The sequence below is a fragment of the Mesorhizobium sp. M0088 genome (assembly GCF_040322895.1).
Classification (GTDB): Bacteria; Pseudomonadota; Alphaproteobacteria; order Rhizobiales; family Rhizobiaceae; genus Mesorhizobium.
This window is the reverse complement of record NZ_JAMYUI010000030.1, coordinates 57672-108022: the sequence shown is the minus strand read 5'-3', so window position 1 is coordinate 108022 and position 50351 is coordinate 57672. Positions and strand designations below refer to the sequence as shown.

38 protein-coding genes, 14 pseudogenes and 1 riboswitch (1 of these 53 only partly in view) are annotated in these 50351 nt (G+C 57.9%); of the genes and pseudogenes, 21 read left to right on the top strand and 31 right to left on the bottom strand.

Going from position 1 to position 50351, the window contains the following annotated elements; translation table 11 throughout:
• Window positions 1-289 precede the first annotated feature (289 nt).
• The 6 genes and pseudogenes from NKJ67_RS29755 to NKJ67_RS29735 all read right to left on the bottom strand — a co-directional run.
• Window positions 290-1234 (bottom strand): GHMP family kinase ATP-binding protein, encoded by a 945-nt coding sequence (locus NKJ67_RS29755; RefSeq protein WP_352584816.1) that lies wholly within the window; start codon window positions 1232-1234, stop codon window positions 290-292.
• A gap of 682 nt (window positions 1235-1916) precedes the next feature.
• Window positions 1917-2171, bottom strand: coding sequence for an Lrp/AsnC ligand binding domain-containing protein (locus NKJ67_RS29750; RefSeq protein ID WP_502905248.1), 255 nt, complete (start codon window positions 2169-2171; stop codon window positions 1917-1919).
• 489 nt (window positions 2172-2660) lie between these two features.
• On the bottom strand, window positions 2661-3305 hold the full coding sequence (locus tag NKJ67_RS29745) for an OmpW/AlkL family protein (RefSeq protein WP_352584814.1): 645 nt from the start codon (window positions 3303-3305) through the stop codon (window positions 2661-2663).
• 679 nt (window positions 3306-3984) lie between these two features.
• Window positions 3985-4119 (bottom strand): annotated as a pseudogene (locus NKJ67_RS35250) (IS630 family transposase); the annotation flags it as partial.
• Window positions 4119-4394: pseudogene (locus NKJ67_RS29740) on the bottom strand (helix-turn-helix domain-containing protein); the annotation flags it as partial. The pseudogenes NKJ67_RS29740 and NKJ67_RS35250, both read right to left, overlap by 1 nt.
• Before the next feature lie 85 nt (window positions 4395-4479).
• A pseudogene (locus NKJ67_RS29735) lies at window positions 4480-4719 on the bottom strand (IS481 family transposase); the annotation flags it as partial.
• A 256-nt stretch (window positions 4720-4975) separates the two neighbouring features.
• Between NKJ67_RS29735 and NKJ67_RS29730 the strand changes: the two are divergent.
• Window positions 4976-5887 (top strand): annotated as a pseudogene (locus NKJ67_RS29730) (IS110 family RNA-guided transposase); the annotation flags it as partial.
• A 153-nt stretch (window positions 5888-6040) separates the two neighbouring features.
• A pseudogene (locus NKJ67_RS29725) lies at window positions 6041-6420 on the top strand (transposase); the annotation flags it as partial.
• Between the two features lie 44 nt (window positions 6421-6464).
• Here NKJ67_RS29725 and NKJ67_RS29720 read toward each other — a convergent pair.
• Both NKJ67_RS29720 and NKJ67_RS29715 read right to left on the bottom strand, forming a co-directional pair.
• Window positions 6465-7619, bottom strand: coding sequence for a M24 family metallopeptidase (locus NKJ67_RS29720; RefSeq protein ID WP_352584812.1), 1155 nt, complete (start codon window positions 7617-7619; stop codon window positions 6465-6467).
• 48 nt (window positions 7620-7667) lie between these two features.
• Window positions 7668-8426: a class I SAM-dependent methyltransferase gene (locus NKJ67_RS29715; protein ID WP_352584810.1), complete on the bottom strand. Its 759-nt coding sequence runs from the start codon at window positions 8424-8426 to the stop codon at window positions 7668-7670.
• 152 nt (window positions 8427-8578) lie between these two features.
• On the opposite strand from NKJ67_RS29715, the gene NKJ67_RS29710 reads away from it, so the two are divergent.
• Window positions 8579-8731 (top strand): hypothetical protein, encoded by a 153-nt coding sequence (locus NKJ67_RS29710; protein ID WP_352584808.1) that lies wholly within the window; start codon window positions 8579-8581, stop codon window positions 8729-8731.
• Between the two features lie 639 nt (window positions 8732-9370).
• Here the strand turns inward: NKJ67_RS29710 and NKJ67_RS29705 are convergent.
• The 7 genes and pseudogenes from NKJ67_RS29705 to NKJ67_RS29675 form a co-directional block, all read right to left on the bottom strand.
• On the bottom strand, window positions 9371-9535 hold the full coding sequence (locus NKJ67_RS29705) for a hypothetical protein (RefSeq protein WP_352584806.1): 165 nt from the start codon (window positions 9533-9535) through the stop codon (window positions 9371-9373).
• A 217-nt stretch (window positions 9536-9752) separates the two neighbouring features.
• A pseudogene (locus tag NKJ67_RS29700) lies at window positions 9753-10397 on the bottom strand (aldehyde dehydrogenase family protein); the annotation flags it as partial.
• Between the two features lie 75 nt (window positions 10398-10472).
• Window positions 10473-12680, bottom strand: coding sequence for a malate synthase G (locus NKJ67_RS29695; RefSeq protein ID WP_352584804.1), 2208 nt, complete (start codon window positions 12678-12680; stop codon window positions 10473-10475).
• On the bottom strand, window positions 12677-13930 hold the full coding sequence (locus NKJ67_RS29690) for a D-amino acid dehydrogenase (protein WP_352584802.1): 1254 nt from the start codon (window positions 13928-13930) through the stop codon (window positions 12677-12679). Before NKJ67_RS29690 ends, NKJ67_RS29695 begins: the two co-directional genes overlap by 4 nt.
• 45 nt (window positions 13931-13975) lie before the next feature.
• Window positions 13976-14070, bottom strand: a riboswitch (glycine riboswitch).
• A gap of 267 nt (window positions 14071-14337) precedes the next feature.
• The gene (locus NKJ67_RS29685; RefSeq protein ID WP_352584826.1) at window positions 14338-15528 is read right to left on the bottom strand and encodes a glycine C-acetyltransferase; all 1191 of its coding nucleotides are present in this window, start codon (window positions 15526-15528) and stop codon (window positions 14338-14340) included.
• Window positions 15529-15566: 38 nt separating this feature from the next.
• Complete coding sequence (locus NKJ67_RS29680) at window positions 15567-16526, bottom strand: aminotransferase class IV (RefSeq protein ID WP_352584800.1); 960 nt, start codon at window positions 16524-16526, stop codon at window positions 15567-15569.
• A gap of 252 nt (window positions 16527-16778) precedes the next feature.
• Window positions 16779-17234 (bottom strand): Lrp/AsnC family transcriptional regulator, encoded by a 456-nt coding sequence (locus NKJ67_RS29675; RefSeq protein WP_352584798.1) that lies wholly within the window; start codon window positions 17232-17234, stop codon window positions 16779-16781.
• 216 nt (window positions 17235-17450) lie between these two features.
• Between NKJ67_RS29675 and NKJ67_RS29670 the strand changes: the two genes are divergently transcribed.
• The 7 genes from NKJ67_RS29670 (at window position 17451) to NKJ67_RS29640 (ending at window position 24622) form a co-directional block, all read left to right on the top strand.
• Window positions 17451-18632 carry an amidohydrolase gene (locus NKJ67_RS29670; protein ID WP_352584796.1) on the top strand — a complete coding sequence of 394 codons (1182 nt, stop codon included), beginning with the start codon at window positions 17451-17453 and terminating at the stop codon, window positions 18630-18632.
• A gap of 151 nt (window positions 18633-18783) precedes the next feature.
• On the top strand, window positions 18784-19629 hold the full coding sequence (gene ehuB / locus NKJ67_RS29665; RefSeq protein WP_352584794.1) for an ectoine/hydroxyectoine ABC transporter substrate-binding protein EhuB: 846 nt from the start codon (window positions 18784-18786) through the stop codon (window positions 19627-19629).
• Between the two features lie 53 nt (window positions 19630-19682).
• Window positions 19683-20348 carry an ectoine/hydroxyectoine ABC transporter permease subunit EhuC gene (gene ehuC, locus NKJ67_RS29660; RefSeq protein WP_352584792.1) on the top strand — a complete coding sequence of 222 codons (666 nt, stop codon included), beginning with the start codon at window positions 19683-19685 and terminating at the stop codon, window positions 20346-20348.
• Window positions 20349-20350: 2 nt separating this feature from the next.
• Window positions 20351-21016: an ectoine/hydroxyectoine ABC transporter permease subunit EhuD gene (ehuD, locus tag NKJ67_RS29655; RefSeq protein ID WP_352584790.1), complete on the top strand. Its 666-nt coding sequence runs from the start codon at window positions 20351-20353 to the stop codon at window positions 21014-21016.
• Window positions 21017-21018: 2 nt separating this feature from the next.
• The gene (gene ehuA / locus NKJ67_RS29650; RefSeq protein ID WP_352584788.1) at window positions 21019-21834 is read left to right on the top strand and encodes an ectoine/hydroxyectoine ABC transporter ATP-binding protein EhuA; all 816 of its coding nucleotides are present in this window, start codon (window positions 21019-21021) and stop codon (window positions 21832-21834) included.
• A 114-nt stretch (window positions 21835-21948) separates the two neighbouring features.
• On the top strand, window positions 21949-23385 hold the full coding sequence (locus NKJ67_RS29645; RefSeq protein ID WP_352584786.1) for an amidase: 1437 nt from the start codon (window positions 21949-21951) through the stop codon (window positions 23383-23385).
• A 64-nt stretch (window positions 23386-23449) separates the two neighbouring features.
• Window positions 23450-24622 (top strand): M24 family metallopeptidase, encoded by a 1173-nt coding sequence (locus NKJ67_RS29640; RefSeq protein WP_352584784.1) that lies wholly within the window; start codon window positions 23450-23452, stop codon window positions 24620-24622.
• A gap of 350 nt (window positions 24623-24972) precedes the next feature.
• On the opposite strand, the gene NKJ67_RS29635 is transcribed toward NKJ67_RS29640, so the two are convergent.
• Complete coding sequence (locus NKJ67_RS29635) at window positions 24973-25173, bottom strand: hypothetical protein (RefSeq protein WP_352584782.1); 201 nt, start codon at window positions 25171-25173, stop codon at window positions 24973-24975.
• A 166-nt stretch (window positions 25174-25339) separates the two neighbouring features.
• Window positions 25340-26158 (bottom strand): IS110 family RNA-guided transposase, encoded by an 819-nt coding sequence (locus NKJ67_RS29630; RefSeq protein ID WP_352584780.1) that lies wholly within the window; start codon window positions 26156-26158, stop codon window positions 25340-25342.
• A 644-nt stretch (window positions 26159-26802) separates the two neighbouring features.
• Between NKJ67_RS29630 and istA the strand changes: the two genes are divergently transcribed.
• The 3 genes from istA to NKJ67_RS29615 are packed head-to-tail and all read left to right on the top strand — an operon-like array spanning window position 26803 to window position 29282.
• Window positions 26803-28272 (top strand): IS21 family transposase, encoded by a 1470-nt coding sequence (istA, locus tag NKJ67_RS29625; RefSeq protein ID WP_352584778.1) that lies wholly within the window; start codon window positions 26803-26805, stop codon window positions 28270-28272.
• Window positions 28273-28287: 15 nt separating this feature from the next.
• The gene (gene istB / locus NKJ67_RS29620; protein WP_352584776.1) at window positions 28288-29064 is read left to right on the top strand and encodes an IS21-like element helper ATPase IstB; all 777 of its coding nucleotides are present in this window, start codon (window positions 28288-28290) and stop codon (window positions 29062-29064) included.
• The gene (locus NKJ67_RS29615) at window positions 29061-29282 is read left to right on the top strand and encodes a hypothetical protein (protein WP_352584775.1); all 222 of its coding nucleotides are present in this window, start codon (window positions 29061-29063) and stop codon (window positions 29280-29282) included. The genes istB and NKJ67_RS29615 overlap by 4 nt, the downstream gene beginning before the upstream one ends.
• Before the next feature lie 108 nt (window positions 29283-29390).
• On the opposite strand, the pseudogene NKJ67_RS29610 reads toward NKJ67_RS29615, so the two are convergent.
• From NKJ67_RS29610 to NKJ67_RS29585, 5 genes and pseudogenes are all read right to left on the bottom strand, one after another.
• Window positions 29391-29822: pseudogene (locus NKJ67_RS29610) on the bottom strand (IS110 family RNA-guided transposase); the annotation flags it as partial.
• Between the two features lie 157 nt (window positions 29823-29979).
• A pseudogene (locus NKJ67_RS29605) lies at window positions 29980-30270 on the bottom strand (transposase); the annotation flags it as partial.
• Window positions 30271-30307: 37 nt separating this feature from the next.
• Window positions 30308-30991 carry a helix-turn-helix domain-containing protein gene (locus NKJ67_RS29600; RefSeq protein WP_502905247.1) on the bottom strand — a complete coding sequence of 228 codons (684 nt, stop codon included), beginning with the start codon at window positions 30989-30991 and terminating at the stop codon, window positions 30308-30310.
• The gene (locus NKJ67_RS29590) at window positions 30933-31331 is read right to left on the bottom strand and encodes a hypothetical protein (protein WP_352584830.1); all 399 of its coding nucleotides are present in this window, start codon (window positions 31329-31331) and stop codon (window positions 30933-30935) included. The genes NKJ67_RS29600 and NKJ67_RS29590 overlap by 59 nt, the downstream gene beginning before the upstream one ends.
• Window positions 31332-31352: 21 nt before the next feature.
• Window positions 31353-31478, bottom strand: a pseudogene (locus NKJ67_RS29585) (transposase family protein); the annotation flags it as partial.
• Window positions 31479-31716: 238 nt separating this feature from the next.
• Here NKJ67_RS29585 and NKJ67_RS29580 point away from each other — a divergent pair.
• Window positions 31717-32029 (top strand): annotated as a pseudogene (locus tag NKJ67_RS29580) (integrase core domain-containing protein); the annotation flags it as partial.
• 146 nt (window positions 32030-32175) lie between these two features.
• On the opposite strand, the gene NKJ67_RS29575 reads toward NKJ67_RS29580, so the two are convergent.
• Entirely contained in the window at window positions 32176-33378 is a 1203-nt protein-coding gene (locus NKJ67_RS29575) for a M24 family metallopeptidase (protein ID WP_352584774.1), read from the bottom strand.
• A gap of 445 nt (window positions 33379-33823) precedes the next feature.
• Between NKJ67_RS29575 and NKJ67_RS29570 the strand changes: the two genes are divergently transcribed.
• Window positions 33824-34390 carry an IS66 family transposase gene (locus NKJ67_RS29570; protein ID WP_352584822.1) on the top strand — a complete coding sequence of 189 codons (567 nt, stop codon included), beginning with the start codon at window positions 33824-33826 and terminating at the stop codon, window positions 34388-34390.
• Here NKJ67_RS29570 and NKJ67_RS29565 read toward each other — a convergent pair.
• Window positions 34379-35731: an IS5 family transposase gene (locus tag NKJ67_RS29565; protein ID WP_352584772.1), complete on the bottom strand. Its 1353-nt coding sequence runs from the start codon at window positions 35729-35731 to the stop codon at window positions 34379-34381. The two genes, NKJ67_RS29570 and NKJ67_RS29565, sit on opposite strands and share 12 nt — an antisense overlap.
• Window positions 35732-35958: 227 nt before the next feature.
• Here NKJ67_RS29565 and NKJ67_RS29560 point away from each other — a divergent pair.
• A pseudogene (locus tag NKJ67_RS29560) lies at window positions 35959-36273 on the top strand (transposase); the annotation flags it as partial.
• Window positions 36274-36473: 200 nt separating this feature from the next.
• Here NKJ67_RS29560 and NKJ67_RS29555 read toward each other — a convergent pair.
• Window positions 36474-37769, bottom strand: a complete 1296-nt coding sequence (locus NKJ67_RS29555) for a serine hydrolase domain-containing protein (RefSeq protein WP_352584770.1) — start codon at window positions 37767-37769, stop codon at window positions 36474-36476.
• A 200-nt stretch (window positions 37770-37969) separates the two neighbouring features.
• Here NKJ67_RS29555 and NKJ67_RS29550 point away from each other — a divergent pair.
• A pseudogene (locus NKJ67_RS29550) lies at window positions 37970-38151 on the top strand (transposase); the annotation flags it as partial.
• A 158-nt stretch (window positions 38152-38309) separates the two neighbouring features.
• Here NKJ67_RS29550 and NKJ67_RS29545 read toward each other — a convergent pair.
• Genes NKJ67_RS29545 through NKJ67_RS29530 form a run of 4 tightly spaced genes read right to left on the bottom strand, consistent with a single transcriptional unit; the run spans window position 38310 to window position 43349 of the window.
• Window positions 38310-38876, bottom strand: a complete 567-nt coding sequence (locus NKJ67_RS29545) for a sarcosine oxidase subunit gamma (RefSeq protein ID WP_352584768.1) — start codon at window positions 38874-38876, stop codon at window positions 38310-38312.
• On the bottom strand, window positions 38869-41802 hold the full coding sequence (locus NKJ67_RS29540) for a sarcosine oxidase subunit alpha family protein (protein ID WP_352584766.1): 2934 nt from the start codon (window positions 41800-41802) through the stop codon (window positions 38869-38871). The genes NKJ67_RS29545 and NKJ67_RS29540 overlap by 8 nt, the downstream gene beginning before the upstream one ends.
• Window positions 41799-42089, bottom strand: coding sequence for a sarcosine oxidase subunit delta (locus NKJ67_RS29535; protein WP_352584764.1), 291 nt, complete (start codon window positions 42087-42089; stop codon window positions 41799-41801). Before NKJ67_RS29535 ends, NKJ67_RS29540 begins: the two co-directional genes overlap by 4 nt.
• 6 nt (window positions 42090-42095) lie before the next feature.
• Window positions 42096-43349 carry a sarcosine oxidase subunit beta family protein gene (locus tag NKJ67_RS29530; RefSeq protein WP_352584762.1) on the bottom strand — a complete coding sequence of 418 codons (1254 nt, stop codon included), beginning with the start codon at window positions 43347-43349 and terminating at the stop codon, window positions 42096-42098.
• Window positions 43350-44094: 745 nt separating this feature from the next.
• Here NKJ67_RS29530 and NKJ67_RS35245 point away from each other — a divergent pair.
• Window positions 44095-45461, top strand: a pseudogene (locus NKJ67_RS35245) (ISKra4 family transposase); the annotation flags it as partial.
• 317 nt (window positions 45462-45778) lie between these two features.
• Here NKJ67_RS35245 and NKJ67_RS29520 read toward each other — a convergent pair.
• Together NKJ67_RS29520 and NKJ67_RS29515 are read right to left on the bottom strand one after the other, a co-directional pair.
• Window positions 45779-46245, bottom strand: a pseudogene (locus tag NKJ67_RS29520) (3-methyl-2-oxobutanoate hydroxymethyltransferase); the annotation flags it as partial.
• Between the two features lie 35 nt (window positions 46246-46280).
• The gene (locus tag NKJ67_RS29515) at window positions 46281-47735 is read right to left on the bottom strand and encodes an aminotransferase-like domain-containing protein (protein ID WP_352584758.1); all 1455 of its coding nucleotides are present in this window, start codon (window positions 47733-47735) and stop codon (window positions 46281-46283) included.
• Between the two features lie 334 nt (window positions 47736-48069).
• Between NKJ67_RS29515 and NKJ67_RS29510 the strand changes: the two genes are divergently transcribed.
• From NKJ67_RS29510 to NKJ67_RS29500, 3 genes are all read left to right on the top strand, one after another.
• The gene (locus tag NKJ67_RS29510; RefSeq protein ID WP_352584756.1) at window positions 48070-49287 is read left to right on the top strand and encodes an NAD(P)/FAD-dependent oxidoreductase; all 1218 of its coding nucleotides are present in this window, start codon (window positions 48070-48072) and stop codon (window positions 49285-49287) included.
• A 21-nt stretch (window positions 49288-49308) separates the two neighbouring features.
• Window positions 49309-49665 carry a Rieske (2Fe-2S) protein gene (locus NKJ67_RS29505; RefSeq protein WP_352584754.1) on the top strand — a complete coding sequence of 119 codons (357 nt, stop codon included), beginning with the start codon at window positions 49309-49311 and terminating at the stop codon, window positions 49663-49665.
• 185 nt (window positions 49666-49850) lie between these two features.
• On the top strand, window positions 49851-50351 hold the 5' portion of the coding sequence (locus tag NKJ67_RS29500; protein WP_352584752.1) for an aldo/keto reductase. It continues 474 nt past the right edge of the window; only the first 501 of its 975 coding nucleotides appear in the window; it begins with the start codon at window positions 49851-49853; the stop codon falls past the right edge of the window.

The window sequence follows — 50351 nt, the reverse complement described above, 5'->3', positions numbered from 1 at the left end:
CGCTACGATCGGCTCGCCCGCAACTTCCTCGCCGCCGTCTGCATCGCTGCAACCGTCAGCTACTGGTTATGAGTCTTAGCCCTAAACCGCTGCCGCGGTAGCTGATGCGCGGGTCTGGCCTGAGGAGGCCCCCGTCTGACAAGATTTGGTGTTGAGCCAACCTTCCAGACAGGAGAACCCCAGATGGCCCAGATAAGCCCTCTGCGTCAGCGGTTTAGTTCAATCAGATTTGCACGCCTGAGGGAATCCCACGCCGATTCAGCCTCAATTCATCCCGCTCTAGGCTAGCCTAACAATCAGTCATCGTGAGATATATTTTTGGCGAGTCGTTGAATGCCGATACATGAGCGAGCACAGACCGAAGCTTCCTCGGAAAGTCAGCCGCCATTCGATCAAGCAGGATTCCACTCATCGTGCCGCTGTGCGCGACTATGACCCCAAGAGCGTCAGTAGCCTCGGATGCATTCAGCATCGAGTCCAGATGCTTCTTTGGAGCTCGCTCCTGATGCAAGAGCGAACTGGCTGTGGCGATCCTGCCTATTGTGGCCGTATCACCCCGCGAAATCGCTTTCCGCGCGCGGTCTAGTAATTCGTGATATTTCGCCCGGTAGCTGGCCGAGGTTTCGCCTCGCCGTTGATCATAGTCGACGGTTTCCACCGTCCCTCCTTCATCGATACCTACAATCGCGAGCGGAGGCATTTGCCCAAGGAAGGAGAGAAGGCTACATTCTCGCTGCTGATAGGCGACTACCCCTGGGTACATCACTCCATCAGATGGCTCGATCTCCGCCATTAGTTTCTCGATCAATGACGTGCCGATTCTACGGTTGAAGCAGCGCGCGATTGACCGTGCAGCCGCAACAAGATCCGCGGACGAACTTGCCAATCCTTTACCTTCGGGGAGTTCCGATTGCAAAAGCAGAATTCCTCCTGAGGCTCCGATTGCACTCACGAGATTTTCAGCTAGCTGTTTTGCTTTGAGTTTATGGGACGGATAGACAGTCACGGACCGTGTGTCTGCAATCGGCGTGAAGTAAGCCCTCGCAAAGAGCGCGATGGGCATCGTGACCAGAAAGTGAGAATCCCGGGAAACGGAGCCCGCCGGCAATTGCCCTTGCAGCAACTCGCCGAATGTACCGCAGCAAAGAGCGCCGCAGGGGTGGCTCCTTGGCTCCTGCCCATAATCGGCTATTTTCTGACCTGAGTCGGCGCCGTCGAACGTCTGGTGGGACATGTACGGCCTCCAAACTTCATTAGCGGCCGCTTCGAGAAGTTCTCTAGTCGGCATGCTGGGGCTCGCTTTGTAAACGTATGGAGTATGTCGAATTTTGGATCGCCATATTACGTTCTCTTCAGGTGCGTTGAGCGTGCTTCTAGATAACGCCGAGCCGATACTCGTCAGAACTTCCTCGTGTCTCGTTGCTGATATCCTTCTTAGTACTTGTCGTACTCGCTCCGTTCGATAAACATAGCATTGACAGCGAGTGCCGCTCATAAAACTTCTGTAAAATCACTTTCTAAGATCTGTTACGTATCTACTGCCGGCGGCGAGGCATGGAGCACCCGGCGAAACGCGTTAGGCCCGCGAGAGGACGCCGCTTGATCAATCAGTGATACTGCTTTGCCATTAATCAGATTGGCAAACGGTGCACCAAGCTCTCAACTTCTGTCGGCGCTGAAGATGGCTGCTGTTCTGCCTATCCAACATCTAACGCGCGGGCCCGCCCCATCGTCGAAGGAGGCGGATTTCGGGGACGGCCGGTGGAAGGACTCCAGAAGCTGCCCGGATTACGCCAACCCGTGGTCTGTTGCGTCGGCAAGGTGAAGCGGTCACTTTGCTCATCAGAGGCGATTGGTGGTGGTTGGCGATGCGTGCCTTTTGCAAGAGCGATTACATCCGCGCAGTCGAGCGAAAGCTATAGCGTAGACCGTGGCTCGATTTTGGTACTGTCAAGGGCGATCATGCTCTTGAATTTTCGCACGTTCGAATCAGTATTTAGCTTCGTCTTAACAAACGACTTGAACGCTTCGACGTCATCCACAGCCAGGATTAGCACGAAGTCGGCACTGCCGGTGGTCTGGTAGCACTGAGTTACCTCCGTGGCGGCTTGCATCAAGCGCTTGAATCTTTCGACGAGCTCGAGGCATATTCGATCAAGCTCCACTAGCACTATGACCGTGATCAATTTGCAATCGCTCCTTCAATTCGGGAAAAACTTGCCTTGGTTCGCTTTCTGACAATGCTGTCGAACTCCGGACATCCGCTGATCGGCTGCAGTGCATATTCGCCAGACGTTCTTGATCCCGCCGAAACTGACAGGCATCCGCGTGTTCGCCGCACTTCCTGCAGCAGAAGGATGACGGCCCAAGCCGAACCGCGACAAGGCTTGATGTGGGCACGAGAGCAGCGAGCCTGGCGTCGCCGATTCCAGACCCGCTACCAGTCCCCCGATGCAGCAACGTCAACTCGTTCGTTCACACGCCAGGGAAACGCCGACCAAGGCCTCGAACGGGTCGGGCCGGGACCAGCACTGCAGATCAGGTAGCGGTGCCCATATCGCTCGGCCTCGGCTGAGCAATCAGCTTCAACGGGATCAGGTCCGTCCCCTGGGTGCTCTCGCGCTTTCGAAATCGGTGCCGAAGATTCCCATGGCGACCCGTTAGAAGTGGTATGTGAGGCCTGCACCAATCAGCCAAGGGTCAAGCTTAGCCTTGCCCTTGAGATCGGTGCCAGCCACTTTGACGGTAAAATCCGGTTTCAGGAAAAGCTTCTTGACGTCGAAGTTGACCCCCCAGTGCTGGTCCAGCATGTAGTCGAAGCCGACCTGCAGCGCGGCGCCAAGGGTGTTCTTCACATGGAGAGCATCGGCGCTGCCGATACTCTGATTGTAGAAGACGGTGTAGTTCAGGCCGGCTCCGACATAGGGTCGGAAGGCTCCGAACTGGGTAATATGATACTGCAGCGTGAGGGTGGGTGGCAGCACCCATACCTTACCGACGTTCCCCAGCGCGCCGATCGCTCCGGTGCCGTCGACCCTGGCGGAGGTGGTGGCAAGTATGAGTTCGGCAGCGATGTTTTCTGTGAAGAAATAGGAGATGTCGAATTCCGGAGTTATGGTGTCTGAATACGAGAGATCGGAACCGGCGATCCCGCCGACGTAACCTGAATCGTTGGTTTTCACGCCCAGCGCGCGCACGCGGATCTGCCATGGACTCGCCGTCTCCACCGTCACTTGGTCTTGTGCGATGTAAGGTTGCGCAGAGTCTGCCGCCAAGGCCTGCTGGCTCACTCCTATGAGGATCATGAACGCTAGCGCCCCGCGCCGCAGCCATCCGCACCTTTGTCATCATGTTCTCTCCTCTGACAGCCCGTGGGCTCCGCCGTTTGCGCCCGCGATGACTGCTCATCACTCGCTCTCCGGACGCTGCCAATAGGGTTGCATTTGCCGTGCCAACGAGAAGAGCATTGGGAAACGGCACCTTTCGCTTCCGACGCACTCGTGTCGCGGAGCTAAACCTGTGTGTTTCGAGCTGATATTGTCGTGTTTCTCACAAACGGACCAACGACCGCGGGCATCCTGCGCTATTCTGGTAGAGGATGATACCATCCGCATCGCCGGGTTGTCCGGCGGCGAAATTCTCCCCGTCGACAGGCCGGCCGCCGCAGCGTAGAGCACGAAGACGCTTGGTCCCGAGGCTTGAGCGGCATCGAACTGTTCATTGCAAGCGTGACCCCCATTGGTGGGGCGCCATCGTGGAGGTCCCTGGACGTAGCTTGGCGGCGCTTCAACGGCCTTCTCAGCGTCCGCATCTGCTGGAGCACAGGCGTGAGCGATCACGTGCGGCAGGTACTGAGATGGCGCTGGCAAAGCGCGAACCGAGGCGAAAGAGAGCCTGCGCCATTTGACCACCAGGCAAACCAACGGCCGCGGCACTGGTGGCCGATAAGCTGCGGTCAAGAAGCTGAACTAGAGCACGTCCTGTTCAATCTGGGTCATACCCGGCTGCCTTGAAGTAGTTGGCGCATTCGTCAGGGGTGAAGCGTTCGAGGATCGCGCCGACCGTATCCCAGAGCGCGGCGATTGTCCTCTCGGCCTTGGCGCGCATCAGCGCCTTCACTGCTCGACCTCCAGCCGCGCCACCATCTCGTTCAGCGTGATGTCCTTGCGCTCCTCGATCAGCCCGACGATGAAGGCGTCATGCGCATCGAGGCTGGACGCGCGGCGGCGACCCTGCGGCCGCGGCCCAGTCTCGCCGATCTTCGCCCGAGCAATCCAGCTGATCGCACTTGATATACCCACACCAAACCGCGCCGCGGCTTGGCGCGCCGACATACCTTCGTCCGAAGCCTTCAACACACGCCACCGCAGATCGCCACTCAGTGCTTTTCCCATTATCCACCTCCGTCGAGATGAATGTTGAATCAGCACACAACGCGGACGTCACTTCACAATCGATTCATCGATGGCAGGACGTGCTCTAGATGTTTAGTCCCGGCATTTGCTGGAGCGGATTACGCTTGAAGCGTTCGGGCTGTTTGGCCCAAGCCTTGCAGATGAACTCATAAGGGGTGAGGCCTATGAGGGTCTTGAGCCTGCGCCCGGGGTCGTAGGCCGAGACCAAGTCGGCAAGGTGCTGGCGGAGTTGGTCGTGGCTCTCATAGTAGAAGCGCCTGACGGTGGCTTCCTTGATCGTGCGGTTCATCCTTTCGACCTGACCATAATCCGGGATCTGTGGTGCCTTTCGTCCTGCTGTTCTTGTTTTGGAACGGCCTTATGGTGAGCCCATCCGGGATGGTGGGGCGCCAGTAGCACGAAGGTGCAGGCAGGCCGTCAATAGACCGTGGGCTGAGAGCCCGAGCTCGTTACATGGCCGCCCCTCGCGACTTTCCCGGATGCGCTTCGAGCGCGGATCAGTAGATGTCGTGTTGCCCGCCAGCTCCCGTCTTTGACCGAGCCAAGAAGGAGGAACGGGCATGCGCATCATCGGACTGGATATCCATCGCGCCTTCGCCGAGGCGGTAGCTTGGGAGGACGGCAGGCTCAGGCGGCTGGGCCGCGTCGACATGCGACGCGATCTGCTGGATGCCTTCGCCGCAAAGCTGTCGTTGGATGATGTCGTGGTGATCGAGGCCACTGGCAACGCGACCTCGGCCGCCGCGGTTGTCGCCGCATGTGAAGAAAGTGGTGATCGCAAACCCAAGCAGGTGCGCATCATCGGCTATGCCAAGATCAAGACGGACACGATCGATGCCAGCGTTCTGGCGCAGCTCTATGCCAGCGGCTTCCTGCCGGAAGTCTGGATTCCGGATGAGCCGACGCAGGCTCTGCGTCGACAGGTGACACGGCGCAATCAGATTGTCCGGCAGAGATCTCGATTGAAGAACGTCATCCAGTCGATCCTTCATAGCCACCTGATCCCGTCCTGCCCGCATGCCGACCTGTGCGGCACCAAGGGCCGGTCATGGTTGAGGGAGCAGGTCGTACCGCAGGACGACCGTCTCGCGATCGACCGGCATTTGCGCGAGTTCGACCGATTGGGCGAAGACCTCCAGGTCATCGAGCGCGATCTAGCCCGCTCGGCTCTCGCGGATGAAGGCGTGAAGCGGCTGATGACCATTCCCGGCGTCGACATGACCGTCGCGCTGACGATGAAGGCGGCGATCGGCGACGTGTCGCGCTTCGACGATCCGCAGAAGCTCGTGAACTATCTCGGGTTGAACCCAAGCGTCCGACCAGGTCCGGCCTACCATGGGCGGATCACCAAGCAGGGGCGTGGTCATGCGCGCGGCATGCTCGTCGAGGCGGCCTGGGCGGCCGCTCGTGCTCCCGGACCGTTGCGAGCCTTCTTCCTGCGCGTGCGAGCCCCGCGCGGACAGCATGTCGCGGCCGTGGCAACCGCACGCAAACTCTCTGTCGTGATCTGGCATCTGTTGATGAAGGGCGAGAGTTACGCGTGGGCTCGACCCTCCCTGCATGCCAAGAAGCTGCGCGATGTGGGACTCAAGGCCGGGAGCAAGGCTGTGCGCGGCCAAAAGGGGGCCGAATGCATGCTGGTCCTGATCGGCGCCACGCCCGAGGGCAGGAAAGAACTCGTCGGTTCCAGACCGGCGTTCGCGAGAGCGCGCAGAGCTGGCGCGAGCTGCTGGTCGACGTGAAGCGGCGTGGCCTGAAGATCGCGCCCGATATTGCCGTCGGCGATGGCGCGCTCGGCTTCTGGAAGGCGCTCGACGAGGTCTTTCCCGGCACCAGGCACCAACGCTGCTGGGTGCACAAGACCGCCAACGTCCTGAACAAGGTGCCGCTCTCGGTGCAGGTCGACATGAAGACGGATTTGCGCGAGATTTACGGCGCGCCGACACGCTCAGCAGCCGAAATGGCGATCGATGTGTTCGCCGAGAAATACGGTGTATCCATGCCGGCGCCTCACATTGATGCTAGGCCGGCATCGCAAACTGAGAACAATCAGCAATTTACTAGCAGGTCGCGTGACATATTGCTCAGCGACTTCGCACCATCATCGGTCACGCGAATGGTCTCACTGAAGATATAACCATCGGTCTTTTCAAAAATACCGATGATTAGGTGGAAGGTCATGTTGGCCTGAAGCACCGTCTCATCTCCCTCTTGGATGCTCGGGCCTCCGTCTGTCCAATCGATCCCTATTGAGTATCCAATTCTGGATTCCTTTCGCACGCCGCGAGGTGCAAATCGGCGTCGAAAAGCTCGCTCGACATCGGCGCTCTTCACTCCAGGTCGAATAGCGTCGAAGGCAGCAAGGAAACCATCAAGGCACGCTTGGTGCACGTGCCTCGATCTGGCATTTGGCTCACCCAAAAATACCGTCCGTGACAAGGCGCAGGCATAACGGCGACGGAAGGCGGCGATCTCGAAATTCGTCTGACAGCCCATCTTGTACTGTCCGTCAGTCCATGTGAGATGTACCGCGTTCGCAGGGGAGCCTACGTGCATGGAGAAAGGTCGGGTTATCGCGCCCGGAAATTCCGGAGTGCCAGAAATGAGTGCATGCGAAACGGTAGCGGCAACGTCGCATTCTCGAGCGCCCACCGAGATTGCGAGCCTACCGAGCTGCAAAGCCCTATCGACGATCTTTCCTGCCTGCTCAATGTAGCTCAGCTCAGCAGGTGATTTTATCGACTTCAGAGCGGAAACCACCCCATCGGCATCGATGAACTCCGATATGCCTAGCCTCTTGCTCAAAGCGGCATGGCCCTTGACTCCAAGCATCTTCCCTGACAGTTCGACCCCAATACGGCTCGACTTGCTGCGCTCGCGCACAACGTCGGCAATGGGCTGCCATGCGGTGAGCTGGCTCGAAGCGATGTATTTCTCCGGATAACTGAGGATGCGTGATTGCGGCAGATACGAGGTGGCCTCTGCACACACAACGTCCATTTCACGCACTATAAGCCACGGATCCTCCTCGTCCTGGCACACAAGAGCGAGTTGTGGAACGTAGTCTGAAAAGCCCTCGTAGCCACTCAGATAGTTCATATTTCCGTCATTTAAGACAAGCAGTACGTCGATGCCACGCTCGGCCATCTGCTGGCGCAGCCGGGCGGTGCGTGCACGATACTCTTCTTGACCGAATGCAGGCATGAGCAACTCTCTAGCATGGACTAAAAGCTTGTAGGACAGACAGTCGTATTATTTATGCGCGACAACTACGAGGCTCGAGCTATCGGATGTAAACGCTCCACCGTCCGGACCATAAGCCTCAATAGTCACGAACCCCGCGCTTCGCAACATGCGAACAAATTCAGAAAACCCATACTGTCTGAAAGAAAGGTGCGTTCGTCTAACGTATCCATCGCGGACGAAGATCCTTTCGATGTTCCGCCGGTCGCTAAGCACATCATTGCTCACTATATCGATTCTTAGATCGTCGTTATGCTGCCAAACGTAGAAAGGTGTCTCGTGCCGTAAGAACGCGAAGCGATTGGCATGGTCGATTAAAAGGCGCCCGCCCTTTCTAAGTGAAGAAGCGGCTTCACGAAGAACTCTCTCGTTGTCCGCATCATCGAAATAGCCAAACGTCGTGTACCACAGAAAAGCCGCCTCAAATTGATCTCGCCATGGGAGTGAGCGCATGTCGCCAAGAACATACTCAACATTTAGCCCCCGTTCAGCCGCGTCCGCTTCGGCTTTTTTTAGCAAGGCCGGCGAGATGTCAAGTCCGGCTACCCGCGCTCCTTTTTCTGCCAACCGGTTGCTAATCCGCCCATAACCGCATCCAAGTTCAAGAACCGAGCTGCCTCCTTTAAGAGAAAGAAGATCCCAAATTACTGTCGCCTGTTGATCGCTCAGAGTGGGTGTATTTACTACATTTCCAAAGTGAAAATAGTCTTCACTGAAATGCGCGATAATTTCTGGTAGAGAAACCGGGGTGCTCGTCTCGTCACGCATCCATCATACTCCCGACGTTCTGTACCTTTTGACCGATTTTGCACAGCGCGAAGAGTTTTTAAAGAAAACATTTGTTAATTGTTTATAACACCGTTAAACGTTTTGGTAATATTAATTGACCTTGCGGCATCCCATATTCTACCGGGCCCGATATGGCGCCTCTCGAATCCTTCACCATCGGGAACTTGGGTATCATCGCGGCCGGTGGCCTTCTCAACGTCGCGGCGCTGGTGGCCATCGTGCGGGAAGGTGAAGATACTCGACCGCTCGCAGCGGCTCGCTTCGAGGCATTACTTCTTGTGTAAGCTTTGAGAGTTGGCTTCGCTCGGCAGCGGCCCGCCAATGCCTTTCTCGACGCGTAATGCCCCTTCGGATCCGTGTGAAGTCCGTCTCTTGCCGGGCTTGCGGCGTCTCTCTTCAGATCGTTCTGCGGTGCGGTCAGTTTTGCCTGAGCGTCTCCTTCGGGGTACGACAGGCTTCCCTTTGTTCGTAACTGTCATGCATGTCTGGCATGTCTGTCGGCAGCGCCACCTATGGTGAGGCACAAGGCCACAAGATCCTGAAATCGAGGACGCACAAAAGGGCTTCGATTGAAATGTGGCGACCTTTGCAACACTTGCGGGCTCGGAGTGTTCGAGGCTGATGACTAGCACTACTTTGGCAGATTTTTAGCGGAGAGGGTTCTGCGGCAGTGGGGACAACGGATTGGGGGCGGCTGCGCGAGCGCGGTGAGGATGGCTTGCCTGACGGCGCGTAGGCTCGGTTGGGGCGGCGGGCTAAGGATTCTTTTTTCCCCTTCCGCTTGTTTAGCGAGATTGCAGGAAGGCGCAGGCGATCAGAGCCTTCTCTGCTTTGGCTCAGTCGTCTCATGGCCTTGCGCGCTTGTAGGTTTGCCCAGACGTTCCATCCGGCCCTTTTTGCATGACCTTCGACCGAAGCATGACTCAGGCGGCCGAAGTCGTTCCGTCAAAAATCGTCTTTCGGTGAAACGCGGCCTTCAAAAAGAGAAGCGTTTTGAAATGTGATGCACCCTTTGGCCGAATGAACGAGCGACGCGCATCGGCAGTAAACAATGTGTTTAGTAATGCCGCTTCAAGCACGGCTGCCACGAAAGCCCTTCTAGCAGCCGCTGGATGAGCCTCACCGCGCAAGACCTGGAGCGTCGTCATGGGGTTGGAACAAAGAGCAGTGCGAAATAGCTTGGCCACCACAGCTCGGAGCGGATCGTCTTCGAGGTCAATGACGCGGCCGCGATTTTGCTGCGGGCCGCGATGGATGCCTGTCTCGGCGGTCGACGGCGCGATCAATGGGCGGCGGCTCCGGACCCGCAGAAACCGTCGAGTTTCGTTTCGAGGTCAGCTTTCGCGCCGACGCCCGCCTTTGTGCATCGGCGTCTGAATCGTCGAAGACGATGAAAGGCGCATTGCCGCCGAGCTCGAGGCTGACCTTCTTGATCTGGTGCGAGCACTGGCGCATGAGCAGCCGGCCAACCTCGGTCGAGCCGGTGAAGCTGATCTTGCGGACCTTGGCGTTTGTGCAGAGTTCGCGGCCGACGGCATCGCCCTCAGACGCGTAGATCAGGTTGACCACGCCTTCGGGAAAGCCAGCCTGGTGGGCGAGGGCAAACATTGCGCCGGCCACGAGCGGCGTCTGTTCAGCGGGTTTCAGCACGATCGTGCAGCCAGCCGCCAAGGCCGGCGAGATCTTGCGCGCCACCATGGAGGCCGGGAAATTCCATGGCGTGATCGTGCCGACGACGCCGATCGGCTGCTTGATCACCAGCAGGCGACGATCCGTCGATGGCGCGGAGATCGTCTCGCCATAGATGCGGTTGGCCTCTTCGGCGTACCATTGCAGGTACGCCGCCGCATGCGCCACTTCCGATTTGGCCTCGGCAAGGGGCTTGCCCATTTCCGCGGTCAATATCGCGGCAAGGTCAACGGCGTGGTCGATGATCAGCTGATGCCAGCGCCCCACATCGGCGTTCGTCAATTGGTGGCTTGCTGGCGAGGCCGAGCCTGGCGGGCCCCCGTCATCAATATTCTCCTATACTTCAGATTGCTCTCGGCTTTTTTGCGCAAGCCTGCGCGCATGCAGCACTGGGTCGGTGTATCCGCCCGGCTGCTTGCGGCCTTTGAATACCAGATCCCTTGCCGCAAGGAAGGCAATCGAGTTGTCGAACTCCGGCGCCATCGGCTGGTAGAGCTTGTCACCGGCGTTCTGCTGGTCGACCATGCCCGCCATGCGCTTCAGCGTCTCCATGACCTGATCGCGCGTGCAGACCCGATGATGTAGCCAGTTGGCGACATGCTGCGAGGATATACGGCAGGTGGCGCGGTCTTCCATCAGGCCGACATCGCTGATGTCCGGCACCTTCGAGCAGCCGACGCCCTGGTTGACCCAGCGCACCACATAGCCAAGAATCCCCTGGCAGTTGTTGTCAAGTTCCTTCTGGATGTCTTCCAGCGTCCAATTGGGGTGCGGCTCGACAGGGATCGACAATATGTCGTCGAGCTTGGCGCGCTCCCGCGCCTTCAGCTTTTCCTGCACCGCATGCACGTCGACCTTGTGGTAGTGCGTGGCGTGCAGCGTCGCCGCCGTCGGCGACGGCACCCAGGCGGTATTAGCGCCGGCCTTCGGGTGTCCGATCTTCTGCTCCAGCATCGCCGCCATCAGGTCCGGCATCGCCCACATGCCCTTGCCGATCTGCGCCCGGCCTTCCAGCCCGCAGGCCAGACCGATATCGACATTCCAGTTCTCGTATGCGCCGATCCATGCCGACTGCTTCATGTCGGACTTGCGGATCATCGGGCCTGCTTCCATCGAGGTGTGGATCTCGTCGCCAGTCCGGTCGAGGAAACCGGTGTTGATGAACACCACGCGCTCCTTCGCAGCGCGGATGCACTCCTTGAGGTTGACCGTAGTACGGCGCTCCTCGTCCATGATGCCCATCTTCATCGTGTTGGGCATCATGCCGAGCGCCTGCTCGACGCGGCCCAACAGTTCCACCGCGAAGGCGACCTCGACCGGCCCGTGCATCTTCGGCTTCACCACATACATGGAGCCTGCCGGCGAGTTGGCGCGGCGACCCTTGTCGCCGATGTCGTGCAGCGCGATGGCTGCCGTCATCATCGCGTCGATGATGCCTTCCGGCACCTCGTTGCCGTCGCGGTCGAGGATGGCCGGGTTGGTCATCAGGTGGCCTACATTGCGCACCAGCATCAGCGAGCGGGCGCGCAGCGAAAAAGGCTTTCCATCCGGGCCGGTGTACTCGATATCCGGCTCCAGCTTGCGGGTAAACGTCGTGCCGCCCTTGGTGACCTGCTCCTCCAGGTTGCCCTTCATCAGGCCGAGCCAGTTGCGGTAGACGGTGACTTTGTCCTCGGCGTCGACCGCCGCGACCGAATCCTCACAATCCATGATAGCAGTGATGGCGGACTCCAGACGCACGTCGGAGATGTCGGCGACATCGGCCTTACCGATCGGCGAGTTCGGATCGATGACAATCTCGATATGGATGCCATTGTTCCTCAGGAGAAAATGCGTCGGCTTCCCCGCTTCGCCCTTGTAGCCGGCGAACTGTTCCGGCGTCTTCAGCTTCACCGCCTTGCCGTCGGCCTTGGCGAGCGCCAACGCGCCGTCGGCGACGCTGATAACCTTGACTTTGCTCCAGCTGGCGCGAACGAGCGGAACGCTCTCATCGAGGAACTTCCGCGCCCAGGCGATCACCTTGTCGCCGCGCACGGGATTGTAGCTCTTGCCCTTCTCCGCGCCGTCATCCTCGGAGATCGCATCCGTGCCGTAGAGCGCTTCATAGAGCGAGCCCCAGCGCGCATTTGCGGCGTTCAGCGCATAGCGCGCGTTCATCACCGGCACGACGAGCTGCGGGCCGGCGATCGAAGCTATCTCGGGATCGACGTTCCTCGTCGAGATGCTGAAATTCGGCCCTTCCGGAACGATGTAGCCGATCTCGGTCAGAAGGGCTTTGTAGGCATCGAGATCATCGGGCGCCCCGTTCTGTCGATGCCAATTGTCGATCTTACTTTGAATGTCGTCCCGCAGCTTCAGCAGCTCGCGATTCCTCGGTGCAAGGTCGTGAATAATCGAAGAGAAGGCTGACCAGAATTCGGAGGCATCTATCCCGGTGCCGGGCAGTGCCTCGTTTGCCACGAAAGCGTGGAGCTCCTTCACAATTTTCAGATCACCTATTTCGACTCGGTTCTGCTTTGAATCGTCTCCATTCGAAATCTTCATGCGGCCAATCTCGCTTCGGCTGGGATCTCCTTGCCGATCACTTCAGCGAGTGCCGCTGAGGTTGCCGCTGACAAGGTCCAGCCCAAATGACCGTGCCCAGTGTTATAGAAGACACCTGGCGTTTTGCCTTTCCCGACCCTGGGCATCATGTTCGGCATCATTGGCCGGAGGCCCGCCCAAGGAATGACCCTATTGGTGGTGATCCCTGGGAAAAGGGTGCGGGTCCACTCGACGAGGGGCCTTACACGGTCATCTCTGATGTCGCGGTTGGCCCCATTGAATTCCGCAGTGCCAGCAACTCGAAAACGTGATTGTCCCAACCTGCTGGTGACGATTTTTGCTCGATCATCCAGAATGCTCACCCAAGGGGCTGACGCCTGAGAGCGTTCGTCGCTGAGGTCGACAGTGATCGAGTACCCTTTGACCGGATAGATGTTCAGGCGGTCCCCGAGCATTGCACCGATACCGCGACTATGGACGCCTGCGCACACCACAACCGCATCCCCGTCGAGATTTTCTGTCGCAGCACCGCTAGCCGAAGCATTTCGCGTGTAGCTGACGGTGAAGCGATTCCGCTTCGTTATGCGCACAACGTCGGCATCGTAAACAAAACTCGCACCTCGCCCCTCACAGACCCGAGCAAGCCCGCTCGTGTATTTGTGGATATCACCTGTGGAGTCGGAGGGTGTGTAGAACCCACCGTGGAAGGAACCGGTGAGTGCTGGTTCAATCGACGAGATTTCAGCAGGTCCTACCGCGTACCTGTCCAGGCCGCCCTCGACCAGCATCTCGTTGACTTTGGCGGCATGATCGAAGCCCGCCTTGTCATAATAGACGTGGAGGATACCCTTCCGAACGTGGTCGAAGTCGATCTTTTCGCGCTCGGCAATATCAAACATATGCTGCCGCGCCAATATCGCCAGCCGTGCAGTGGCGATGGTGTTCTCGCGATACCGCGATATGTTCGCCATAAACTCTGCGAGCCAGCTGTACTTGTGCCACGAGGGGGAGGGATTCATCAGATGGGGGGCATCGCGGCGCGCCATCCATTTGATACCCTTGATGATCGTAGACCAGTGGTTCCACACTTCTGCGTTGCAGGCCGACAGTTGCCCTCCATTTGCAAACGATGTTTCCATCGCTGCATACCGTTGCTTTTCCAACACGACCACTTCGTAGCCGCTTTGAATGAGCGCGTAGGCGGTCGACACGCCGGTAATTCCGGCGCCGATAACAAGAATCTTCGGCATCTTCTGTCTCCAACAGATGAACGGTGGGGTGTAAGCCCCGGGCCAGTCCCCAAATCTGTCTTGATACCTGAGAGCTTATCCGGATTGACCGGCTTTCCCCTTCGGTGGACGCGTGCGCGTCTCTCTCCAGATCGTTCGGCGAGGCGTCACTTATGCCTGAGAGTTTCCTTGGGGGGTTGCTCCGTCGGCGCTGGCGATGCCAGTCTCTCCCGCGTTACCTATGAACTTTCACATCATGCATCTGAAAGCTGTTAGATTTAAATCAATCTCTGTGCGCTCATGCAGATAAAACACCATCTTCCGCCCAGTTTCTGACCGGTTGAACCAGCTAGGCTCTGTGAAGCGGAAAATTCGGTCTATCAACCATCAGCGCGGTGGCATTTGATGAGAAATACGCGCAAGATAGTTTAGGGCGTCATCCCTAGCTCGGCTGCCACGTCGGCGAAAGCCTCGACGCACCGGTCGATGTCAGCGGTGGAATGGGCAGCCGACATCTGCGTTCTGATACGCGCTTGGGCTTTCGGAACGACCGGAAACGAGAAGCCTATCACGTAGATGCCACGTGCCAGCATCTTCTCCGCCATCGCCTGAGCAAGCGACGCGTCGCCCAACATAACCGGGATGATCGGATGATCGGCGCCGGCTAGGGTGAAGCCAGCCTTGGTCATCTTCGAACGGAAGCGATCGGCGTTGGCGTAGAGCTTTTCGCGCAAAGCGTCGCCTTGGTCGATCAGCTCGAACACCTTCAGCGACGCGCCTGCGATCGCCGGCATTAGCGTGTTTGAGAACAAGTAGGGCCGCGACCGCTGGCGCAACCAGTCGACCACCTCGCGCTTCGCCGACGTATAACCACCGGATGCGCCGCCCAGCGCCTTGCCAAGCGTGCCGGTAATGATGTCAACCCTTCCCTCGACCCCGCAATGGTCGGCCGAGCCGCGTCCGTGCCTGCCGACAAACCCGACTGCGTGGCTGTCGTCGACCATGACCATAGCCCCGTACTTCTCGGCGAGATCGCAGATACCGCCCAGGTTGGCGATGATGCCGTCCATGGAGAACACCCCGTCGGTCGCAATCAGTTTGAAGCGACTACCCTCCGCCTTCCTTAGTTCCTCCTCAAGGGCTGCCATGTCGTTGTTGGCGTAGCGGAAGCGCTTGGCCTTGGAGAGTCGCACGCCGTCAATGATCGAGGCGTGATTCAGCGCATCCGAGATGATCGCGTCCTCTTCGCCGAGCAGCGTTTCGAACAGACCGCCATTGGCATCGAAGCAGGAGGAATACAGGATCGTGTCCTCCAGTCCCAGAAACGAGGAGATGCGCGCCTCAAGCTGCTTGTGCTCCTCCTGCGTTCCACAGATGAAGCGTACCGAGGCCATTCCGTATCCGTAGCGGTCGAGGGCCACCTTCGCGGAGGCCCTCAGTTCCTCGTTGTCCGCCAAACCAAGATAATTGTTAGCGCAGAAATTCAAAACCTTTGCGCCGCTCGCCACCTCGATCTCTGCCGACTGCATCGAGGTAATCACCCTTTCGGGCTTGTAAAGCCCAGCCGACTTCAGACCGCGGATTTCTTTTTCGAGATGAGATATGAAAGTCGGGTTCAAGTTTATCCTATTTGTAACAGAGGGGAGTGGCGTCGGTCCTATTTGTATTGAATTGGTGTAGACCACATAGGGTCGCTGTGCTTTTTCCAGTACAGATCGGTAATTCGCTTGGTTATCGGTCCGACACTACCGTCTCCAACCAAACGGTCGTCAATCTTCGTCACCGGCATTATACCGCCAGCCGTCGAGGTGATGAAAACCTCGTCAGAACCCTTGAGTTCTTCCCGATCGATGTCGCCGGCGATAACATCGATACCCAACTCACCACAAAGATCGAACACGCTTTGTCGTGTGATACCCGCGAGAACTCCATGAGCAGGCGTCTTCAATTTCTGGCCTTTGACCGCGAAAACGTTGAAGCCTGGCCCTTCTGCGATGTTGCCGTTAGTATCAACGATAAGTGCAGTTTCTGCGCCGGAATCGTACGCATCAAACAGTCCTTTGACCAAATCCAGCCAATGATAATTCTTTATGCCCGGATCAACCGACGCTGGGGGAATACGAACAGTATCGCTGATCGCGACGTGAAGCCCGCGCTGCATCTGCGCCTTATTGGCGACCGAGCCATATGGAACAGCGAATGCAATGAACCTATTTTCCGCCTGACGCGGGTCTCGGCTGAACGTTGGCGAGCCCCCTCGTGTACAAATCATCTCGACATAAGCAGACTGATGTCCGGACAGCGCCACGCATGTAGAAAGGATGCTCTCGATCTCAGCATGAGTATAGGGAATCTTCATTCGAAGTTTCGCCATTCCGCGATGGAATCGTTCCAAATGCTTATCGAGCCTGAAGAAGCGTCCATCCCACACGTGCACGGTATCGTAGGTCGCGTCGGAATGAAGGAACCCCCAATCCAGTACGGAGATTTTTGCTTCTGACATCGGAAGGTATTGGCCGTCCATGAAAGCGACGCCATGCGGATAGCGCCTTGTATCCTGATGGCGCTCGTCGATGGATGGAAACATCGTGACAGGTTGAGCTTCGGCAGATGTCATTTCCTGAGATCCTCAAATGGCCGCAGTATGGGCGCTCTGCTTTTGAGACCGCCGGGTACGGAGTCGAGACAGAACGCGATGGAAGTCGCTGACGTGGGCTGTTGGCCTGCCGACAGATGGCGGTGGTTCGCACAGCCGTGAAGCTATTTTGCAGATCCCAACGCGAGAATTTCGATCAAACCGGTCGGCTGATCGCAATGAACGCTTCAAAAAGGTTCGGATTTTGATCGGATAGCCTTTTGCATACGGCGGCTAAGTCAAGACGCGTGGCTCAAATTTGACCCGATCTAGTGCGATCATACTTTTGAACTTCCGCACGTTGGGATTGGTATAGAGTTTGGTTTTAACAAAGACATCGAAAGCCTCGACATCCTCGACGGCGACAATCAGAACAAAATCAGCATCACCGGTTACCATGTAGCACTGGGTTACTTCCTTCGCAGCGCGCATTGCCCGTTTGAAATCATCAACCAGGTCGAGTCGCTCTCGATCGAGCTCAACGTTGACAACAACCGTCAACGTCTTTCCCAGCGCTTTGGGGTCGACCAATGAGATATCCGCGGTGATAACGCCGTCAGCCCGCAGTTTGTTGACGCGGCGCATACACGAGGCTGCCGATGATCCGACTAGATCAGCGAGCTCCGAAAACGACAACCGATTGTTTTTCTGGAGGGTAGCGAGGATGCGCCGATCAAGATCGTCCAGCATATTTGGTGTCCAACGTTAGGCGAAGCACTCGATATCGCTCCCGGAATATGCGCTGCCGGCTCGAACGATGTAAGGGCATATCTCACCCCTCAGTGACGCAAGCATTTCACGTAGGCGATCACTTTGCTCACGAGATTTCGAAACCGTTTCCTTTTTGAAGCGACAAAAGGTGAACGTTGCTGCATGCCTTTCGGTATCGTGGCCTTAGGAGCCGACATGAGAAAAGCGGAAGATTTCTTGCATCTGGAAGCTGAAGTCACGGCTTGGCGTCGGCATATTCACAGCCATCCCGAACTGGATTTCGATGTTCAGGATACTGCTCGGTTCGTATGCGATAAACTGGAGTCGTTTGGCATAGACCACATCGAAACCGGCATTGGCGGAAGCGGCGTGATCGCCCTGATAGAGGGAGGCCTGGGTGAGGGCAGCACAATCGCCCTCCGGGCCGATATGGATGCATTGCCTATTCAGGAAACGACAAAGCTTCCATGGGCGTCACGTGCCGTCGGTAAGATGCATGCCTGCGGCCATGATGGGCATATGGCTATGCTGCTTGGCGCGGCGAAGTACCTTTCAGAGGCGCGAGACTTCAGAGGGCGTGTGGCACTGATCTTCCAGCCGGCGGAAGAGGTAGAATTCCCGTCCGGTGGCTTCAAAATGATCCAGGATGGGTTCCTGGATCGCTTGCAGATCTCGCAGGTATTTGGTCTCCACAATTGGCCAGGTCTAGATGTCGGAAAATATGCCATTTGCAGCGGGCCGCTAATGGCCTCGCAGGATGACTTTGACATCACGATTCAAGGCCGCGGTGGTCACGCTGCGAACCCGCACCTTGCCGTCGATCCCGTTGTAATAGCTGCTCACACCATAACGGGGCTGCAGTCTTTGGTTTCACGCTACACCGATCCTACGGATTCGCTTGTCATCTCGGTGACGAAGCTATCCGCTTCGAACGCGTACAACGTTATCGCTGACAAGGTAGAACTCGCGGGTACGGTCCGATCTCTTGCTCCCCACCTCCGCGTTTTTGCTGAGCAACAGATTGAGATTGTCGCGAGAAAGATAGCGCAGGCTTTCGGTGGCGACATTACCTATCGCTACCGCCCTTCAGTACCAGTCACAGTCAACGACGTGAAAGCGACCGATGTTGCAGCGCGGGCCGCGGAGGCAGCCAGCCAAACGGAAAGCGTCAACCGCCGTGTTAGGCCGGCCATGGGCGCCGAAGACTTCGCATATATGCTCGATGCGCGGCCAGGCGCTATGATTTTCCTTGGCAACGGAAAGACCGCTGCACTCCACAACCCAAATTACGACTTCAGCGACGCTGCTATCCCTTACGGCATCGCGTACTGGGTGAACGTTGTCGGAGCGACACTGGGCACGGCGAGTATGCGCTGAGGGTAGTCAGAAAATGCACGTACCTGGTTCGGATGTTTCATCCGACTATGATTTTTGACCGAAATGCTCTATTCGGCATGCAGTACCATCTCCGGGTTGGGTCAGCGGCTATTACGGGCTGCGGCTCGCTAGAAAAGAAAAGGGAACTCCGATGGTAACTAAGATAGGGGCCGCCTTACTGGTGGCAGGAATTGCCGGTCTGGCAGGTTCATTTGCAGCGCATGCGGGTCCGCTAGAGGACCGGGTTAAGGCAGGAGAGCCGATCAGAATCGGGTTCACCAACGGTCCGATCTACGCGTTTCTCGATGACAAAGGTCAGCCGAAGGGTTTCGTGAATACAATCGCGCTTGACGTCCTGAAAAGCATGGGGATCACAAAAATCGACCCTGTCCCCACCGAGTGGAGTGGCATGATCCCTGGTCTGCAGGCTGGCCGGTACGACATAATCACCGGCGGTATGTACATACTGGGCAGCCGTTGTAAGAACGTGACCTTCTCAGAACCGATCGCCAAAACTGGCGACGCGTTTCTGGTGCCGAAGGGGAATCCAAAGGGTATCCACAACTACAAAGATATCTTGAACAAGAATGCCACTTTTGTAACCTACTCGGGTGCCAGCCTGATCGAGGCTGCAAAGAAGGAAGGCGTTGCGGACGAACAGATCACACAGGTTCCAAGCGGAACGGAAGTCGTTGCTGCAGTCAAATCAGGACGCGCGGACGCTGGGGGCATGACCTACTTCGAGGTTAAGGGCGTTGCGGATGAATCGAAGGGAGAGCTAGAGGCGACCAATCCAAATGACCTCCCCGAGTGGACGCAGAACTGGATCGGCCTTGGCTTCCGATCGGAAGACGCCGATTTCCTGGCGCGGTTCAACGAGGCTTTGAAGAAATACATCGGGACGCCTGAAATGATCGAGGCGGTTAAGCCATACGGACTGACCGAGGTGAACCTGCCAGGCCCCACAACAACTGAGTGGGCATGTTCCAACCGCTGACATGAAGGCTATGCGGGCCCAGAGAGGCCCGCATAGCCGCTAGAGGTGGGAATATGAGTCTCCTGGATTTTTTCATCCAATATTCACCCCAGCTGTTCTCGGGTGCCTATATCACCGTTTTGGTGTTTGCCTGTTCTAGCATGCTGAGCATCGCGTTGGCGATTTCTGCTGGGCTTTCCAAAATGGCCCAGATCGCGCCTTTGCGCTGGGTTGCCAATATCTACGTGGAGCTCTTCAGAGGGACCTCACTCTTAGTACAGCTCTACTGGATTTTTTTCGTCCTACCTTTATTCGGTCTGACGATAGAGAAATTCACGGCTGGCTGTCTGGCAATTGGTTTGAACATCGGAGCGTATGGCGCCGAGTTAGTCAGAGGTGCGATTCTAGCTGTTCCGAAAGGTCAGACGGAGGCAGCGATCGCCCTGAACATGACGACCTCAACGCGAATTCGTCGCATCATCCTTCCTCAGGCCTTTCTGATCGCGCTACCCGCATGGGGAAACCTTCAGATCGAGCTTCTGAAGGCGACGGCGCTCGTTGCGTTGATATCCGTCGGCGATCTCATGTTTGAAGTCAGGCAGATTAACGGCGTCACTTATCTTTCCGCCCAAGCCTTCGGTGCAGCGCTGATCATATATTATGTCTTGGCAAGGTTTCTCCTTACACCCGCGATGCGCGTTCTAGAGATGGGAATGCGTCGAAAGCTGGGGGGCGCCTGATCATGTTCAACTGGGATTGGGAATTTACCTGGCAAATCCTACCTAGGCTTCTTTCGGCAACTGGAAACACTGTGATTGCTGCGCTGTTGGGCTATCTGATAGCGATGGCACTTGGGCTCGTATTCACCTTTATGCTGCGGACGAGGTCTCAAGTAATCACAGTTGTTGCGAGGGAGATAATCGACTTCATTCGCTCCACACCACTTCTAGTCCAAGTTTTTTTCGTTTTCTACGTCGGACCCCAGTTCGGAATCCGTGTGAGTCCGTGGGCGGCCGGTATGTTTGCTATTGGTGTGCACTACGCTTGCTATCTGTCTGAAGTTTATCGCGGCGGGATCGACGCGGTTGCACGTGGACAATTTGAAGCCGCAACCGCGCTGAATATGTCAGCGAAGCAAACTTATTTTCGGATAATACTGCCCCAAGCATTTCCACTCTGCATTCCAGGAATGGGAAACTATCTGATCGGAATATTCAAAGACACCCCTATGCTGTCAGTCATAGGTGTTGCTGAGCTGACGCACGCTGCCAATTCCATTGGCGGTGAGAGTTACCGGTTTCTTGAGCCGTTCACTCTGGTTGGCCTGATATTCCTCGTGATCTCTCTTCCATCAGCAGGATTGGTAAAGCTAGTCGATAGCTATGTCCGGCGCAGACAAGGAATTTAAAGATGCAGGACATGTCACAACTGCCGTTGAAACTTTCCGGCGATCAGAAGCCAATCGTCAGTTTCCGCAACGTCACCAAATCTTATGGTTCGCTCGTTGTGTTGGACAATCTGAATCTTGACATCGCAAGGGGCGAGACGGTGACCATTATCGGGCCTTCGGGTTCGGGCAAGACCACGGTTTTGCGGGTACTTATGACGCTCGATCCCATCAACAGTGGATGCATCTATGTCGACGGCGAACCTCTGACGCACATGGAAAGAAATGGGAGGCTTGTGCCGGCAGATCAAAAGCACGTTCGAGCTAGACGATCCGACATTGGGATGTGTTTTCAGCACTTCAATTTGTTCCCTCACATGACGGCTCTGGAAAACTGCATAGAGGGCCCAGTCCAAGTCTTGAAGTTGCCGAAAGCCGAAGCTCGGGATCGCTGCGTCGAACTGCTTGAAATGGTCGGCATGCTTGAGAAAAAGGACCAGCATCCTTCGCGGCTTTCAGGTGGTCAGCAGCAACGCGTTGCCATTGCTCGCGCCCTGGCGATGAGGCCGAAAGTCATGCTGTTTGATGAGGTCACCTCTGCTCTCGATCCCGAAGTGATCGGTGAGGTTACACATGTGATCCGCAAGCTCGTCGCGGAGCACAACCTGACAATGCTACTAGTGACGCATCAGATGGGCTTCGCACGCGACATATCGGATCGAGTTTGTTTCTTCTACCGTGGCAAGATCGAGGAGCAGGGAAAACCCTCAGAACTGTTCCTCAACCCCATTAAAGAGCGGACGCAGCAGTTTTTGCGGGCAGTCAAAGAAGCCTACTGATCGAATATTCATGCAAGGTCCGACTTCAAGGAATGCTCTGCTGCGCCTGGCATTCGCTTTGAAGGTCAGCAGACGGCAATTTCCTTTATCAATAGGCGCCAGATAGGACTTGCTATGGGTAATTCTTCATCCTATGAAAATGACATTCCAGAACTATGTCAGTTCGACGCAGGAATGCTTGCGCAGTTGTACGGTAGCGGCGATGTTTCTCCAGTTGAGGTCACACACGCTTGCCTTGAGCGCGCCAGCGACGTTCAGAAGAGGCTGAACGGCTTTACGTTCCTAGATGCCGACAGAGCTCTCAGTGCCGCGAAAGCATCTGAAGTGCGTTGGCGGGCTGGTGAGCCACAGTCACCTATCGATGGCGTTCCAACGACACTCAAAGACATTGTCCATGTAGAAAACTGGTCAGTCCGTTATGGCAGCACCACCACAGAGACGGCACCTTTCAGTCAGGACGCCCCGGCCGTAGCCGGACTTCGAAAAGCAGGTGCGGTTTTCATCGCCCAAACCACGATGCCTGAATTCGGATGGAAAGCGGTAACTGATAGCCCGGCTTTCGGCGTCACAAAAAACCCGTGGAACACCAACCTCACACCGGGCGGCTCGTCCGGGGGTGCGGCTGTCGCGGCTGCTACAGGAGTCGGAGCGCTGCACTTGGGCACCGACGGTGGCGGCTCAATCCGGGTTCCTGCATCCTTTACAGGGATCGTTGGGCACAAGCCGAGTTTCGGTCGAGTTGCTGCCTATCCACCCAGCGCATTTGGAACTGTCGCGCACATAGGACCGATGACGCGATCGGTCCGGGATTGCATCAACATGCTCGATGCCATGACGGGTCGCGATTTGCGTGACTGGACGCAGCCTTGCTTCGAATTTTCGCAATTGAGGTCTGAACCAATACCATGGGCGGGACGGCGCGTCGGATACTGGAAGGCGCCAGTGACCGGAAAACTAAGCGCCGAGGTAGCCGGCACGGTCGACGGTGTGGTTCAAAACCTGATAGCGGCCGGCGCAGAGGTACAGGAAGTGACCTTGCCTTTTGCCGATGACCTTCTGGAGGTATTCTACCGGCATTGGTACGTCGGTGCGGCGAACCGTCTGTCCGGATTTCCTGAATCGGTGCTGGAATCCGTGGACCCCGGACTTGTGAAGGCTGCGGATGTTGGACGGCGATACAGCGCTGTAGATCGAATATGGGCGGAGGTGCGACGCGCTCAGTTTGGAGCTGAAATGGACAGCTTGCTTTCGACGTTTGACGTAGTTCTATCGCCCACAGTGGCAGTCCTGCCCTTCGAAGCAGGTCGCGAGGTGCCCGCCGACAGCGATTTTGAAAGCTGGATCGAATGGGCATCATTCAGCTTTCCAATCAACCTCAGCCAACAGCCGGCCTGCTCGATCCCTGTTGGGTTTTCGAGGGAACATCTTCCCATCGGTATCCAGGTGATCGGCGCACGCGGCGACGACGCCGTAGTGCTGCGGGCAGGACTCGCGATCGAAGAAATGTGTCAGAGCACTTTTCTTAAGCCTGGCTCACGGTGGCCCGGTTGACAAGTTTTGGCCCATCATCACCACACAGGCGCGAAGATGCACCAGCGATGCTCCGACGGATAAGATGACCACTGACCGATATTATAAGGGCTTCAATAGAAGCGAGTACGAATCGCGGCTTATACGTGCCCAAGCATTGATGGGAGAGCACAAACTCGACGGCATTCTCCTCTCTTCAATGGATAACATACGATATACAGCCGGGATCGACTCTACTTTCTGGGAAAGTTACACGCGGCCCTGGTTTGTGCTCGTTCCAGCTGAGGGCGATCCGATCGCGATCATTCCGGAGATTGGTCGCGCGATTATGGAAACGACATGGGTCAAAAACATCAGATCCTGGCCGTCGCCTCGCCCTGAAGACGAGGGCACTTCGCTTCTCGTGGAAGCAATCTCCGCGCTTCCTCGCCGGCACGGAAGGATTGGTGCCGAACTTGGCATGGAGTTGCGTATCGGAATGCCGGTGGCGCAGTTCCTGGATATACGAAGCAAATTGCAGGGTGTCGAGATCGTAGACGGATCTCACCTCATTTGGCTTTTGCGTATGATTAAGAGTTCGGGCGAGGTTGCGAGGATCCAAAAAGCAATCGACATCGCTGCAGTCACTTTTGACGATGTCCCTAACTTTATCCGCATAGGTGATAGCGAACGGACCGTTCAGCGAGAATTTCGTGGTCGTCTGAATTCTGGGGGTGCGGGAGCGATCCCTGCGGTCATCGTCCGGTCCGACTTGGGAGGTCCGTTTGAGATAACTGGCGGGCCGCGCGATCGTCCGATCGCGAACGGAGATCTCCTTTTCATCGATACCGGAACGACGTTCGATGGGTACTTTTGCGACTACGATCGCAACTACCGTGTTGGAGATGTGAGCGACGCGCTAAAGCGCGCGCACGAGCAGGTCTGGAGGGCAAATGAAGCTGGCCTTGCCGCAGCAAGACCAGGTGTCCCAGCAGAATCTGTTTTTGCGGCTATGGCAACCGTCCTGTCGTCTCGCACTAACGATCTGAACAGCAATGGAAGGATGGGGCACGGTCTAGGACTTCGGGTGACCGAACCGCCATCCATCCGGCTCGGCGACCGAACTTTGCTGGCGCCGGGGATGGTTCTCTGCATCGAACCGGGTCTCGAATATGAACCAGGGAAGATCGTGCTTCACGAAGAAACTGTTCTGATAACACATGACGGTGCAGAACTCCTCACTCCCAGAGCGCCACGCGAGCTTCCCACGATCGGCTGAGTGCCGCGCAGGTGGCGAAAGGACCAAATGTCACGCGGAGAACCCGATCGTGTTTCGGGCATGGAGATCGGCGTTCCGGCTGAAACTCCGAAGCGGGTGACCATCGCTCATCAGATAGGCTGAATGCGTACTCTTCACGTTCGATCAGAGACTCTGAGGAAGCGATCTTCTTCCTAACGCCCCGTTCATCGACCGCCAGCGCTTTCACAACATCTGGCATGCAAGCCATTAGCATCAAGCATGCAGCGACTGGATCTTCTCTAACCAACGCCACCCGCATCAGGCGCCGGATCTGAAAACCCCTCGGATGCGTTCGCAATGGTGGCCCAACCTAACCTTTGCAGATTCCGCTAGAGCATCGGGCGGGAAGTTTGAATCGAGGTTTCTTTTTTTTGATCGAACAGTGATTCACCGTTGGCTGGAGGTGGCGCCATGGGAAGAGCTGTTTCATCGGATTTGCGGTTGCGGATTGTGAAGGGGATTTCAGGAGGCAAGTCTCGGCGCGCCGTCGCGGCCCAGTTCGAGGTTGCCGCCTCGACGGCGGTACGCATTCATATAGCGCGGCATATGTGGAACGGCCACGCGGGCAAGCGCTTTTTCAGACATTTCACCCAGCCTCTCTCGCCTCGGGATTTCGTCCCGTGGGTCATCGTCTAATTGTGCACCTCGCCTCTGTCCGGCGTCGCGCCGGCCAGTCCGTCCTGGTCGTCGTTCGGCTCAGGCGCGTGCTGCGCCGCTTGCCGCACCAGTATTTCGATATGTCCCGCCCTTGGTGAGCAGCGCCCAGATAATCCTCGCCATCTTGTTGGCGAGCGCGACCGCGACGACCTTGAAAGGCCGCCGTGCCAAAAGGGTGACTAGCCATCGCAGCGCTTTGTCGTTTCCCTTAACACGCTGCAAGACAGACGTCGCGCCACAAACGAGCAGCGAGCGGAGCGTCGGGTTGCCCATTTTCGATATGCCGCCGAGCCGCTCCTTGCCGCCGCTCGAATGAGGCTTTGGCGTCAGTCCCAGCCAGGCGGCGAAGTGACGGCCGGATTTGAACCCGCCGGGATCCGGGACCAGCGCTTTGACGGAAGCCGCCGTGATCGCTCCGACGCCCGGAATTGTGGTCAGCCGTCGCATGTCCTCATCGCGCTTCGCTTCGCCGACGATCCCTCGTTTGAGTTTGTCGATTTGACGCGTCAGCGCCTCGATCTGATAGGCGATCTCAGCCAAAGCCAGTCGAGCGGCTTTTGGCAGGCAAACGTCCTCCTCGTCCCGGACGATCTCGATCAACGCAGCCACTTTAGCCGTGCCGAGGGCGGCAATAACGCCCAACTCCGACAATGTGTCGAAGACGGTCGAAACCCGCTGATAGACGACGACAAGAGCTGAAGCGCTGGAAGAGCAAAGGCGGCCGACCGCGCGCTCTTCAACTAGCGCTGTAGCGGGCGGCCGCCTTTGCGGCGCGGTGCTGATCATGGGAGGTTGAAGGCGATAGACGCGGGGCACGTCTCCAGCCGCCCTGAGGCGGCTTTCGATGTACCCCGCCATGCGCCTGCCTGTGGTAGATCTGCGGGTAATCAGCGCCGCAGAAACAATCCGGCGTAACACCGATCTCAACTGGCAAGTCCGGGCTCGGTGTCACGCTCCACTGACGGTGCGCGACTGCATTATCGCATTGTCAGCGCATTCCGTCGACCTTTTCCCCGAACTCCCTGCGGCGCTCCGAAAGGATCGTCGCGGATGCTCACGGGCCGCGTCTTTCTGTGCGGCCGCTGCCGTTCGCAGGTAACGATCTGCCGCAGCTGCGACCGGGGACAGCGCTACTGCGGCCAGGACTGCGCCCGTGCTGCCCGCCGCGAGAGTGTGCGCGAGGCGGGGCGACGTTATCAGCGCAGCCGCCGTGGACGCCTAGCTCATGCGGTCCGGGCCCGACGATATCGGGCTCGGCACAATAAAGTGACGCATCATTCTCCACCTGCATCTCCTGCCGGTTCACTACTGGTCAGTCCCTCGAACGATGTCGTCGCTGCTTTTGCTGACGTCGCCGGGCGGGCGACGACATCGGTCATGCCCACGCCGTGCTGTCGGCGCTGCGACTGTCGACTGTCGCCGTTCGTTCGCACCGGCTTCGTGCGTCGCCGGGGGCCTCGTTATGCCCGTGAAGCTGACTACGCAGACGGAGAGCCCGCATCATGACCATCAGCCCCGAACTGGAAGCGCAGATCCTGCGCCTGTATCACGCCGAGAAGTGGCGCTGCGGCACCATCGCCAGGCAATTGCATGTCCATCACACGACGGTGCATCGCGTTCTGGCCCAGGCGGGATTGCCCCGGCACAAGCCGCTGCAGAGAGCCTCAATCATTGACCCGTATCTTCCATTCATTGAGCAGACGCTGGAAAAGTTCCCCTCGCTGACCGCCAGCCGCCTTTATGCGATGGTGCGCGAGCGCGGCTACCGGGGCTTGCCGACGCACTTTCGGCACCTGGTCGCCCTGCACCGTCCACGCAAGCCGGCCGAGGCGTTCCTGCGGCTGCGCACATTGCCGGGCGAGCAGGGACAGGTCGACTGGGCCCACTTCGGGCACATCGAGATCGGCAACGCCCGCCGGCCGCTGATGGCGTTCGTGATGGTGCTTTCCTACTCACGCGACATCTACCTGCGCTTCTTCCTCGACGCGCGCATGGAAAACTTCCTGCGCGGTCACGTCGGCGCGTTCAACACATGGTGCGGGCTGCCCAGGGTCCTGCTCTACGACAATCTCAAGAGTGCGGTGCTCGAGCGCCAGGGCGATGCGATCCGCTTCCATCCGACGCTGCTTGCCTTCGCCGGCTTCTATCGGTTCGAGCCACGTCCTGTCGCGGTTGCCCGGGGCAACGAAAAAGGCCGCGTCGAGCGCGCCATACGGCATATAAGGGAAGCATTCTTCATCGCCCGCAAGTTCACCGATCTCGACGATCTGAACGCCCAGGCCGAACAGTGGTGCCGCAACCAGGCAGCCGACCGGCCATGCCCCGAGGACCGGACGATGACGGTCCGCCAGGCGTTTGCGCAAGAGCAGCCACTGCTTCTGCCGCTGCCCGCCAACCCATACCCCGTCGAGGAGCAGGTCGCCGCCAAGGTTGGCAAAACGCCCTATGTGCGCTTCGACCTCAACGATTACTCGGTACCGCATGCTCATGTCCGGCGCACGCTCAGCGTGCGCGCCGATCTCGGCCTCGTCCGTGTCTTCGACGGCGCAAAGATGATCGCCAGTCACCGTCGCAGCTATGATCGCGACCAGCAGATCGAGGACCCTCAGCACCTCAAGGCACTCGTCGCAATCAAGCGCGAGGCGCGCCAGCATCGCGGCCTCAACAGCCTGACGCGCGCCGTGCCGGCCTGCCAGACCCTGATGATCCGGGCCGCCGAGCGTGGCTCCAATATCGGTGCGATCACAAACGCGATGCTGAAACTGCTTGACCTGTACCGCGCAGGAACTGCAGGCCGCCGTCGAGGAAGCTTTGCATGCCGGCGCCTCCCATTCGAGGTCGGTTCGACGTACTGGAACGCCGCCGGGTCGCCCGTGGTGCTCCGCCGCCGGTCGAAACGAGCCTGCCCGAACACGTGCGGCGCAAGGATACGACGGTACGGCCGCATCGCCTCGACAGCTACGACCAACTGACCCTTGGAGGCAAAGATGATGAATAATCCCGACATCCTGCTCAACCGGGCCAAGGCGTTGCGCCTCAATGGCCTGATCACCCATTGGGACGAAATCGCTGGCGCGGACTGGCTGGCCGCCGTCCTTCAATGGGAAGAAGAGGAGCGCTCCGACCGTTCGATGCGGCGACGCACGCGTGCCGCCAGGCTCGGCCACTTCAAGCAACTGTCCGATTATGACTGGCACTGGCCTCGCCGCATCGACCGCGCCGCCGTCGAGGATTTGATGACCCTGTCCTTCATGAACGATGCCGCCAACATCGTCTTTATCGGCCCCAACGGCGTCGGGAAATCGACACTTGCTCGCAATGTCGCTCACCAGGCGCTCATCTGCGGTCACACCGTCCTCTTCCGAACCGCCAGCGAGATGCTCGGCGAACTCGCCGCCCTCGACAGCGACGCAGCCTTGCGCCGACGCCTTCACCACTACGCCGCCGCCGACGTTCTTGCGATCGACCAGGTCGGGTATCTGTCCTACTCGAACCGTCATGCGGACCTGCTGTTCGAGCTCATCAGCCGGCGCTACGAAAAACGCTCAACCATCATCACCACCAACAGACCCTTCGCTGATTGGTCGGAGGTCTTTCCCAATGCCGCCTGTGTCGTCAGCCTCGTCGACCGCCTCATGCACCGATCCGAGGTGATCTCCATCGAAGGCGATTCCTACCGCTTCAAGGAAGCGGCCGAGCGATCAAAGGCACAGCGCGAAAAACGCACCAGCCGCTCCTCCGGCGAAAAGGTGCCCGCGGCATGAAACCAGATCCTCAACCGTCCGGCCTCAGTCGTGGTATCCACTTCCTCATCAATCCCGAATGGACACCCCAACAGGCGCTCACTGTCTTCGAGCTCCTCAACGATCTCGCCGATAGCATCTGGTCTCACTACGGCGTCCAACTCCAGGAACTTATCCAGGAGCAGCAACGAACACCGACCGATCACAGCGATATCGAAAAAGCCCCGTCCTCGTTCTAAAGCACACATCCTCGACACTCGGCGGCCTGCAAAGGCCGCCTTTTTGTTCCGTCCACAAGCACCAAACGCTTGTCGTCGTTTAAACGCGCTTTTGAAAAGCCATCAACACAAATGCCCGCGAAGCGCGTTGATCGCCTGAGTTTGCTGGCGGATCAAAAGGGCGCGCGTCCTCAGCACCATGGCCGCTGCTTGTTGATCAGCCGATTTGATCGGAACGAAACGCATGGTCTTGCGGGTGACGGCTTCGCTGATCGCTTCGGCGTCGGCGGCGTCCGTCTTGCCCCGTTTTACGAAGGGCTTCACATAAATCGGCGGGATCAAACGCACGTCGTGACCGAGCGCCGCGATCTCACGCGCCCAATAATGCGAACCGCCGCACGCCTCCAAACCAACTAGACACGGCGGAAGCTTTTCGAAAAAGCCCAGCAGCTCGGCTCGACGCAGTTTGCGATTGAAAATCGGTGCGCCTTCGGCATCGGCGCCATGAATTTGAAAAACGTTCTTGGCCAAATCCAGGCCGATGGTGCTAACCTGCTTCACGGAACGGCTCCCTTCCTTGTGGCGTTGCTCGCAACGACCACGTTTTGGCACTTAGATGCTGTCGGTAGCGGGGCCGTGTTCCACACCATCAATCTGGGGTTCTTCCGCATATTTGGTGCAGGGACTACTTTTTCGGATGTCCCTTTGTCCGGTTGGGTCAAGCGGCTGCCAGCAGTCGGCTCCGGAGGAGTGGATAGGCGGCGCGCCCGTACATCTGTCGCTTGATCGTCTTGAGGCGGTTGATCTGGCCTTCGACCGGGCTTGTGCTCCAGGGCTGGGTGATTGCCGCCCGGACAGCCTCAATGTCACGGCCGATGCCTGCTGCAAGGGAGGCCAGCTCACTACCCGTGGCATCGGCGATCCATTGCTCGAGACCGGCATCATCGTCGCCGCGTATCACTGCAGCAAAACGGCGGGCGAGTTCGCCCGCGATCGAAAGCTCCGGCGCATTTTCATGGAGATGGTGGAGGAACCGCTCGGTCTGCTCATCCGAGAGATGTCGGGTGTTCGCTCAGCAGCCATGCACAGTTCCGACGCGATGGCGGCCGCCATCGCGAATTTGGTGGAGCGGTCGGTGGCCGCTCCTTGCGGGCGGCGGTCCACCTGTAGACGGTCGCCCTGCTGCCTGCAAAGCCGCGGTGCTTGATTTCGGTCCACAGCTGCAGCCCGTTGTGCTGGCCTTCCTCCCAGCGCTTCTCGAGGTAGTCTCGAAAAGGATCCATGAGGACGGAGCGCGCCGGCGGCCGCCGGTGCTCAGGCTCACCGCCCGCTGCAAGCCAGCGTTCGACAGTTCTGACGTTCATGCCAATCCGGGGGGCAATCTCGCGCGGCGACAGGCCGGAGTCCCGCAGGTCAAGGATCTCGGCATAGAGCTCACGGCGCTGGTTGCGCCGCGACCGACGCAAGCAATCAAGTTTCGGGGAAGTTTCTGCCTGTGGTTCCGGCTCGGCTTCGGCGTTTCCCGCCATCTCGGACACCATGGCCTTTCCGGCGGAGCTGACCGCCTTGCGATGGCGACCGACGGCCAGTCGCAACGCTTCGCCCAGGTTCTGGAGGAGATGCCAGCGGTCGGCGACCTGCGTTGCATCGGGCGCACCGCGACGGGCGCCCTCAGCATAAACGCCCGCACGATCGCGAGCGATGATCTCGATGCCAGGATAGCGTTCCAGCCACGACGCGACCGTATCGGCATTTCGATCCGGGCAATAGATCCAACACGCGGTTGCGCTCCAGATCGCAGATGATCGTTCCGTAGCGCTGCCCCTTGCGCCAGGCCCAGTCATCGATGCCGACCACACGCGGCGCTTGCGGCGGCTCGAACCCGGCCGCGCGGACCATCCGCAACAGTGTGTCGCCGCTTACCGGCATGGCGAGTCTGTCCGACAGGCGTGAGCCCGGCTCACCACCCGCCGCGAACCCGATCGCCAGCTGGCTTTCGCCGAGCCGAACCGTGCGCCAAGCTTTCGGTTGAACCGTCTCAGGAAGCCTCTCGGTGAAGATCCGTCGCATGCATTGTGAATTCGCGCATCGAAACCGTCGTACGTGGAGCCGGATTTCGACAACCCGCCCCTGCCACGGCAGATCGCTCAACCGGCGCATGTAGTGACTGTGGACGCGGCGGGTTCGGCAGCCGCAACATGGACAGCACGAGTCCATCGCCTTCGGCCGGGCAACAAGTACAACCCTGTCAGCCTACGGCAGAATTTGGACAATCGAAAGCTCGGGCGAAATCAGCGAGCGGAAGGCATGGAGCACGGGCAAATCACGGCGTCGATTGCGATTCCGGCTCTAGAACTTATTCGCACCGTCCGTGAATCCCGCAACCTGCACCAAATATGCGGAAGAACCCTTTCTGCTGCGGTTGATCGCGGCCGGGCCCTACAAGATCCACACCGTGCTTACCGACAACGGCTCGTGCTACAAGTCGAAAGCCTTCGCCAGGACCTGCCGCGAGCTTGGCCTCAAACATATCCGCACAAAAGCCTTATACGCCCAAGACCAACGGTAAGGCAGAGCGCTTCATTCAGACTGCACTCAGGGAATGGGCCTACGCCATTGCCTACCCGACCTCCGATCATCGTGCCGGAGAACTTCCCGTCTGGCTGCACCGATACAATTGGCATCGACCTCACGGCAGCCTAAAGTCCAAAACACCAATCAGCCGCCTCGGCCTAACCGAGGACAACCTGTTGAGGCTCCACATCTAGGTCGATTCGCGTCTCCATATCCATATGGCGGCACTGCGACCGGCCCCGGTCTCGTCTATCCCTGTCATCACACCCTCCGCCGTTGTCGTGCAGAGGGTGAAACTTGTCCTTAAATCAAGTCCGGTGCCTGGCTTTGTCATAGCCTGCTAAGCGTCGACCACGGTCAGTTCGCGGTCGTGTGCGGTAAGGATCTCGTAGCCCGACTCAGTTACGACCCATGTCTCACTGAAGCCCACTCCTGGAGTGCCGGGCTTGTCGATTGCAAGAACAGTATGAAACGTCATGCCCGGCTTTAATTCCAAATCGATTCCCTCGCGGATAAAGTATAGCTCTTCGCCCCAAGTGGGAGGGAATCCCAACCCAATCGAATATCCGTACATTCGTGTAGCGCTTGGTGCAGGACTGACGTCATTCATTCCGACACCGATTTCGCGCGCTATATCGTGTCCGTTGCGGCCTGGCTTGACCGCTTGAAATAGTAAATCCAATGTCTCATTGATTGCTTTGGACCGCGCCTCGACTAGTGGAGATGGCTTGCCGACGGCCACTGTGTGACAGATAGCACTGGTATATCGTTGATAGGCCGCTCCGAACTCCAGCTCAACTGTATCTCCAACTTGAATTGGAGTTCGCTTGAATGTGGTGTGCAAAAACCAATTGCGCTGCCCGGCTGACACAATAGGTTGGGTGCTAAAGTATTCACTTCCCTCGTTTATGAGGGAATGATAAATTACCGCAGCGATTTGGTTATCAGTCACTCCAGCTCGGATCATTGGCAAAGCAGCGTCGAGCGCTTTCATCGTGATGTTGGCAGAGCTACGCAAGTAATCTATCTCTGCTTCAGACTTAATCATCCGTGGCTGCCCAACCACATCTGAAGCATCAAGGAGCGATGCATTAGGTAAAGCGCGCTTCAGACCCTCGTAAAGATCGACACCAAGTCCTGGTTTCTTGATCTCCACGCCGATACGCTTGTTCTCGAGCTTTCGTTCTTTCAAGATATCCGCCAGGCCATTTGCTGCGCCTCTTTCATCGGACCAAGGGACGCCGCGGACGTCTCCCACCCAGCTCGTAAGAACAGCCGGACCAATCTCCAACTGGTGCATGTGCAGTACAGGCTCACCTTCCCGAGGAAGCACCATACATTTATACCAACCCGAACCGAAACTTTGGTATCCGCTTAGGTAGCTCAAGTTTGGAGTAAATGTTATAAGAAGGACATCAAGTCCCCTCGCATCCATAATATGTCTAACTTTCTCCACTCTGAGCCGATACTCCGACTCGGAGAAAGAAAGTTCCTTTGTCATGGGAAGTTTGGACAGTTCCTCGACATACTGATCATAGAGCATTCTGAGCCTTCTTTCTTCCGGGTCTGCTCCGGGCTGGTTGGAGCAGCCATACTGAGTGCGTCTCTTTTTAAGCACCTCCCGCAGGTCAGTTCAGCGAACCTGTGGGGATGTCTCTGGAGTCCTGAGGTGATGGCTTCGTCAGCAAAAACACCTCTTCCTCCCTCTCATCACTTGGAGCCGACGGCATCATAAGGAGCATCCTTTCGCGCATTTCGATCAATTTACCCAGATTGATGCAATATCTGGTGCAGAATAAGGAGGATTTGAAATAGTGCCGACAGGCCTGCGCATCCCTCGGGCGATCCGCCCCCCGATTCAGGGCGTTCGTGTTTGGCCTTCGCGCGCGAGCATATGCACCCTGGCCGCCAAGTTGGGCTCCGTGACGCTGGTTGTTAGCGAGGCGGCCGCCGCATGTGGCCGCATATGGACGGCCGCAACATAACCGCTGATATGTTCTGGAGAACATATCAGCGGCTACAATCAGCTCTACAAGGGCGGCGCCATTCGAGAAGCTGCCTGCCTGGCCCATCTGCGTCGCAAGATATTCGACGTTCACGACAGCCAGCCGACCGAGCTCAGCACGACGGCGATGGCCGGTATCCAGGCGATCTACCGGATCGAGGAAGAGATACGGGGGCTGCCGCCCGCCGACCGATTGGCCGCACGACGAAGTCGGACCCGACCACTGGTCCGTGCGCTGCGACGACAGCTCATGCGCCAGGGCAAGGGTTTGTCGCGCCATGCCGATATCGCCAAGGCCTTCGCCTATGGCACCAAGCGATGGCGCGCGTTCAACCGCTTCCTCTACGATGGCCAGCTCGAGCCCGACAACCTGATCGCGGAGCGTGCCATTCGTGGATTTACGGTCGGAAGGCGCAACTGGCTTTTCTCGGGCAACTTCGCCGCGGCGGAGCGGTCAGCGGTCGTGCTCAGCATCATAGAAACCTGCAAGCTCTGCGGCGTCGATGCCGAAGCCTACATGGTCCGCCCTGAACAACGGTTAAGCCATTGACACGGCATGGTCGCGGAGACGGGGGGAAGTATCCGGTTTCGCGGCTGAAGCAGCAAGCGCCAGCAGGATGAGCGCACGCCAAAGCGCCAGCGTGGCGAGGATGAGGCGCAGATTGTGGCCTGCGGCCACGAGCAGCGCATTGATGGCGTCGCCAACATGGCCGAGAAGGAAGTTCCGGTCCAGCCTCCCATCGGTTTTCATTTGGCCGATGGTGGCCTCGATGGCCGATCGTCGCTTCAGTTCCCGCTTCATGGTGGCCGTCAGGCCGCGCCGATGGCCGGCGATCATCACCGAGCCCGAGCCTTTGTAGTCGTGGCCGCGATAGCCCTTGTCGACATAGATGCGGTCCGGGTCGACGCCGCCGATCTCCACCGCCTGATCGACGGTCGCGGCGAGCGTATGGCCGTCATACGGATTACCCTCGAAGGATTTGGCGGCCAGCACGAGGCCTTCCCGGTTCGTCGTTGCGATCCCGACCTTGCAGCCAAACTCGTAGGGCGTACGGGCTTTGCCTTTCGAGATACAGACCACCTCGGGCGCATGCAGTGAATAGAGCTTGTTCTTGTCTTTCGGCTTCTGGACCAGCAGCCGCTCGACCAGCCCGAGCAATCGAGCAAACCTGACCTCGAGTTTGGCATTGCCGGCGATCTTGCGGCTGATGTCGCGGAACACGCGTCCGAGATAGGTGCGCAGGCGCTTCAGTTCGTGTCGCATCCGGCGGAACTGCCGGGCGTGGGCATAGCGGCCGGCGCGAACCGCCGCGGCCTTGGCGAGTCGGGTGTGGCTCTGCCTGAGCACGACGCCATGCCGCTTCGCCTGGCGAACCAGTATCTGGATGGCCTTCAGGTAAAGCCGGCTGTCGGTCGGATGGGCGATCGCCTTCGGCTGCACCGTGGTGTCGATGGTGATCCGCTCCAGCGAGTTCGGCTTGGCCGTCCCGGTGTCGAGTGCAACCTCGACGCTCGCCTTCAGCATTTCCTCAAGCCCCTCCGGCCCGATCCGCTTGCGCCAGCGCGTCATCGTGCTGGCGTCGATCGGCGCCTCGTGCTGGAAGAACTCGAAGCCGCAGAAATACTGCCAGTAGGCATTCTCCACCCAGCGATCCACCACCTCCTCGTCCGACAGGTCATGGACGTGCTTGAGGTAATGCAGCCCGACCATCAACCGCGTCGGCTTGGCCGGCCTGCCGACCGGACGGCAGAAGCGGCCGAACGTCTCATCGAACCGTGCCCATGGCATCAGACCTGAAAGCCGGACCAGCGGGTGCCTCATGTTGATGATCGCGTCCAGACGTTCGCGGAAGAGGTCATTCCTGTTGCGTGACGGACGGGATGGCAGCATCGCGAAAACACCGGAAAGGGACAGGATCGGATTCGATTTCCGGCATTTTCCAATACTTCAAACCCCTTGGGAATCCCTGCAACGCTATAGTCTTCCATGGTTCGTCCTCCTGGCATGCTGGCGTGAGGATAGGCTCGACGAGCAACCCTCGCTTCAACACTGCCAGTGTAGGGCGAACCACCTCACAGCCGGCAACCAGAAAGGACATAAGGTCTTACGCTGCGCCCGCTTCAAGCCTGATCGGGGATCGCGGATAAGACAGCGCCTGGTTCCGCCAAGAACTCCAAGCCAAAGGCATCGTGCCCTGCATCCCGTCGAGCCGCAGCCGCAAAGTCCCTTACGCCTACGACAAGACACTCTATCGCCAGCGGCACAGGGTCGAGAACCTATTCGCCAAGCTCAAGGACTGGCGACGCATCGCAACGCGCAACGACCGATGTGCCCACACCTACTTCTCCGCCATCTGCATCGCTGCAGCCGTCATCTTCTGGCTTCGCCAAAGCAGGTGTGAAATCCTGCGCCGGCTTTTTCCATGCACCTGATTTTGGGCTGACGGCGGGAATTCAAACCGGGTGGGCCGGAGTGCGGATTGCAGGCAAATCTCAGCCACGGGTGCCCACGAGCCTTTCCTTCTCTATCCGCGCCGCCTCGTAACCAAGGGTCCTGACGATCGCTAAGGCGGCGGTCGCTTCAAGCTGGGACCGCAGTCCGGATAAATGACGTCATCGAAAGCAGCCTGGCTTCACTCTTGCAACATCCTTCCGAGCGCCAGAAATTGCGGTACGCTGATCGGATCGTTACCCACGCTCGACCCGACTGGATGCGACGCGAACCTCGCGACCACCATTTCGGCCTCAGGGGCGATGTAGAGTCGCTGCCCGTGCATGCCCTTGCCTTCGAAAGCACCAAGCTCGTTGTGCGAAACGTACCACATCGCGCGATAAGAGTAGCCCCGCAATAGATCGGAACCAGTCTTTGCAAACTTGGCCGGATCGTCACCGCGACGGATCTCATCGATAACAGATGCGGGGATCAACTGGCTTCCATGCCAATCACCCTCACGTCGAATGAGCTCGCCGAAACGAGCCATGTCACGCAGCGTTGCCGACAAGCCGCCTCCGGCCATTGGCGTACCGACTGAATCAATGAGCATATAGCCATCTTCTTCACAACCTAACCGCGACCACAATTGTTGATGAAGATAATCGGCGAGATTAAACCCGGTCACCTTCGCCATTGCCCAGGCTATAACGTCGCTGTTAACAGTTTTGTACGCAAAGGCGTCGCCGTGCATACCTTCCTTGCGCAGCGCACGCAAGTAGTCGTAGAAGTTAGTTGGTACGTCAGAATGCGCGGGGCGCGGACGCATTCCGCAGGCAAGCATGTAAGTGCGAACGCCCGATGTCGGGTCTGCATAATCTTCTGTATATCCAACGCCAACTTGCATATCCATTACTTGGCGGATCGTAGCATCTTCCCACGCAGTACCCCGTAGCTCGGGAACATAGTGCGGGACTAATTTCGATTCATTTAGGATCCCTCGGTAAATCAAATCGGAAGCCAATGTGCCAACATAGACCTTCGTCACTGAATACAGAGCGTGCGCCAGCGATGGCTCCGACGCGCCAAAGTAGCGCTCATAAATTATGCGCCCTCGATGCAAAACGACAATGCCGTCGGTGTAGGTGTCGTACAACGCATCTTCGAACCGTGTTGTCCTGCCATTCAGATCGTCGAATTTCAATTCGTTGATTTCGTGGGCTCTGTCATACCGCTCGAAATGAGATGCCGCCTTGTTTCCCCGACGCACGTTTACAGTCGCGCCGAGTTCCCGCAAATGCGAAAGCGTCCACCGGATCTGAGGAAAGTCAAGAAATTGATCCCTTTCAAACGTGATCCGCTTGTCCGGCGAAGGCGGAAATCCTTGCATCCACCCGAGTAACCGAGGATCTGAATCCATTCCGCCAAGATATCTATCGTCACCGGCGCCAGAAAGACCATACGCCTGATTTTTATCAGCGTGCACGTCTTTGCTCATCTAGATCTCCACATTTGTACATTCCACGTGATCATGTAAGTAAGTTAAACTGCGAAAAAGTGACCACAGCGTCCCTGCATGAAGCCTAAACATCTCGACCCGGCCTTCCCAATAACCTGCCAAATCCAAAATCAATTGGCAGGGCAGCTGAAACATAAGCCTCGCAGCCGACCATAATGGCCTGCCTGCCTACGTGTCCTCCGAAGGAGCGTCGGCACAAACTGCATTCGCCAACCCGCTCGAAAGATTGAACGGCGAAATCAGGCGCCGCACCGAGAAGCGATCTTTCCGCCTCGTGGGTGTCTTGCTCCTCGACCAGGATAATTGGGGCCTCAGGCGCGCCCGATACGAGGGACTCAAAACCATCGCGCCCTCGGGCTGATCACGCCTCGTCAGCCTGCCAGCCGAGGCTCCTGAGCTAGCAGGCCCGCAACCAAGACATGGGCGACGGTCAGTGCCAGCTACACCACTCCAGGGGGCAGCAGCTGATTTTGCCGTCCGGTTTCAGTCGAACACGCCGCTTGCACCTTGCGCCGGTGCTCATGGAGCCCTTTCCTCCAACCTTTTTGCTCTTAACTCCAATGCGTGCCAAAGCGAAGAAGCAAACGATCGTGCGCCGAGCACAGCAACACGGGTTTCACTGCGGCGGATGACGAAACATATGGTATGCTCTAGGGCTGTGCGTGTCGCTTTCCCCGGACCGAAGTCGGCAAGATCGATGTTGATCAGTTTCTCCAGAAATGCGTCGATGGGCCACGTGCCGGCACGGGACTTAATTTCGACCGTTACCCACCCACCTGTCTGCTCGGTCACAGAGCAACCGGGGGCCGCCACCTTCAAAGTCATGGCAAAGTCTTCGTCCGCGCGGCCTTCGGTCTCGATCATCCACTGATCCGGCCCGGTCCAGAAAGCTGACACATCGTGACCTGCTACCCAGCATCCCGGCCCAGGCAATTTCAAACCGAACGGCTTGGGCTCAAGGGCTCCCCTGCGAAGCGTTAAGGAGGTAAGCGCCAAGTTCTTGCTCTCACAAAGTTCTAATACTGGAAGCATTGCACTACGAGGCTTTTCGGCGCCGAGCGCCATGAGCGGCTTCAGATTAACCACGCAAACGCACTCCTTGAGCATCCACGAAAGGCGCCGATACGACGCGGAGGCGTACATTTTCTCCTTCGACCGGATTCGACGCCACGATCACCTCGTCCAGCCGTTCAATACCGTTCTTGACAAAAGCGAGTCCGATCATCGTCCCTACATGGGGTGAATAGCAGGCCGATGTGATCCAGCCCTGGTCGTTATCGTGATTGAATGCTTCCCCTTCGGTGAAGAGATGTGCTCCGACAACGATCTTGTCCCTCGGCTCGACAGGTTGGAGACCCACCAGGCGCCGCGTATCCCCCGCAAGCCCTTCGCGACGAGACATGATCGCGCCAATGCAATCCTTCTTTTGGGAAACCATTTTGCCGAGCCCGAGCATTTCGGCGGTGGTTTGGCCGTTAAGCTGGGCTCCACCTACGTGACCCTTTTCCGTTCCTAGGACGGACAGCGCCTCGACCCCGAAAGGCGTTACTCTCAGATCAGCACCAATTTCCATCAATCGTTCCATCAGCGCGTAGCCGTAGCGGGTAGGCACCGCGATCTCGTAGCCAAGTTCTCCGACAAAGGAGACGCGGAAGAGCCGCGCCCGCAGACCGTCGCAGACCTGTAGCTCCGCGCAGGCCATAAAAGGAAACGCCTCATTCGAAAGGTCGAACCCGTCAACGATACGGGTCAGCAGCGTTCGCGAACTCGGTCCCGCAACAGCGATCTGCGCCCATGCCTCGGTCGTGGAAATCAGCTGTACGTCAAGCTCCGGCCATAAGCATTGCCTGGCGAAATCCATATTGCGATAAACCAGCCCAGCATTGGCCGTGGTTGTGGTGACCACAAAATGATCCTCGGCCAGCCGCGCGCACGTGCCGTCGTCATAGGCGAAGCCATCCTCGCGTAGCATCAGACCATAGCGAACGCGGCCGACCTTCAACGTCGATATCATGTTGCTGTACAGGTGGTCGAGGAACTTCCCCGCATCGATGCCCTGAACGTCGATTTTTCCGAGTGTCGACACGTCGCATAGGCCCACCGAGCTACGCACCGCCTTGGCCTCGCGATCTACGCTCTCGCGCCAATGCCTTTCCCCCTCACGGCGAAAATACTCGGGTCGCCGCCATGGGCTAGATTCATCAAAAACCGCACCCTGGGCTTCGGCCCAGCTGTGGGTCGGCGTAAGGCGGGGTGGGCGGAAGTGCGATCCAATATCGCCGCCGCCGAGGACAGCCAGCGCCACGGGAGTATAGGGCGGACGAAAGACCGTGGTTCCGGTTTCCGAGATTGTCTTTCCAGTGAGCTCCGCCATCACGGCGAGCCCAGTCACATTGGCGGTCTTGCCCTGATCCGTCGCCATGCCCATGGTCGTATAGCGTTTCAGATGCTCTACCGACCGCATGTTCTCAACATACGCGAGCTTGATGTCCTTTACTGTCACGTCGTTCTGGAAATCGACCCATGAGCGTTTTGTGCCCGGCACGTGAAACACCGGCGCAATGGCATATGCGTCGTCGCCCGGACACGGCAAACTAGGCAATTTTGCAGTTATCCCAATGTCCTCCAACGCACCTCTCGCCGTTTCCGCGCCGGACTGCAGCGCTGCCGCGGTCGAAAAGCACCCCACAGCAGCGCCCGCCACAAGCAAGCCTGGCGTTTCGTTCTGCTTGGGCAGGAACGCCAGCAATTGATCATTCCAGGTAGGCTTACCGCGATGATGCGAAGCCAGATGCACGTTCGGGTTCCAGCCACCCGCGACGCCAAGCCCGCCGCATTTGATCTCTTCGGTCCTGCCGTTTGCCAAAACCTCAATTGACTTCAAGCCAAGTCGGCCGCGCGATCCAGTCACCATGGCCCCCGCGATCAGCCGGTAGTCACCACGAGCCTTCGCCTCAGGGCGCACGTCGATTACCGCAGCGATCTGGACGCCCTTGGCCGCGAGATCCAGGGCGGTACGGTGACCGTCCTCGTTGTTCGTGAAGACAGCGACCTTGTCGGAGGGGCACGCCGCCCAGCGATTTGCGTATGCGCGCATCGCGCCGGCCAGCATGATGCCAGGACGATCATTGTTCGCAAAGGCGATGGGCCGCTCTATCGCGCCTGCAGCCAACACTGCGCGTTTCGCGGTGATGCGCCAAAATGTCTGGCGGACTCGGCCACCGGGCTCAGCGAGATGATCCGAAACACGTTCCACTGCACCGTAGATGCCGTGATCATAGACGCCGAAAACCGTGGTACGGGTCATCACCCGAAGACGCGGCAGGCTTTCGAATTCTGATTCTAACCCTGAGATCCAATCGGCGACCGGCACCTCGCCCAGTGTTTCCGTCTCGCACAGGAGCCGTCCGCCCAAGCGGAAATCCTCTTCCACCAGGATCACACGGGCGCCCGAACGAGCTGCCGTCAGCGCCGCAGCAAGCCCAGCCGGCCCCCCGCCGATCACGAGGAGGTCGCAATGCAGGAAGCCCCTGTCATAGGCATCGGGATCGGGCTGCATTGAGATCTTTCCGAGCCCCGCAGCTCTACGGATGGCGGGCTCGTAAACCTTCTCCCAGAAGCTCTTCGGCCACATGAAGGTCTTGTAGTAGAACCCCGCTGTGAAAAGCGACGACAACAGGTCGTTGATAGCCATTGCGTCGAAGTCAAGCGAGGGCCACCGATTCTGGCTTCGCGCAACCAGCCCCTCGAACAACTCAACCGTTGTCGCGCGGGTGTTGGGCTCTTGCCGGGCACCGGTACGCAGTTCGACTAGAGCATTGGGCTCCTCCGAGCCTGCAGTCAGCACCCCTCGGGGACGATGATATTTGAAGCTGCGCCCCACCAAGCGAACGCCGTTGGCTACGAGGGCCGAGGCGAGCGTGTCGCCAGGATGGCCTTGATAGCTTCTACCGTCGAACTTGAAGTTAAGCGTTTGTGACCGGTCGATTAATCCGCCCGTAAGCCGAGTCATGGTTCGCTCCTCGCTCGCGCAAGAGCAATGTCCCGCGCCAACTCCGCTCCGAGAATCTCATGTGTGACCGTGTTGCGCGTAACCACTAGACAGGAACGGTCGCCCTGCTCGTGAAACCACAGCTCGCGGTGAGTGCCTGCCGGATTCTCACGCAAATATACATAGTCATAAAAGGCGGACTCAGCAGCCGGTGCAGACGGGTCTGGGCGCTCGATAAGCCGGGCGTCACCGAGATAGATAAATTCTCTTGCATCGCGCAAGCCCAGAAGTGGATGGGGGATCAGCATTTGGCCTCACTGCAATTGCGGCTGCGCACCCGCGCCCAGTTCATCGATTAATAGTCCTCTCGCGAATCGATCGAGTCGGTAGGCGCGCGCGGTCTCATGAGGAGTATCGGTAGCGAGCAGATGGGCAAAAGCGTAGCCACTGGCGGGCGTAGCCTTGAAGCCCCCTACGCACCAGCCTCCGTTGAAATAAAGGCCTTCAACGCCCGTTCGGTCGATAATCGGCGAACCATCCATCGACATATCCATAATGCCGCCCCATTGCCGCAGAAGTCGCACGCGTCCAATCATCGGCATAATGGCCATGGCCCCTTCGCATACCTCCTCAAGCAAGGGCAGATTGCCGCGCTGTGCGTAGGAGTTATAGCCGTCGATATGCCCACAAAATACCAAGCCTCCTTTGTCGGATTGGCTTACGTAGAAGTTCCCAGCGCCGAACATGATCACACCCGGAATGGTGGGCTTTAGGCCCTCCGTCACGAACGCCTGCAAGACATGGCTCTCGATCGGAAGTCGCATGCCCGCCATCGCCATCACGCGGCTAGAGGAACCTGCCACCGCCACTCCGACCTTAGAAGCACCTATGTAGCCGCGCGACGTGTCCACGCCGCGGATCTTGCCGTCGACGATCCGAAAACCCGTGACCTCGCAATTCTGTATGATATCCACACCCCCCAGATCGGCGCCACGAGCGTACCCCCATGCAACAGCGTCATGTCGTGCCGTTCCGGCGCGCGGCTGCATAAAGCCGCCATGGATCGGAAAGCGTGTGCTGTTGTAGTTTAGGAAGGGCACCATCCTTTGTAGTTCCTGCCGGCTCAACAACCGGGCGTCCGCGCCGGACAGCATCATCGAATTGGCGCGGAGCCGATAGTTGTCGAGCTCCCAATCCGAGTGAAAGAGGTAGATAACGCCGCGCTGCGAGACCATCGAATTGAAATTCAATTCCTGCTCCAGTCCCTCCCAGAGCCTCAGCGAAAACTCGTAGAAAGGCCCATTCCCCGGCAAAAGGTAATTGGAACGAATGATTGTCGTGTTTCGGCCAACGTTTCCGGAACCAAGCCAACCCTTCTCCAATACAGCGATACGGGATTGGCGGAATGATTTGGCTAAATAATAAGCTGTCGCAAGGCCATGCCCGCCTCCGCCCACTATGATATAGTCGTAAAACGGCTGCGGATCGGGATTGCGCCACAAAGGCTTCCACCCAGAATGACCTTTAATCGCCTCAGCAAAGACGCGAAATCCCGAAAATCTCGTCAATGGAGTCCCCGATAATACAAGAAGAACTACTATCTTAATACAAGAAGAGCTACTATCTCGTCATTGAAACGAGACGCGTCCTGCCGAATCTGATGGCGAAGAATAATGCTTGGGAGCAAACTGAAGACGCACAAAAGATGTCGAAAATGCGCCACCTGCATCAAAAATCCGCGGCGTATGATGTAGTTGTTTCACGTAGGAGACACTTTGGCTCTGATGGCGTTTTTGCAAGACGACGGCTCGACACATGAGGGAGCAGCGTAGTGCCGAGGAGCTCGCAGAGTCGCTTTGCGCGCTCGCGCGAGGGGCAGTCCTCTCACTTTGCGCGCTCGCGCGAGGGGCAGTCCTCTCAACAGTGATCCGCGCTTCCCGGATTGGGAAGATCCGCGCTCAATGACGCGGGCGTATAGCGCGCCGTGCCGATCTTATCACCTCTGGGAGCCTACCGACCAGCTCTGGCAGGACCGGACTGTCGCCGCCGCGGCCGGATGTGCATTCGACGGGGACGAAGTGGATGTTGCAGTGTAATCTAACGCAAGACGGACGTTGCTACGTTATCTCCATCCCGCCCGGATCAAAAGCGAACCGCGCATCGGCAGCGATCGCAGGCAGTATTTCTTTAACAGCGAGGGCCAATCGGGCTATCCTCACTTCTAACGAGACCGGTAACTTCTCCGGGGTCGGCCACGATTTGTTAGCACCGCTGGTCCATCACCATCGCTTTTGTTGCGGAGAAAGTGACGCGATGGAGTGGACGATCTCGATCGAGGGGAAAAGCGCGCTTGGCGATGTCTGTCGCCAAGAAGTTCGGATTGAGAAAAGCGACGAACGCTTGCTCGACGGTGATATCGGCCTGTCGATCGACGACGGCAAGAAAATCATGACGGCCCTGCAAAGCGCGGTCGTGAACCACGAGGCGGATACCTATGCCCTTTCTCGCCGGGTCTGCCCCGATTGCCACACGTTTCGGCCGGTCAAAGACTATACGATGCGCCGAATTCGAACGGTCTTTGGTACTGTGGAGGTTCGCAATCCACGATGGATGCTATGCCAGAACTGTCACCCAGGAATGGTAGCCGCGTTCGCGCCGTTGAAGGAAATCTGTCCGGATCGGGCAACGTCCGACCTGATGGAACTGACGGCGCGACTGGGAAGCATGATGCCGTACCGGCAGGCCGCCAGCGTGCTCGCCGAATTCCTGCCCATCGAACCGACCGAGACTCATGCGACCGTGCGAAAGCGGACCATCAAAGTCGGCGAGCGGCTCGACGCACTGAGGAAACCTGGCGCGCGAGAATGCAGATGGAGGAACGACATCAGCTCGAAATGCAGCTTCCTGGCGATCGACGCAAAGAGTTCGTCATCAGCATCGATACGGCGCACGTTCGCAGCGCCGATCCCAATTCAGCGCGAAACTTCGAGCTCGTCGTCGCCAGATGCGGTCGCGGAGGTCGGGGAGACGTCGGCGGTCGCTACTTTGTCACCGCCAATACTGACCAACCTGCGATACGCGATCGAGCGCTTCACGCTCTTCGGGAAGAGGGGTATTGCGGCTTTGGGGACGTCACCGTGATCTCGGACGGAGCCGAAATCCTGAAGCGGCTTCCGCGCGCCATGCCGAAATCGACGACCCACATCATCGACTGGTTCCACATCGCCATGAAGATCCAGCCCATGCAGCAGATCGCGGATCACGTGATCCGATCCCAGTCTGGTCTCGCTGAAACACTTCCGACCATCGGCAGGGACATCAGAGCCGTGAAGTGGCGTCTGTGGCACGGTGGCGTGGATCGCCCGACCCACGACCTGGAGCAGCTCTTGGCAAGCTTGCATGTCTCGCAAGGAGAAGGCGAGCTCTCAATGGTGCGCCTCCACAGCCTCGGGTCTCAGCTCCTCACCTACATCCGTTCGAACCGCAGTGCGATCGTCAACTATGGAAAGCGCTACCAAGCAGGACTTCGCGTGGCCACGACCCTTGCCGAGTCGGCAGTCAATTCCGTGATCGCCAAACGCATGGTCAAGAAGCAGCAGATGCGCTGGTCTCTACATGGTGCTCACATGCTAATGCAGGTTCGGACAGCCGAGATGAATAGGGAGCTTCGCGACCGACTGCGGACACGATTTCGAGCACCAGAGCCGAGCGTGCCTTCACTATTCAAGCCCAAACCCCCCTACTGTGCGCCGCGTAACCCCGGAGAAGTTACCGGTCTCGTTTGCCTCATAGCGGGCAACAACACCCCCGGTGCAACGAGGAGGTGGTGCAAGCCCAGAGATGGGATGCGAACAAAAAAGCGGCTGTCGTTGAAACATGTCCAAAGACAGCCGTGTGACCCTGCGTGGCTGGGGTTAATGCCATTCGCAGGTCAGGAGGTGCTTGGCGCCGCCGTCTTTCTTGTCCCATGTCCTCTCCGGTTCGTGAAACTGAGCTGTCATGTTTGCACTCCCTTATCCTCAACATCCGGTACAGGATCTAACACATGCTCGGCTGCGGGAAACCGGCGCTCCAGGACCTCTTGTGCATAGGTTCCGAAGCATGTCATCGACGACAAGGATTTGACGGTCACAGGCGACAGAGGCGCCGATGCCGATTGTCGGGACATCGAGTTCGTCCGCGATGCGTCGAGCCGGTGGCTCCGGGATCTGTTCCAGAACGACCGAAAACGCGCCGGCTTGCGCGATGGCCAGAGCGTCCTTGACGATCTGTTCGCCGGCCTCGCCTCTGCCTTGGACCAGATAGCCTCCCAAGATTTTGACCGCCTGCGGCGTCAAGCCGACATGTCCCGTTACAGGGGATGCCACGCGCGGTGAGGAAGGCGATCGTTTCGGCCATTTGAACTCCACCCCCGATCTTGACTGCCGCCCAACCCGTTTCCGTCATCAAGCGTGCTGCGTTTCGAGAGGTTGTTCAGGGACGCTTCGATCTGATGCTCATCACCGCCCGACCGACTTGTGCATCATCTCACCCAGTTTCGCCAGATAAGTTTCGTTCTGAGCGATCCATGGGAACGAGAAGTTAAGCGCAACGAAGTTTCGGAAGGAGGCCTCGATCGAGAAAATAGGACCTGGGAGAAAACTGAAGTCGGATTCTATCGCGTGAAGTAAAGCGCTAGTAGCGTCGAAGCCGACTGGCCCTCGTACCCAGCACATGTACCCGCCGACGGGAGGCGATACAACACATTCACTGGGAAAATGTTTTGCCATTAAATCGAGGCCCCGTTGCATTCTCGCGGCAAGTGTGCCGCGCAACTGCCTCAAATGTCGATCCTGACTACGGGTAGCCAGGAACGTGGCGATCGCGCGCTGGACAATACCATCACCGCTGTTCAGTCCATGTGCATACTGGTGAGTCATCAAACGTCGTGTGTGGGTGCCGGCAATGATCCAACCCAATCCATACGCTGGCGGGAGCGAGGCCATGAAACTCCCGAATTGCACCACGATATCGGACGGATCGTGTTGTTTGAACGAAGGCTGTCTGCTGCCATCGTAGTTCAGGTCGCTGAACATGTCATTTTCGAGAATAAGGACCTGGTGTTGGCGAGCAATTTCCACAACACGGCGCATTGTTTGCTCGGAATAGGTCACGCCTGTGGGATAGTGATTGGAGCCCATAAGCAATGCCACGCGAACCGAATTAGAGCGGACAAGATGCAGGAATTGTTCGGGATCGATGCCGGAGCGCGGGTGGGAATAAATTTCCACCACGGAGAGGCTCTTGCGGTTCAATCCGGCCAGCATTGGAAAATAAGAAGGACTTTCGACAAGAATGACGTCTCCTGGCTTGGTAAATGCGTTGAGGCACATGTCGAAGCACGACATGCCAGTGTTGCCGACAACGATTTCCCCGTGCGCTACGACGCTTCCCCGCCTTGATGCGCGGCGAGAAATTTCATGTCGCAACTGCACGTCGCCTTGTGGTGAATCGCACCCAACAAGCCTGGTCTCGCCTTGGCGCAAAAGCTGGCGCAAAAGCCGGTCTATGTCGTTGCGGTCGAATAGGTCCGGACTTGGGTAGAAGCTGCCGAATGCGCCAAGCTCATTTGAATACCAAATATGTAGCAAAGCCTCAGGCAGATTTTTTACAGTCTCTCCATGGACATCGTGGCCATTCTTCCCTGGTTCTGTCACTGGCGCTGGAACACCGACGACATAGAAGCCCGACCGGGGCCGTGCCTCGCATACCCCCTCAGCCTCCAAGAGCTCGTATGCATGATGCACTGTCATCGGGCTATAGCCGGTATCTTCGCTTAACTGCCGGACAGACGGCAGGCGATCACCGACTCTCAGAGTCCCTGTGCGAATGCCGCGCTTGATGAGGTCAACGACAAATTCGTAGCGGCGCATAGCCACTGTCTTGGAAATATGGGGCATAGGATTGGAGTTCATACCGTAAATGGCACCTGCGATGTCTGCACAAGAAAGCTGTTTTACCTCTAAACGAACAATGTGGCAGTCCGATCTGTTGCGGTGCTAGAGCCTTCTGCACTGCCGTAGTCGGCGATCGAACAATATGGATCCTTCTGGACCGGCAAAATGCACAAAAGCCACCTATTCCGCGGAGCACAGTTTCTGGCAAGGAGGCGTTTCGAGGTTTTGCTTTGGAAGCTTGGCCGTCTGTGCTGAACGAATTCGCTGGAATTTGACACTGGTGCATCTCCAGATTTTTGTTTCTTTTGTCATATTGGCAACGTTCAAATTTGCCAGGCGCTGAGGAAGGTTTATGGAAACGGTCGTTATCATCGGAGGAGGGCTAGCAGGACATCGTGCCGCCACAACGCTCGCCGAGCTGTGTCCTGAGCAGCGCACGGTGCTGATTCATGGCGAGAGCGGGACACCCTATGACAGGCCGCCGCTGTCCAAGGACTTTCTCTTGGAGGGCAAGAGGCCGACCCTGAAAGGGTCTGAGCTGTATGCAAAGGGCGTGGTTTTGCGGGATGGAACGAAGGCCACTCTCATCGACCCTCTTCGACGCATCGTCCATACTGACAACGGTGATCCGGAACACTACGACAAGCTTTTGATCGCAACGGGATCTCGGGTCCGGCAGCTGGAGAACTTCAATGTGGACCCAGCACAAGTTCATTATTTGCGCACCGAATCAGACGCTTTGCGATTACGCGCGGCTCTTGCGCGCGGCCGACGGCTGGCAGTTGTCGGCGGCGGTTTTATAGGACTGGAGGTCTCGGCGATCGCTCGCCGCTTGGGCTGTCAAACAACGGTCTTTGAGCTGGCGCCGCGACTGCTGCCGCGCAGCGCCTCGCTCTCCTTATCAGAATGGGTCGCGACGCGCCACGCGAGCGAAGGTGGTGAGCTCCGTTTGAACTGTGCAAATCTGCACATGTCGAATAATTCAAGGGGTGAGGTCCTTCTGACTTGGGATGGAGGGTCGGCCATTGCTGACATGGTCCTTATTGCCATCGGGATCGGGCCAAATGCGGAAATCGCGGCTGACGCCGGCATCGACACCGCCGACGGGATCGTTGTGAATGCACGCTGCGAAACGTCCGTCCCGGGAATATATGCCGCAGGAGAAGTGACGAACTATCCTGTGCCCGCGCTTGGCCGGCGGCTACGCAGTGAGAGCTGGACTGTGGCCGGCGATCAGGCAGTTGTGGCCGCACAAGTCATGTGCGGTCTGGATACACAGTATCAGGACCTACCTTGGTTCTGGTCCGATCAGTGCGGCGTAACCCTCCAGTCATTCGGGCTGCCAGCCCTCGCAACGCGCCTGTATCGCATCGGGGACGTCGTGAGCGAACGGTGGCTGGAGATTGGCACCGATGACCATGGACGTTTTGTCAGTGCCGTGGGGGTCAACCCCGGTCGTGACATGACGCAGCTCCGGCGAGACGCAAAGGCTGCCAAGCCCATATCTCCGGATATTATGAGCCGGGCCGAGGAAGTCGATCCGTCCGACCTATACCTGGCAGCTGGCTAATTACGGCAATCGGAGTGAACTGTGACAACAGCAGAAAAGAACATAGATACCGCGCTGCAAAATTCTGAATGGATAATACTTTGCGCCCTTTCCGATCTTGAAGAGGATATGGTAACGCCGGTCGAAATCGACGATAAACGGATTGCTATTTACCTGATCGACAACAAAGTATATGCCACCACCAACGTGTGTTCACACGCGTTCGCTCTTCTTTCCGATGGCTGGCTGGAGGGGACTCTTATTGAGTGCCCTTTGCATGGTGCTCAATTTGAAATCACCTCGGGTGAAGTGGTTCAAGGCCCGGCTGACTGCCCGATCACCGTGTTCGAGACGAAGGTGGAAGGCGGCCAGGTCCTGGTGCGTCTTCCCGTAGCGTAAAGTCGCGCCAGAGCAGGCCGAAACTCGCGGTACATTGGTGCGCGAGCAGGTATTCGAGTGCCTATGGCAGCGCCTTGGACAGACGGCGTCGTCTTTCGCACCAGGTGCCATCGGAGATCTGTGACATCGGTTCGGTCGTGTAAGCCTTGGGTTGCATCGACCAGCTCAAGTTGGGGAGGAACGGGGTGGATTACGTCAACGTTGGAAGGACCGGCCTCAAGGTCTCTCGGATCTGTCTTGGCTGCTTAAGCTTCGGCTTAACTGAGCGGCGCTGGGGTTTGAGCGAGGATCAGAGCCGACCAATCATCAAGCGGGCGATCGAAGGTGGAATCAATTTCTTCGATACCGCCAACACGTATGGCCACGGAGCGAGTGAGCAGGTTCTGGGCCGAGCTGTCCATGATTATGCCCGGCGCGACGAGGTAGTGATCGCGACGAAGGTCTACTACCCGATGCGGGCCGATCCAAACGGACGCGGCCTTTCACGCAAGGCGATCATGGCGGAGGTGGAGGGGAGCCTGCGCCGCCTTAACACCGATTATATCGATCTTTACCAAATCCATCGCTGGGACGACGAAACTCCGATCGAAGAGACGCTCGACTCACTACACGACGTCGTCAAATCCGGGAAGGTTCGGTATATCGGTGCATCCTCAATGGCTGCATGGCAATTCTGCAAAGCGCTC

Excerpts from the sequence above, each read along its gene's own strand:
- NKJ67_RS29755 (WP_352584816.1), bottom strand. The coding sequence starts at position 1,234 with ATGTCCCACCAGACGTTCGACGGCGCCGACTCAGGTCAGAAAATAGCC.
- NKJ67_RS29745 (WP_352584814.1), bottom strand. The coding sequence starts at position 3,305 with ATGATCCTCATAGGAGTGAGCCAGCAGGCCTTGGCGGCAGACTCTGCG.
- NKJ67_RS29720 (WP_352584812.1), bottom strand. The coding sequence starts at position 7,619 with ATGCCTGCATTCGGTCAAGAAGAGTATCGTGCACGCACCGCCCGGCTG.
- NKJ67_RS29715 (WP_352584810.1), bottom strand. The coding sequence starts at position 8,426 with ATGCGTGACGAGACGAGCACCCCGGTTTCTCTACCAGAAATTATCGCG.
- NKJ67_RS29710 (WP_352584808.1), top strand. The coding sequence starts at position 8,579 with ATGGCGCCTCTCGAATCCTTCACCATCGGGAACTTGGGTATCATCGCG.
- NKJ67_RS29695 (WP_352584804.1), bottom strand. The coding sequence starts at position 12,680 with ATGAAGATTTCGAATGGAGACGATTCAAAGCAGAACCGAGTCGAAATA.
- NKJ67_RS29690 (WP_352584802.1), bottom strand. The coding sequence starts at position 13,930 with ATGCCGAAGATTCTTGTTATCGGCGCCGGAATTACCGGCGTGTCGACC.
- NKJ67_RS29680 (WP_352584800.1), bottom strand. The coding sequence starts at position 16,526 with ATGACATCTGCCGAAGCTCAACCTGTCACGATGTTTCCATCCATCGAC.
- NKJ67_RS29675 (WP_352584798.1), bottom strand. The coding sequence starts at position 17,234 with ATGCTGGACGATCTTGATCGGCGCATCCTCGCTACCCTCCAGAAAAAC.
- NKJ67_RS29670 (WP_352584796.1), top strand. The coding sequence starts at position 17,451 with ATGAGAAAAGCGGAAGATTTCTTGCATCTGGAAGCTGAAGTCACGGCT.
- ehuB (WP_352584794.1), top strand. The coding sequence starts at position 18,784 with ATGGTAACTAAGATAGGGGCCGCCTTACTGGTGGCAGGAATTGCCGGT.
- ehuC (WP_352584792.1), top strand. The coding sequence starts at position 19,683 with ATGAGTCTCCTGGATTTTTTCATCCAATATTCACCCCAGCTGTTCTCG.
- ehuD (WP_352584790.1), top strand. The coding sequence starts at position 20,351 with ATGTTCAACTGGGATTGGGAATTTACCTGGCAAATCCTACCTAGGCTT.
- ehuA (WP_352584788.1), top strand. The coding sequence starts at position 21,019 with ATGCAGGACATGTCACAACTGCCGTTGAAACTTTCCGGCGATCAGAAG.
- NKJ67_RS29645 (WP_352584786.1), top strand. The coding sequence starts at position 21,949 with ATGGGTAATTCTTCATCCTATGAAAATGACATTCCAGAACTATGTCAG.
- NKJ67_RS29640 (WP_352584784.1), top strand. The coding sequence starts at position 23,450 with ATGACCACTGACCGATATTATAAGGGCTTCAATAGAAGCGAGTACGAA.
- NKJ67_RS29635 (WP_352584782.1), bottom strand. The coding sequence starts at position 25,173 with ATGCGTACCGCCGTCGAGGCGGCAACCTCGAACTGGGCCGCGACGGCG.
- NKJ67_RS29630 (WP_352584780.1), bottom strand. The coding sequence starts at position 26,158 with ATGGCGGGGTACATCGAAAGCCGCCTCAGGGCGGCTGGAGACGTGCCC.
- istA (WP_352584778.1), top strand. The coding sequence starts at position 26,803 with ATGACCATCAGCCCCGAACTGGAAGCGCAGATCCTGCGCCTGTATCAC.
- istB (WP_352584776.1), top strand. The coding sequence starts at position 28,288 with ATGATGAATAATCCCGACATCCTGCTCAACCGGGCCAAGGCGTTGCGC.
- NKJ67_RS29615 (WP_352584775.1), top strand. The coding sequence starts at position 29,061 with ATGAAACCAGATCCTCAACCGTCCGGCCTCAGTCGTGGTATCCACTTC.
- NKJ67_RS29590 (WP_352584830.1), bottom strand. The coding sequence starts at position 31,331 with ATGCGACGGATCTTCACCGAGAGGCTTCCTGAGACGGTTCAACCGAAA.
- NKJ67_RS29575 (WP_352584774.1), bottom strand. The coding sequence starts at position 33,378 with ATGCTCTATGATCAGTATGTCGAGGAACTGTCCAAACTTCCCATGACA.
- NKJ67_RS29565 (WP_352584772.1), bottom strand. The coding sequence starts at position 35,731 with ATGCTGCCATCCCGTCCGTCACGCAACAGGAATGACCTCTTCCGCGAA.
- NKJ67_RS29555 (WP_352584770.1), bottom strand. The coding sequence starts at position 37,769 with ATGAGCAAAGACGTGCACGCTGATAAAAATCAGGCGTATGGTCTTTCT.
- NKJ67_RS29540 (WP_352584766.1), bottom strand. The coding sequence starts at position 41,802 with ATGACTCGGCTTACGGGCGGATTAATCGACCGGTCACAAACGCTTAAC.
- NKJ67_RS29535 (WP_352584764.1), bottom strand. The coding sequence starts at position 42,089 with ATGCTGATCCCCCATCCACTTCTGGGCTTGCGCGATGCAAGAGAATTT.
- NKJ67_RS29515 (WP_352584758.1), bottom strand. The coding sequence starts at position 47,735 with ATGAACTCCAATCCTATGCCCCATATTTCCAAGACAGTGGCTATGCGC.
- NKJ67_RS29510 (WP_352584756.1), top strand. The coding sequence starts at position 48,070 with ATGGAAACGGTCGTTATCATCGGAGGAGGGCTAGCAGGACATCGTGCC.